The following is a 56,521-nucleotide window of genomic DNA, read 5'->3' as shown; positions in this document are numbered from 1 at the left end:
GCAATCGCTGACACCGGAGCGCCTGCAGCAGTACCGGCAACAGCATAGGGCGATCTATCAGGCGATGCTGAACAGAGATCTTAATGAATCGAGGATACACATGATCGCGCACCTCGAGCAGATACAAGACAATTTGTTCAATACGCAATAGCCATACCGAGGCGGCGATCGACTGAATAAAATTTGATTGAATCGCAACACCATAGTGTGTTGCTCATTTGAACGACCGCCCGATCCAGGTGCCGGCCGCGGGCAGTCCTGGCGCAGCCAGGGCCGGACGATGCGAGCTCCACCCTGCCTGGGCCACCACCCCCGCGTCTAAAGAACGAGTATGACGGGCACCCACTAGCAACCCACAAGGCCAGCTTCTTCACGAGGTGAAGTTTATGCCTTGTCATAAAACCGTCGCCCAATATTAATCTCCATGTCACATCCCTTCCCTAAGATGCTTGCCATTGCAGGTGGTTTACCTTGCCTGGTTTATGGAGAGCACGCGAATGAACTCAATCATCCGAGTCGAAGGCTTGAACAAGACTTTCAATGGCAAGCAGGTTTTATTCAATATGGGCTGGTCGGTTCAGCCCGGTGAAATGGTTGCCTTGATCGGCGCATCGGGCTCAGGAAAATCAACCTTGTTGCGGCATCTGGCGGGCTTGTCCTGCGGCGACCGCGATGATTCGAGCGTGATCAATATCCTGGGGCGATCCGTCCAGGCGCAGGGACGCTTGAACAGCCGCGTGCGCCGCCTGCGCGCCGACATAGGCTACATATTCCAGCAGTTCAACCTGGTGGGGCGCATCAGCGTGCTGGGCAACGTCCTGCTGGGCTGCCTTGGCCGCATGCCACGCTGGCGCGGATCCCTGGGTTTATTCAATGCAGAGGAAAAGGAGCGTGCGATGGCCGCCTTGGAGCGCGTCGGCCTGATCGAGCATGCGCATCGCCGGGCCTCGACCTTGTCGGGCGGACAGCAGCAGCGCGTGGCGATTGCCCGCGCCCTGTGCCAGCAAGCCGAAGTGATTCTCGCCGATGAGCCGATTGCTTCGCTCGATCCCGAGTCCGCGCGCAAGGTCATGGACATTTTGGCCGATATCAACGCAAGCGACAAGAAAACCGTCGTGGTGACCTTGCACCAGGTGGACTATGCCGTTCGCTACTGCGAGCGCGTGCTCGCCCTGAAAGCCGGACGCATTCATTTTGACGGCTCCACCAATGCGCTGAACGGCGAGTTTTTGAATGAGCTGTACGGTGGGGACCTGGATACCTCTTTATTGTTTTCTTCCGGGAACAAGGCACGGCAGGCGCAGTCAGCGCCTTCCATGGCTTTGATTGCGGCCTGATCTCTCAATGGCGAGACAGGCCATTTTTTTTACCGGACCTGTCTAGACAGGCCGGCGATACCACAGGAGTGTTCACATGTTTAGACCCATGCAGCGATTATTCTTCGGTGCCGCTCTTTTTAGCGCGGCGGCATTCGGGACGGCCCCCCATGCGGCTGACTTGAAGGAACTGAATTTCGGCATTATATCGACCGAGTCTTCGCAGAATCTGAAGACTATCTGGGATCCTTTCCTGGCCGACATGAGCAAAAAGATCGGCATGAAGATCAATGCCTTCTTTGCTCCGGACTATGCCGGAATTATTCAGGGCATGCGCTTCAACAAGGTCGATGTTGCCTGGTATGGCAATAAGTCGGCCATGGAGGCTGTGGATCGAGCCGGCGGTGAAATATTCGCGCAAACAGTGGCTGCCAATGGCGACCCCGGTTACTGGAGCTTGTTGATCGTCAATAAAGGCAGCCCGATCAATTCGGTCGAGGATATGTTGAAAAACGCCAAGAATCTTTCGTTCGGCAACGGCGACCCCAATTCGACATCGGGTTATCTGGTTCCCAGTTATTACGTTTTCGCAAAAAACCATGTGGACGCAGCCAAGATTTTCAAACGGACATTGAATTCCAGCCACGAGGTCAATGGACTGGGCGTCGCCAACAAGCAGGTTGACGTGGCGACCTTCAATACAGAAGCAATGGATCGCCTGAAATTGACGCATCCCGACAAGGCAGCCCAGCTGAAAGTGATCTGGAAGTCGCCGCTGATTCCATCCGACCCCATCGTATGGCGTAAAAATCTGCCCGAAGACACCAAGAGCAAGATCCGTAGTTTCTTCATGACATATGGCGCCACGCCTGAGGAAAAGAAAGTTTTGGCATCCCTGCAGTGGGGCCAATTCCGCAAGTCCGGCGATGATCAGCTTTTGCCGATTCGCCAGCTGGAATTGTTCAAGCAACGCAGCCGCATCACCGCGGATGCCCATATGGATGCGAGCGAAAAGGCCGGGAAATTGAAAGAAATCGATGCGAGCCTGGATAAATTGTCCGCGCGCATCAGTTCTCTCGAAAAATCCGCCAAGGCGGGCTAGACAGGGAAGCAGGTCGATCCGGCCTAGCCCGGGTGCAAGGCACCGGCTTTGCGCCCGGCAACAGAGTTCTTATAGGCGCTATCTCATTTATGACCACCCTGACTTCCAACGCCGCGGCGGAACTGAGCGGCCAGCGCAACTGGCGGCAATGGTTGGTTTGGCTTCTCGTGGCAATCCTGTTGGCCTGGTCGTGGCATGGAGCGGAAATGAATCCTCTCATGCTGTGGCGCGATGGGAACAATATGCGGGTGTTTGCCGCCGATTTTTTCCCTCCCGATTTCCATTACTGGCGTCTGTATCTGGCGGAAATGCTGGTGACTGTACAGATTGCGGTGTGGGGCACGACATTGGCCATAGTGTGTTCCGTTCCGCTGGGTATCTTGTGCTCGGAGAATATTTCGCCTTGGTGGATTTGCCAGCCGGTGCGACGGGTCATGGATGCCTGCCGCTCGATCAATGAAATGGTCTTTGCCATGTTGTTTGTGGTCGCCGTTGGGCTGGGTCCTTTTGCGGGAGTCATGGCGCTTTTCATCGGTACCACAGGCGTATTGGCCAAGCTGTTTGCCGAGGCGGTGGAGGCCATAGACAGGGGGCCGGTCGAAGGTGTTCGAGCCACAGGATCGAGCGCGTTGCAGGAAGTCATTTTTGGAGTCATCCCGCAGGTCTTGCCCTTGTGGATCTCGTATTCGCTCTATCGCTTCGAATCGAATGTACGCTCGGCCACCGTGGTTGGCATGGTCGGAGCGGGGGGCATAGGCGTAACCCTCTGGGAGGCGATACGCGGCTTCCAGATGAATCAGACCTGCGCGATCCTGATCATCATTATTGCCGTAGTCAGTGCGATAGATATTATTTCGCAGCGGCTGCGCAAGCGCTTTATCTAGGAACCAGGGCACGACGATGCCTCTCGCAACCATGAACTTGTCTAGACAGTCGGATCCCAGGTATATCGAGCTGGCCGATGCATTGCGTCACGAACTGGACGACTGCGTGCCAGGCGATGACTTGCCGTCCGAAACGCAACTGGCGAATCGTTTCAGTGTCAATCGACACACTTTGCGGCGCGCCTTGGACGTGCTGGTGGACGAGGGGCGTGTGGTGCGGCAGCAAGGCCGCCGTGCACGGGTGCTGGCCCGGCCGATCGTCTATCCGGTGCATGCACACAGCACTTACAGCAAGGCGCTGACAAAGATGGGACTGCAGTCCGAGGCGGTCTTGCTGCATCGCCACAGGCGCCAGGCGAGTCCGGAGGAGGCCAGGCATCTGGCACCGAATCGCGATGAAGCCATCATCGAGCTTCATACGCTGCGCCTGCTGGGAGGGCAGCCCATCAGCCTGATCCGGCATTGCTTTGCGACACGCCAGGAACACCTGCTTGAAACATACCGAGGCGGGTCCGTGCGCTCGCATCTGGAGGGGCAGAACGTCTTTCTCAAGCGAGTGTTCAGTTTGATCGGAGCGGGGCTGCCGGCCCAAAAAGACGCGGCGCAGCTGTTGATGCCACAGCGCGCTGCCGTCTTGAATGTTCAAACGCTTTCCAGCGACGCGGACGGCGCGCCATTCGAGTTGTCGTATTCGATCAGCCGCGCGGACCGCTTCCAGTACCAAATCATTCCCGAAGGAGAACCCAGTCATGATTTCTAGTCCCGATACGATTGCCCGCCAGCAATGGATGAGTGTGCTTGCCCGTGCCGGCAAGCGCCTGGATGCGTATGACGCGGAACTGAGGCAGGCCGAGTATTGCATCATACGGGCGCCCGAGCTTGGCATGGCCTTGGTGCGCGGGCGTATCGGTGCAAGCGGCAGCCCATTCAATCTGGGTGAGATGACCATTACGCGCTGTGTGGTCCGGCTTGCCGATGGCCGCACAGGCCACAGCTATATTGCGGGACGCGACAAACGGCATGCCGAGTTGGCGGCTCTGGCCGACGCGCATTTGCAAGGGCCGGAGCAGCCGCATTGGCTGGCGCGTCTGATTGATCCGCTTGCCCGGGCCCATGGCGAACAGCGTGCCGCCCGGGCGGCCGAAAGCGCGGCCACCAAGGTCGAATTTCTAACTTTGGTGCGGGGAGAAGGCTGATGGCCGGCACTTTTCTCGAACCGGCTTTCCACGATGCCGTGCAGGAATCACAGCGTACTTTTCGGGCCGCTCTCAAAGCCATGTCCGAGCCCGGCTTGATCCAGAGCCTGGGCAATGCGCCGGCGCTGGGTATTCTCCAGCCCGCCACGTATGCATTGTGCCTGACCTTGTTCGACGGCGACACCCCGGTCTGGCTGGCGCCGGCCTTCGATACGCCTCAGGTCCGGGCGAATCTGGCTTTCCATTGTGCCTGCCCGATTGTGGACGAGCGTGAACAGGCGGTTTTTTCTGTGATAGGCGATGAGGAACTGAACGATCTGGCCGCTTTCGACCAAGGCTCCGATCGGGATCCGGACCGCTCGTGCACTCTGGTGGCGCAGTTGCAGAATCTGGAGCAGGGCGCACCGACGCGATGGCAGGGGCCGGGTATTGCCGCCGAGCGGATAGTGCGCCTGCCGGTTCCCGATGGCTATTGGCAGCAGCGCAAGGCAGCACATGCTTTCCCCAGGGGGTTGGATGTGTTTTTTACGGCGGGCCGGATGTTGGTCGGACTGCCCCGCAGCACGCGAGTGCTGCATTCCATGCAAGAGGTACTGTAATGTACGTAGCCGTCAAAGGTGGCGAAAAGGCCATCGATAACGCCCATGCGCTGCTGGCCCGAAAGCGCCGTGGCGATGTTGCGATTCCGGAACTGGCAATTGCACAGATTCGCCAGCAGATGCCCCTGGCGGTAGCCAGGGTCATGGCAGAAGGCTCTTTATATGACGAAGAACTGGCAGCGCTGGCCATCAAACAGGCCGCGGGCGATTTGCTCGAAGCCATATTTCTGTTGCGCGCCTATCGCACAACCCTGCCGCGCTTTATCGCCAGCGTGCCGTTGCAGACCGAGACCATGGAACTGAGCCGGCGAATCTCGGCCACATACAAGGATCTGCCAGGCGGACAACTGCTCGGCCCCACTTTTGACTACACCCATCGCTTGCTGGATTTTTCCCTGCTCGTCGAGGGCGGATCGCCCATGCCGGCCGAGCACGAAAGGGCTGTGCCCGAACCCTGCCCCCGCGTAGTGGATATATTGGCCAGTGAAGGCTTGATCTCCACTGAAATCGATGCTCAAGAACGGGTGCCCGATATCACGCGGGAGCCGCTGGATTTTCCGGCCGACCGGGCCCAGCGTCTACAGGCGCTGGCGCGGGGCGATGAAGGCTTTCTGCTGGCGCTGGGCTATTCCACGCAGCGCGGCTACGGCCGCAATCACCCATTTGCCGGCGAAATTCGCGTAGGACTGGTGGAGGTGTGGGTAGAGCCCGAAGAATTGGGCTTTGCTGTGCCTGTAGGCGATATCGAAATCACCGAGTGCGAAATGATCAATCAGTTCGTCGGCAACCAGGACCAGGAGCCGCAGTTTACGCGAGGTTATGGCCTGGCCTTCGGCTATTCCGAGCGCAAGGCCATGGGCATGGCACTGGTGGATCGTGCGCTGCGGGCGCCGGAATACAAGGAAGACATTGAGTCGCCCGCCCAGCAGGAAGAGTTCGTGCTGATGCATTGCGATAACGTCGAAGCGGCTGGTTTTGTGTCGCATCTGAAATTGCCGCATTACGTGGATTTCCAATCGGAGCTGGAACTGATACGCAAATTGCGCCGACCTGCCGTCGATGGCACGGCCGGCCTTCAGGAGAAGCAGGCATGAGCGAACAGCTGCAGGAGATCAAACCGGTGGGCGAGGGCTACAACTTTGCCTATCTGGATGAGCAAACCAAGCGCATGATCCGCCGCGGCCTGCTCAAGGCCGTGGCGATTCCCGGTTACCAAGTACCGTTTGGCGGCCGTGAAATGCCCTTGCCTTATGGTTGGGGTACAGGCGGCATGCAAGTAACGGCGGCCATCCTGGGCCGCGACGATGTGCTGAAAGTCATAGACCAGGGGGCCGACGATACAACCAATGCCGTGTCGATCCGGCGTTTCTTCACCCGGACGGCGGGCGTTGCCAGCACCGAACGCACTGTCGAGGCTTCGGTCATCCAGACTCGTCACCGGGTACCGGAAACGGCCCTGCGCGCGGATCAAATCATGGTGTACCAGGTGCCTATTCCAGAGCCATTGCGCTTTATCGAGCCATCCGATACCGAGACGCGTGCCATGCACGGCCTTAATGACTACGGGGTGATGCATGTCAAGCTTTATGAGGACATTGCCACCTTCGGCCATATCGCCACCAGCTATGCGTATCCGGTCATGGTCGATGGGCGCTATGTGATGGATCCATCCCCCATACCAAAATTCGACAATCCGAAGCTGCACAGGAGTCCGGCGCTCATGCTGTTCGGCGCAGGTCGCGAAAAGCGCCTGTATGCCGTGCCGCCCTATACCGGGGTGGAGAGCCTGGATTTCGAGGATCATCCGTTCGAGATCCAGAAATGGGATCAATGCTGCGCCTTGTGCGGCAGCGCCGAATCGTATCTCGATGAGCTGATTGTCGACGACAGGGGCAGCAAGCAGTTTGTGTGTTCGGACACCGACTACTGTCATCAGCGGCGCACGGCGCAGGAGGAGATGCAATGAACGCTCATGTACAGGCGGCCGCGGTGGTGGGCGATGTCGACGAGGCCCTTTTATCGGTGCGCGATCTGACTTTGTTGTATGGGCCCGAAAAGGGCTGCCAGGGTATCTCTTTCGATCTGTATCCGGGCGAAGTTCTGGGTATTGTCGGAGAGTCCGGATCTGGAAAATCCACGTTGCTTGGGGCCTTGTCGGGGCGCTGCCTGCCGGATCGCGGTCAGGTCTGCTACCGCAACCGCGACTCTCAATGGATGGATCTTTATACGGCCAGCGAGGCACAGCGCCGGACTTTGCTGCGTACCGAATGGGGGTTCGTCGAGCAAAACCCGCGCGACGGCCTGCGCATGGGTGTTTCGGCCGGAGCGAATATAGGCGAGCGCCTGATGGCGCAAGGCATGCGCCATTACGGCCAGTTGCGCCGCGCGGCGCTGGACTGGCTGACGCATGTGGAAATCGACCCGGAGCGCGTCGATGATTTGCCGCGCACATTTTCAGGAGGCATGCAGCAGCGTTTGCAGATTGCGCGCAATCTGGTTTCCAGCCCGCGCCTGATCTTCATGGATGAGCCCACCGGCGGCCTGGATGTATCGGTACAGGCGCACCTGCTCGATCTGTTGCGGGGCCTGGTGCGAGAACTGCAGCTATCGGTGGTGATCGTCACTCACGACCTGGCCGTGGCGCGCTTGCTGGCCGATCGTTTGCTGGTGATGCGCCGGTCGCGTGTGGTCGAGGCCGGGCTGACCGACCAGGTGCTTGACGACCCGCAGCATGCCTACAGCCAATTGCTGGTTTCTTCTGTATTGCAGCCATAAAAGGGCAGTCATGAGTAATCTAATTGAAGTTCAGGAACTGACCAAGACATTTACCCTGCATCAACAGCATGGGGTGGTGCTCAAGGTGCTGCGCGCGCTCAGCTTTGCGGTACAGGCGGGGGAGTGCCTGGTCTTGCATGGACGTTCGGGCGCTGGAAAATCCACGTTGCTGCGTACTTTGTACGGCAATTACCTGCCGGCGGGCGGCAGCATACGGATCAGGCATCACGGGGGAATCCGCGAAATGGTCGGCGCGAATCCACGCGAAATTCTGGCCATGCGACGGGCGACGCTGGGCTATGTAAGCCAATTCTTGCGCGTCATTCCGCGCGTGCCATGCCTGAATGTGGTCATGGAACCGGCTTTGGCGCGCGGCTGGCCGCGGCCTCGGGCGGAAGAACGGGCCCGGGCCTTGCTGGCCCGCCTGAATATTCCCGAACGCCTTTGGGCATTGGCGCCCGGCACATTTTCGGGAGGAGAGCAGCAACGGGTCAATATTGCGCGCGGCCTGATGGTGGAGTGGCCGATTCTTCTGCTGGATGAGCCCACCGCCTCGCTGGACGACACCAATCGCCAGGTGGTGCTTGAACTGATTGCCGAAGCGAAAGAGGCCGGTTCGGCCGTGATTGGAATATTTCATGATCGTGCTGTGCGTGATGTCGTGGCCGATCGTTTTCTGGATATGAGTGCCGAGGAGCCTGAATATGCTTGCTGACCAAGTTTATACCAATGCGATGGTCGTGATGGCCGACGAGATGTTCCTCGGTACTGTGACCGTGCGCGACGGGCTGATACAGGATGTCGACAAAGGCATTAGTCATGCCCCGGCGGCACAGGATCTGCAGGGCGACTACCTGATGCCCGGCCTGATCGAGCTGCATACCGATAATCTGGAAAAATACATCAACCCGCGTCCGGGCGTGGATTGGCCGTCCGAGTCGGCCGTGCTGGCCCACGATGCCCAGCTTGTTTCAGCGGGCATCACCACGGTCTTCGACGCGCTGGCCATAGGGGATGTCAATCCCAAGGGAACGCGGCTGTTGCAGTTGCCGGTCATGCTCAGCGCCATTGCCACGGCTCAGGATCAGGGGCATACGCGCGCCGAGCATCGTCTTCATTTGCGCTGCGAGCTTTGCCACGAAAAAACCCTGGACGTATTCAATGACCTGGTGCGGCATCCGCTGGTGCAGCTGGTATCGGTCATGGATCATTCGCCCGGCCAGCGACAGTTTGTAAAAATGGAAAAGTACCGTGAATACTTTCAGGGCAAATACCATTTGAGCAATATCGAAATGAATTCCTTCATCGACCGCCAGCGCGACAATTCACGTCGGTACAGCGACGGCCATCGCCGCGGCATTGTGGAGGTGTGCCGCGAGCGTTCGCTGTCGATGGCCAGTCACGACGATGCGACGGCGGAACATGCTCAGGAGTCCGCGGACCTTGGCATGAGCATCGCCGAATTCCCAACCACATTCGAAGCGGCATCAACCAGCCATAGGCTGGGGCTGAAAGTACTTATGGGTGCGCCGAATATCGTGCGCGGAGGATCTCATTCGGGCAATATTTCCGCAGCGAGCCTGGCCGAGAACGGGGTCCTGGATATCTTGTCCAGCGATTACTATCCGGCCAGCCTGCTGCAGGCGGCCCGCCTGCTGGCCGACCAGGACAATGCCTACGATTTACCGGCCGCCATCGCAACGATCAGCCTGGCTCCCGCCCGCGCGGCGAGGTTGAGCGACCGGGGGGAAATCCGCATTGGCCTGCGTGCCGATCTGGTGCACGTGCGTCCGCGCGACAAGCAGTTCGTGGTGCAGCAGGTGTGGCGCGGCGGCGCACGGGTTTTTTGATGCCCGGCCGCCTGGTTTATGTCATGGGGCCTTCGGGCTCGGGCAAGGATACGGTACTTCTGGGCTTGCAGTCCAGGCTGGATGGCTGTCATCTGGCCCGTCGCATTATCACTCGGCCTGTGGAAGCCTGCGAGGGGCATGCCGCATCGGTTTCCATCGATGAGTTCAATCGGCTGGAGGCCCAAGGTGCCCTGGCCATGGCTTGGCGCGCCAATGGATTGGCCTATGGCATTTCCGGCGGCATCGACGCAGTGCTGGATGGCGGCGGCGATGTGTTGATCAATGGTTCGCGGGCCTATTTGCCGCAGGCACGCGCGCGATATGCGAATTTGCTGGCGGTGCTGCTGACGGTCGATCCGCATATATTGCGGTGCCGACTGCGGGCGCGAGGCCGGGAAAGCGAAGCGGAAATCGATGCACGCATGGCGCGCAACAGTCGGTTCGTGGGCGCGACGGCGGTGGGAACGGCGTCGGCCGGCGGCGTTTTTGTGATTGATAATTCGGGAAATGTCGAGCAGGCGGTTCAGTCGCTGGTGATATTTTTGCAGCAGGCCCGCTTATGCGCTTGACCTTATTGGGTACTGGCAATGCCGGGCAAGTTCCGGTGTACAACTGCCACTGCGCGGCCTGCCGGCGCGCGCGTCGCGACACGCGCTACAGGCGCGGGCCGTGTTGCGCCCTGGTCGAACATGAGGGGCAGCGCTGGCTGGTGGATTCCGGCCTGATGGACCTGGCCGAACGGTTTCCACCGCACAGCCTGAGCGGTATTGTGCAAACTCATTATCATCCCGACCATGCGCAGGGCTTGCTGCACTTGCGCTGGGGGCAGGGCCTGTGCGTACCTGTGCTGGGGCCGCCCGATCCCGTGGGCTTGGCCGATCTGTATCTGCATCCCGGTATTCTGGATTTTTCGAAAAGCCTGCGGCCTTTTGAAACGGTTCAGCTGGGTTCACTGTCGGTGACGGCGGTGCCGCTGGCCCATTCCAAATTGACTTATGGCTATGTATTCACGGGGGGCAAGGTCTGTTTTGCCTATCTGACCGATACGCTGGGCTTGCCGCCCGAAACGCGCGATTATTTGCGGCAGCGGCGCCTGGATTTGGTGGCGCTGGATTGTTCTTTTGCGCCGCAGCCGCATTTGCCGCGCAATCACAACGATCTGACGCGTGCCCTTGAAACGCTTGAGCAGTTGCGGTTCAAACACGCGGTATTAACGCATGTGGGGCACGGCCTCGATGCGTGGTTTATTGCCAATCCGCATGCGTTGCCCGACGGAGTGTCAATCGCCAGGGATGGCGATTTGTTTGAATATGCCATGGCATCGACTGTTTGAATGTGGTTTTGATTATCTGTGTGGATTGCCTGTTGATTGCCTTGTTCGAAGTCAATGGGGTGGCTTTTGTGGGGGCTCGTGAATGCGTGGGGTTGGTTCATTGTGGCCCGCTGTTATTCGCATTCTTTGTTCTTGAGACGCGGGGGTGGCGGCCCAGGCGGGGTGGAGCTCGCATCGTCCGGTCCTGGCTGCGCCAGGACTGCCCGCGGCCGGCGCCTGGATCGGGCGGTCGCGGAACTCGCGTCGTCCACAGCCCCCCGGGCTGTGGACACCCTTGACGCTCAGACAACCGCTCCCTTGCCTCCCGATCCAGGCGCCGGCCGCGGCGGACTCAAGCTCGCTCACCCCGCCTGAGCCGCCACCCCCGCTCGCGTTGGAGTTTTTGCACGATTACACGCCAACGCGGCAATAAGGAATCGCATGAACTCTTGTGCGGCTGCTCGTGGGTTCGTAGAGGTGGGAGCAAGGTCCGCCTCTGCGCCACTGTCCCGTGGTTTCCAAGGCGGTATCTACCGAATCCGTTATCAGGTTACCGCGTCGCGCGGCTGGCTGGCATTGAAGGCCTGCTTATCGAGAATATCCACGAGAATGTCGACGGCATCCCAGACGTCGGCAAACCCCAGGTAAAGCGGCGTGAAGCCAAATCGCATGATTGCCGGTTCGCGATAATCGCCGATGACTCCGCGGGCGATCAGCGCCTGTATGACGGCATAGCCATGGGGATGTGTGAAGCTGACGTGGCTACCGCGCCGTTCGTGCGCGCGCGGGGTGACCAGCGCAAGCGGATGGGCCGCGCAGCGCGTCTCGACCAGATTGATGAACAGGTCGGTCAATGCCAGTGACTTGCAGCGCAAGGCGGCCATATTGGTTTTGGCGAATATGTCCAGCCCGGACTCAACCATGGCCAGCGAAACGATGGCCTGGGTACCGCACAGGGCGCGGCGTATGCCGGGATCGGGCACGAAGTCGGCGCCCATGGTAAAGGGGTTGGCGTGGCCCCACCAGCCGGAAAGCGGGTGGAAAAATTCTTGCTGGTGCTTGGGCGCTACCCAGATAAACGCGGGCGCGCCTGGGCCGCCATTCAGATATTTGTAGGTGCAGCCCACGGCAAAATCGGCATCGGCTTCATTCAAGGCTACGGGCACCGCGCCCGCTGAATGCGCCAGATCCCAGAGCGTCAGGGCGCCATGCGCGTGCGCATGAGCCGTCAGGGCCGGCATGTCCAGCAAGTAGCCGCTGCGATAATTGACATGGGTCAGCATGACCACGGCAACGTCCTGATCGATGGCGGTGTACAAGTCTTCGGGGGTATCGACCAGGCGCAATTGGTAACCGCGGTCCAGCCATTGGCTCAGGCCTTGCGCTATATATACGTCGGTCGGAAAATTGCCGCGTTCGGTAAGGATGATCCGGCGTTGTGCTGTAGGGGCCTGGCCCGCCTGGATCCGCAGCGCGGCGGCCAGGGCCTTGAACAGATTGATTGAGGTTGAGTCGGTTACGACGACTTCGTCGGAACCTGCGCCTATGAGCGAGGCAATCTTGTCGCCGAGCGTGGAGGGCAGGTCGAACCAGCCTGCCTTGTTCCAGCTGCGGATCAGGTCTGTGCCCCATTCCTGTTCAATGACGTGCAAGCCTCGCGCCAGGGCCGCTTTGGGCCGCGCGCCCAGGGAATTTCCGTCGAGGTAGATGACCCCTTCGGGCAGGGCGAACTCGTTTTTCAGATTGGCCAGATCATCGGCCTGGTCCATCAGGATGCAGTCGTTACGGCTAAGCATGGGGATCTCCGGTGATGCGCTGTCGGCACAGGCGCCTGGCCTGGGTTTGATGAAATTATAGGCTTCAGGCAATGGTGTTTTATTGCATAGTGGGGCGGCAATTTCTTATTTAATGTGCTTTCGGGCTGAAATTTCGGAGGATCTTGTCGTTAGGGCATTTTTGGTTCGAGTGTTTATGGGATTCGACGTTTTGGTCGGTTTGGTATTTACGGTTTGGTATTTGAAGACGCCGTTTATCGGGGCTTGGGGTCAGGACCGGCACGGCGTGCTTGATCCGGATCTACCTCGTCCAGGCGGGCGTCGGGCCAACTCACTACGCCGCTGGCGCGGCTCCGTTCAAACAGGGCCCGACGACTTCCCCCGCCTTCCCTACGGTAGCATCCGGCGCACGCCTTACGCCGGTCCTGACCCCAAACCCCGATAGACGGCTGACGTTACGGCTTGCCTGGAATCAATGTGCTTGCATCTACCGTTAATGGGCCTGCATCAATAAAACAGTTAACGTGCGTGCACCCGTACCTTTATCATGTCGCCACATCTACCTCGATTGACGACTCGATGGATCGACGACTGGATGTACTAAAAGCACCCACCGCCTCAACGTAGCCTGTGATTGGCTTAACGCGGCTTCCCCAATGTATACCTCGAGGCATTTCCTCAACGCAAGCCGCAGGGTGGGCGGTGCTGTGCAGTCCGGCGGTAGTCCAGCGCCGGGTGCTGACGAAGGGAAGGCGGGGGCCTTCGGCGGGCGCTGTCTGAGTGGCGCCCCGCACCGCGGGGCGACGCGAGTTCGCCCGACGCCCGCCTGGACGAGGCAGACCCGGGCAGTCGGGGCGCGTAGCGCCACGACCGCTGGACGTGCCGGACTGCACAGCACCGCCCACCCTGCGGCGTCTTTATAGAAATTAGACATACAACTGCCGCAAAATTACCCAACTCGGTATCTTCGAATTGTTGGCCGAGGCTGCTTGCCCCACACTGAATTCCACGCCTTAAACCGGGAGACCAACATGCGGCAACCCTATTCTAAACAGCGCGGCCAGGGTATGACCGAATACATCATTGTGGTGGCTTTGGTGGCCGTCGCCGCGATAGCGGTTTACCAGCTTTTCGGGCAGGTGGTGCGTTCGCAAACGGCAGCCATGGCCAAAGAGCTTGCCGGTGAAGATGGTTCGGAACAATCTCGAATGGCGCAGTCCGCCGCTGAAGCGGCGGCGGCTCAAACGGCCGCCAAAACCCTTAAATCGTTCACTGGCAACGCCGGGGCCAGTCAATGAGGCCCGGGCCTGATTCAAGAAAAGCCCTTTTACGCCGGGACCTGAAGGCACAGCCGGCCCAGGCCGGCCAGGCACTGGTATTCGGAATGCTGTTGGCCGGGATGGCGATTCTGGTGCTGGTGCGATATTTCTCCACCAGCCAGGTCGCGGCCGCCAAAGCGCGTCAATTGCATGCGCTGGATGCAGCGGCCTATAGCGGGGCACTGGTTCAGGCCCGTGCCTTGAATATGCTGGCGTATCTTAACCGCGCCCAGATAGGGCATCAGGTGGCCATGGCCCATCTGGTAACCCTTGGGTCGTGGGCGGCGTTTGGCGGCGCGCAGGCGCGGCAACTGGGCTCAGGCAATCCGCCAGCCTATCTGATCGCCATGATGTTCGGGCCTGATCATGGCGCCGCGTATCTGGCCGCGCGCGCAGCGGGTGGGCTTGATGCACTGGCCCGCACCGAGGGCGATCTGGCGCATGCCTACGCGGCGCACGATCATATAGTCCAGAATGTATTCGATTCGGTGCAGCAGGAAATCGTAGCCGGGTTGCCCGATGTGCGTTGGGCCGCCATGCAGGCCATACTCGCGCAAAACTACCCCGACCGCACCGACGCGCGCGGGCTATCTGAGCATGCCGCGCAAGAGCAGGAAAAATCCATTTCCCCTGACTCCCGTGCAAATGAACGCTTTGATTTATCAATACTCGACGACAACTGGCCAGGCTTTTTGCAGATGTATTCCGGGCAACAGCGCTTGCGGTCTTTTGTCCTGGAAGTCGCCCGTTTGTACGATTTTCTGGGGCCGCGCAATCATACGGCCAACAGTCCCTGGATAGTTGATGAGAAATGCCCGGCGTTGCGCCACGAATTGCGTCGACGCGGCAATACTGAGCTTGATGCTTATGGACACTGGCAGTCCATCGACACAGAATCCTTTCATGCCTTGCGCTCCAATCGCTGGATTGGCTGTTACTACCGCGAATATCCCATGGGCTGGGGCTGGATTCCGAGCGCCTTGAATCAAAGTGTCGACGGCCCTTATACCAACAGTCCGCCCAACGACTTTGCCGCGCAGGATTTCTGGCGTTGGGTACGCGACGCGACTAATTGGGATATTCATTCCGGCGATGCGAATCCTCTGGCCAACTCTCGGGCTGTGGCGGGCCGTCAGCGCTGGCACGGCGGCGGATTGCCCATGTATTTCGATACCAGTACCCAACAAAGAGGCTTGAGCCTGAAATTCACCGTTGCCTTGAAGCATCCCGGCCCGGGGGATTTAATGGTAAGCACTCAGAGCGCAGCGGAAACTTTTTTTGAGCGCCCTGAACCGCGTGCCGATGGCCGCCTTGAAACCGGCAATTTGTTCCACCCCTACTGGCAGGCGCGATTGGCTACACCCAATTCGACTCATGGCGCGGCAAAGGAGGCGCCATGAATTGGATAGCCCGATCGCAAGGTGAATGTGGCCGCATGCAGCGGGGCCAGGCTCTGGCCGAAGGCCTGGTGGTTCTGTTCGTGCTGCTTTCTGTGTGGGTGGCTATCGGCTGGCTGAGCCGGTTTCAGGATATGGCTTTGCAGGCAACGCATGCCAGTCGTTTTGCCGCGTTTTCGGTAGCCCGCCATTCCGATCTAAGGCCTGCCGCCGATATTCGGCGCCGCTATTTTTCAGGGCCCGCGCATCAATGGAATGATCGACATGGCCGCAGCGTGCTGAGCCTGGAGCAAACGGAAGTTTCCTTGCTTGTCAGGTCCGATACCGCGCTCGATGTCCAGGCCCAGCCAGGAGGCTCACTTGCCGATGCCGTCTCTTTGCGCCAAGGCTGGCGCATTGACGACACAGGTATTGTTCGGGCCATTGTGACTGTTGGTTCCCGTGCTGCCACACAAGATATCGTTCACAAGGCGAATGCTGTCAAGATAGGTTTGAGCGCGTTCGATGGCGGGTATCCCATCCTGACCCGCCATACGGCCATTCTAGCCGGTGCCGGACACGCCTCGAACGACCTCGACGCGCAACACCGGATAGCTGCATCGAAGCTGGGGTGGAGCAATGGCGCGGAAAACTCGTACCGCCTCGGGCGTCATATACAAATGCGTACCCAGCCTCTTGACCGTGCCTGGGGTCGGGCGGCGCTGGAACTCGATTGGCTGACGCCCTGGGCAAGCCATGTTCCCGAGCTGCACTTGACTCGCCTCCCGGAGGCCGAAGCCCATGACTGATTGGATACCGTACGTCATCCGGCATTGCTCAGTTTCGCGGATGGGGAAATATTTCAAGGCGGTTCTTGTATTGACGCTGGCGGCCGCAATAATCGACACGCAGGCCAACGCGTCGATCGACAACAGGCTGAAGCTACTTGAAACGCCGGAATTCATCTGGTCGGAGCCAGAAAAAATTCAGCTATTTGGCGTGCCTGCATCTTGGCGTCGTTTCGCGGCGCCCATGCCAGTCGAAAAAGCGGCCCGAATTTTGTCTAGCCATACACATTTGTTCCAACAAGTGGTGGCGTTCAGGAAAAAAATAATTCTGTTCGGGATGCACGCTGGATGGCACTGGGTAGCCGATCTGGAACCGACGGGACAAGGCTTCCAGGGAACGATTTCGGCTTTGGATGCAAGTTTTCCGCATCTGAGCGAGGCTGCGCAAAATCGCTCGAATCTGGCCGTAGCCTGGGTGCCGATTCAGGCTCGATTGCTCTACAGCGAAAAGACGTTTATGAAAGGTCGCCCGGTAGTACAGCAAATTTATAACGTCGCGTGGCCCCTGGGCAAGTTGAATCTCTATGTGCGTGAGCGTTTGCAGACTTCCGGCTGGCGCGATACATCGGGCCAGGGGCAACTCTTTAATGGCGGTGTTTGGCTGCGCGAGAGCGAGCGCCTCATGCTGATCTCTCATGAAATATCCGGAGGCAGCGCATTGTTCATTCATCATTTTCAATAGTTTTATCTGGGAGCGAAGCATGCGCCTGCCTGTGTTCAACCGTTCCATGGCATTGCTGCTGTTGGCTGTGCTTGCTGGCCTGGGTGCCGCCCTGGCAGCTCGCCAATACTTGGCGGATCGTATTCATCAGCTTGAGGCCGATGCAAGAATTTCAACGGTCTCACGGGTGGTGGCCGCCTACAATCTGCCCTCCGGCACGCGTTTAACGTCCGATCATTTCGCCGTACGCCAGTTTCCCACTGCTGCGGTATCCAGCGATAGTCTCGCTCCCGAACGATTCCAGGAGCTGACAGGCAGCGTTCTGGTTGCGCCTTTGCATGCTGGCGATCCTATTTTGCGTGTGCATACCGCGCAGGCCCAAGTGTCGCCTTTTTCAGGCAAGCTTGGCGAGGGCAGGCGAGCGATTACCATCCCCGTAGATGCCATCAATTCAGTGTCCGGACTGCTCGAGCCGGGAGACCTGATTGACTTGTATGTGTCATTCGATCATCAGCGCCGACGCATTACTGCCCCTTTATTGCAGGGGGTTCTGGTTCTGGCGACAGGGGCTGCGACTCGGCCTGCCAGCGAGACTGCCCGGCAGAGCAACTATTCCACTGTGACGCTCGATACGTCTCCGGAAGATGCAATAAAGCTGGTAGCGGCCCGCCAAGGAGGGAGCATTACCGCCTTATTGCGCCACCCACACGATAGGCGCCCCGATCAAAAGGCAGTTCGCGGCGATTTGGCCAGCCTGTTGGGCGTTAATGAGCGCATCGCGACTGTCAAGACACGGAACGCACCTGTCATCTACGGAAACCAGGCCGCTCGCGGCCTGCCGCGACTGCACCCCGACATTCCCGTGCCAAAACCAGCGAACGGCGTCTTCGACTTGCCATATACCCCCGAACTGGCCAGCGCCTGGATGCGCGCCGGGGGGCTACCGGATCAATCCGATACGCCCTTGGTTTTGCCTCATTGACGCTGGTTTGACCGAACCCTGGGTAAACAGGAGTTTGAGGCGCTGTCTTGGATAGGAACTGAAATCATGAATTTCCGGTCTGTGTGTGTAGCCTGCGGTTTGTTGCTCACTGTGCCTGTGGCTGGCGCCGAGCCGGACACATTGCTGAATTTGCAGGTGGGCGAAGTCAAGGTTCTGGCGGTGCCGGAAGTGGCCCGTGTCGCCGTGGGGGACGGCCATGTGCTCAATGCCGTGACGACTGAAGAAAAAGAGGTCATTGTGTTTGCGCGGCACGAGGGTTCCAGCACTCTGCAGATCTGGTCCGCGAATGGCCGGAAGCATCGCTATCAAGTCGATGTCGCCCCAGAGGGCGCGCGCCAGACCCGGGCCGAGCTGCGTACTGTGCTGGAGCGTATCCCCAATGCGCGGGTGTCGGTGGTCGGCGACAAGCTCGTGGTCGAAGGAGACGATTTGTCCGACAGCGATCGTGAACGCGTCGCCGCGCTCAGCAAGCGCTATCCACAGTTGCTTGACTTTACGAGCCAGGTAGGCTGGGACCGAATGGTATTGCTGGACGTGCAGGTGGTGGAGGTGCCGCGTTCGCAATTGCAAGAGCTGGGGGTGCGCTGGAACACGGCAAGCGATGGCGGCTTGAACGCAGGCCTGGCCTGGGATGGCGGGTCGCGGCAATTCAGCGCCAGGCCGGGTGAGTCGCTCCTGGATCTTCCGTTTCCGGCAAGAATGGCTGCTGGGTATTTTGGGATCAATGCGGTGCTGTCCGCGCAGATCAGGGCTTTGGCGCAAACAGGCTCCGCGGTCGTGCTGGCGCAACCTCAGCTGTTGGCGCGCAGCGGCGCCACTGCTGAATTTCTGGCCGGCGGCGAAGTTCCCTACTCGACGGTCGAAGCCAATGGGGCAACAAATACCGTGTTCAAGCCTTATGGTGTTTCCTTGCGCATTACACCGAAAATCGAACGAAATGGCGCTGTGCGTTCGCGCATTGAAGTAGAGGTCAGTTCGGTGGATCAATCGCTATCGGTGCCTAACGGGCCATCGTTGAAAACCCGGCGGGCGGCCACTGAATTCAATGTCCGCTCGGGCCAGACCTTGGTATTGGCCGGATTTCTGTCGCGCGAAGAGTCGCGCAATACCGACAAGGTTCCCGGCCTGGGCGATATTCCCATTCTGGGCGCTTTGTTCAAGTCGCGGCGTTTCCAGCACAACGAAACCGAGCTTGCCATTTTTGTGACTCCTGTTGTGGTCGCGCCGGACGATCCGGGTTTGATGCAGCGGGTAGCGCAAGGCAGGGCCATTCTCGATCATGTTTTTCCGGATGGCGAGTTGATCAACTCGCCGGTCCATGCGGCTGCAAGATTGCCGCAGGCCCTGAGTGCGTCACATATGAGCTGGGATCCCTATAGCGGCGCAGGTTCCCAATGGGGCCATCCGGAATCTGCGCCACCGTTATCCTCCGGGCTGGCCAGCCCATTGCCTGGTGTGCCACCGGTACGGCGCACCGGCGTCAACCAACATGATTTTCGGGAGTAAACCATGCTGAACCTGGAACTTCGATTCGAAGATGGCACTACCCATGTGAAACAGCTTTCCCCTCCTGTGGAAATCGGCCGCGCTCCTCAGGCAAACTTGAGGCTGGGTACATGGAGAGTGGCCAGGCGTCACGCCCGTATCGACCAGCGTGAATCCGGCCTGTTCCTGGAGGATTTTGGTTCCTTGACAGGCACTCTTGTCAATGGGCAACGGGTGACGCAATATGGGCCTTTGCAACCGGGCGATGAAATTATCGTAGGCCCTTGTCTGATCCATCTGCGCGATATAGCCGAACCCAAAGCCTCTGGTCATGCGGCGGATCCACCCATCCAGGTGGCGGCAAATGATTCGACTGGAAGCCTACCCACATTGCAGGCCCTGGTTCCCTCGGGCGCGCCTACCATTGTTTCTCCGCGGCCCGATACTGAAAACGTTCAGATATCCGTGGCGGCGCTCCTCCATCATCGTCGTCGCCTGCACGCTGCTTTGCTCGAAGCCCTGGACTTGCGCCGGCGCGACGTGGCCAATATGAGCGATACGGCCTTGCGCGGCGAGGCAACGGCGGTACTGGCCGAAATAATCCAAAGCGATCCCGATATTCCCGCATCGGTGAACCGTGACGATCTGCTGATCGACGTGGTCAATGAGGCTGTTGGCCTTGGGCCTCTTGAACCCTTGCTGGCAGATCCTCATATCAGTGAAATCATGGTAAACCGCCACGACGAAATTTTTATCGAATCAGCCGGGCGTCTGGTGCGTCATTTTTCAGGATTCAGCAGTGAGCAGGCGGTCTTGGGGGTCATCGACCGTATTGTGTCTCCTCTGGGCCGTCGTATCGACGAAAGCTCGCCCATGGTCGATGCGCGTTTGAGGGATGGGTCGCGGGTGAACGCCATAATTCCTCCATTGGCGCTGCGAGGAGCTTCTCTTACCATACGCAAGTTTCCGAAAAATCGGCCGAGCATGGACGATTTGATTCGAGTGGGTGCGCTTGACGCGTCGATGTGCGAATTTCTGCGCCTGTGTGTTGGATCGAGAAAAAACATTATTGTTTCAGGCGGCACCGGTTCGGGCAAGACAACCCTGCTGAATGTCCTGTCCAATTGTATTTCCGCGAGTGAACGTATCGTGACCATCGAAGATGCGGCCGAGCTGCGTCTCGACCATGAGCATCTGGTGTCGCTGGAAGCGCGGCCCGCCAATCTTGAAGGGCGCGGCAAGGTCGATATTCGCGACCTGGTACGCAACGCCTTGCGCATGCGGCCGGATCGTATCGTAATTGGCGAATGCCGCGGAAGCGAGGCCTTCGACATGCTTGCCGCCATGAATACCGGCCATGAAGGCTCCCTGACGACCTTGCACGCCAATAGCCCGCGCGACGCCTTGTCGCGGCTTGAAACCATGATACTCATGGCGGGCATGGATTTGCCGCTTGCGGCCGTGCGTGAACATATCGCCGCCAGCATCGATTTGTTGGTGCAGCAGGCAAGGCTAAGCGACGGCCGCCGTTTGATTACCTCGATTGTCGAGGTCACAGGCACGGAAAGCGGCCGCATACAGACGCAGGAGCTTTTTCGCTATCAGGCAGCGCCCGTCAGAGCGTTCATAGGCTGCGGGGTCATGCCGGAATTTTTCTCAAATAATGGCGAATGCCCCCAAGGCCTGGATGCCGCCTTGTTTCACCAGCGCACCGAACTGAACCAGACCGTGGCCTGTTTCGAGATAACCGCGTCGCAGGCCTTGCCATGATTATTCTGTTTTTATTCTGTATCGCGATTGTGGCAGGCGTGGCCAGTTGGCTGGTTCAAGGGTGGTGCAGGCTCGCATATCAGCGTTATCAATCGGCATTTCAACGGGAAGCCAAGGCGCGTTTAAGTGAATTTTTCCTGTTTTTCGATCCGGCACAACTATGGTCGCTCAACCTGATTTTGTGCGGTGGCCTGGCCCTGATCGTTTACATGCTTTCGGGTTCCCTATGGCTGTCGAGCGTTATCGCAGGGCTAAGCCTGATTGCTCCTCAGACTGCCATAGCCGGCTTGCGGCGCCGCCGTCTGACGCAGTTCGACGAGCAGTTGCCGGATTTGATACAGGCGCTGGCGGGAGCACTGCGCGCCGGATCCGGAGTGCAGGCGGCGTTGAGGCATATTGTGGTTCAGGCGCCCACACCCTTGGCCCAGGAGTTCGGCTTGATGCTGCGCGAGCAACGCATGGGTGTTTCTTTCGAGCAGGCCTTGGCCGCACTGTATCGACGCGTGCCAACAGAAGGCACCGGACTGCTGGTGTCTTCGCTGAGCATTGCGGTTCAAAGCGGTGGCAATCTGGCTGAAACGCTGGAGAGAATCGCCGCTACCCTGCGGGCTCGGCTTCATCTGCTGGCTCGGGTGCGGGCCTTGACCTCGCAGGGAAAATTGCAGGCCTGGGTCATGGCGTGCCTGCCTTTTCTTCTGGCGTTGGCGCTGGAGGCAATCGACCCCGACTCCATGGCTTATCTGTGGCATACCCGCGCGGGTTGGGCCGTGATCGGCGTCATTATCGGACTGGAGTTGCTGGGTGTCATGTTCATACGTCGCATAGTCAGTATTGAAATCTGAGCGGCGGCAAATCAATTGGCGGCCCAAGGCACCATGGCATAGGGTCTGGCAGTTAAAGGAGCTCAGATGTGGTTCTGGTTCAGTTGTTTGGCGGCGGGGGTGTCTTTGTGCCTGTTTTGCTGGGTGATCACCCATCCGCTCCGCTTGCGCCTGCAGGCGGCAAGCATGTATTCGAACCATGCAGGTTTGAAGCTGATCCTGCCTTGGGTGCTGGTTCTGGCCGCGGCCTGCCGTCCGTGGATTTCATGGCAATTGCGCAATACGCTGGCCAGGCAGATCCAGCGGTCGGGTCTGGAGCCGGTGTGGAAGGCCGAGCACATTGTGGCGATGCAGATTCTGGCTTTCCTGTGTCCTGGAGCATCGGCGGGCCTGGCCCTGGCTGTCTATTTTCTGCTGGAGCCTGTGCATGGCCTGACGCTGAGCCTTTGCCTGGGCGGGCTTTGCGCGTGGTGGCCGCGCCGTAGCTTGCGGGACCAGGCACGGGCCCGGCAGCGCTGGATGCTGAGGGAGTTTCCGTTCCTGCTCGACATGACAACCCTGTGTGTGGAAGCGGGCCTCAATTTGCATGGAGCCTTGCAGCAGGCAGCCGCAAATGGTCCCTCGGGCCCTTTGCGGCAGGAGTTGCGCCACGCTTTGGCCGACATGCGCGCCGGCATGGCGCGGTACGAGGCCCTGCAGGGCCTGGCCGACCGCACCGATATGCCCGCAATCCGTCAGCTAGTGGTGGCGCTGAGTCAGGCCGATCAATTGGGCATGAGTCTAGGGCCTTTGTTGCGCGCGCAGTCCGAGCAGCGCAGAACCGAAAGGTTCCTGCGGGCGGAAAAGCTCGCTCTGGAAGCCCCTGTGAAAATGTTGTTCCCCATGGTGTTCTGCATTTTCCCTTGTACTTTCTTGATTATCGGCTTTCCGATTGTGATCAAGCTTGTGGGGGTGGAGATTTGAATTCCGAGCCTGAGTCACTGCAGATTTTCCAGGCGTTCGGTTATTGCGACCGGCTACGCGGTTTGCACGCGTATCCGGAACTGGTCGGGCACCGCGGTTTGTGGCTCAAGCCCTGCAAGGCAATACATACGTTTGGCTTGGCTTATGCCATCGATGCCGTATTTCTCGACCAGGATTTGCGTAGTCTGAAATGTGTTGAAAACATGGCTCCCAATCGCATTGCCTGGTGTCTTGGTGCCCGGTCTGTTGTGGAATTGCCCGGCGGCTATTGCGCGCGCAATTCGAGCGGCGTGCAATGGCTGCGCCACGCGCTGTTGCAAAGCGGGCTGTTTGTGCGATAAAGCGGATTGTCAGAGAGCCTCGCACGTCCGCATGCTTATGGAGGTTTATGGTGCATTTTTGGTTCGGGTGTTTATGGGATTCGGTGGGTTGGTATTTACGTTTTGGTAGTTTTGGTATTTGAAGACGCCATCTATCGGGGCTTGGGGTCAGGACCGGCACGGCGTGCTTGATCCGGATCTACCTCGTCCAGGCGGGCGTCGGGCCAACTCACTACGCCGCTGGCGCGGCTGCGTTCAAACAGGGCCCGCCGAAAGCCCCCGCCTTCCCTACGGTAGCATCCGGCGCACGCCTTACGCCGGTCCTGACCCCAAGCCCCGATAGACGGCTCACGTTAGGGCTTGCCTGGAATCAACTTGCTTGCATCTACCGTTATGGGCCTGCACCCATAGAACCGTTAACGTGCCCGCACTCATGCCTCTATCACGTGGCCCCTACACCACGATGTGCCAAACCCTGGATTTACTATGCGCCCGACGTCTCACCGTAGCCTGTGATTGGCTCAACGCGGCTTCTCCAACGTCTCTCTCTATGCATTGCCTCAACGCAAGCCGCAGGGTGGGCGGTGCTGTGTAGTCCGGCGGTAGTCCAGCGCCGGGTGCTGACGAAGGGAAGGCGGGGGCTTTCGGCGGGCGCTGTCTGAGCCCGGCCTCGCGAGGCCGGGCGAGTTCGCCCGACGCCCGCCTGGACGAGGCAGACCCGGGCAGTCGGGGCGCGTAGCGCCACGACCGCTGGACGTGCCGGACTACACAGCACCGCTCACCCTGCGGCGTCTTTATAGAACTACCGTCCAAAGTACAAAGTAATAAGCTAAAACCTGAACGAACGGCTCAAAAATAATCGACTAAAACACGTTCAGTGCCGTAAACGCCTGAACCAAACATGCCCTAGTGCGCTTTAGGAGGCCCGCTCCGGTGTAGGATAATTGGCCCCGAACACGCTGATATAGGCCGGGTAAAAACTGCAATACAAGATGGCCGCGACGATAATATTGACCGGCGTCAGCATGACTTGAACCAGGCTGTCCGCCATCCCCATGTCGACCATCAGATTGCCCAGCAGCTGTATGGACAGGAATACGGCGCCCCAGCTCAGGCCGTACAGCAGGAACGGCCATTTATTGCGCCAGCACGCCACCATTGAGAAGAACAGGGCCTGGGTCAGTTTGATCTTGTGCCAGCCCACCAGGGCCGGTGCATGCCAGAACAGGGCCGAGATCACGATATACATCAGGGCAAAGGTAATGAACGGCCCGCGTACGGCTACCATCAGCGCGGCTTCGTCCACGGCGGTGCCTGTGCCTATCGCGTCCATGATGCTGCTCATAAAGGGCAGAGTAGCCAGGAAGCCTCCCGCCAGGCAGCAGGCCAGGTACGCCAGGCCCAGCCGGATCAGGCGCTTGCGGCTATCGGTGTTGCGCAGCGGCTCCAGCCACATGGGCAGCAGCATACGCTCGCCGGTGGCGATATGGCGGCAGGCGCACAAAGAGATAAATGTCAGCAGCGGCATGGCGGCAATCAGCGTCATTTGGCCCAGCAGCGGGATCAGGTACGCGACCGTAATGAAAAACCCTGTCATCAGGCTCCAGAAGAACAGGGGCATGGGTTGGAGCCGGAAAAGCTTGGCCCCGTCCTGTATCCATTGCCAGCCGGCGATGACGGGAAGTGTGGCTGCTTGCATAGTGAGTCGGGTTTCCGGTTGTGGGTCAGGGCAGGGCAATGGATACGGCCTTGCGTCGTTCGCGCAAAATGCGTTCGAAATGGCGCGGGTCGTGAGGTTTCAGGGTTTGCGCGGGCCGGGGCAGGAAGAAGTCGTACAGACGCGAGACCCAGAAGCGCAATGCGGCCGCCTGCAGGATCGTGGGCCAGGCGTGCTGTTCGGCCTCGTGAAATGGCCGTACCGCGGCGTAGGCGCCCAGCCAGGCGCGCAGCCTTTCCGCATCGAATACGCCCGTGGTCTGTTCGACGCACCAGTCGTTTACGCTGACGGCCACGTCGAACAGCCAGCTGTCCCAACCGGCAAAGTAGAAATCGATGAAGCCGCCCATTTTGGGCATGTCGAATGTGCCATCGAACAATACGTTGTCGCGAAACAGATCGCAATGGGCGGGCCCGAAAGGCAATTGTCCATGGATGTCGCTACTGGCAAAACGGATCTGTTCGGCCAGGGTTTCCTGGATCAGCGTGCTTTGATCCGGATTCAGGAAAGGCAGTATCAGAGGCACCGTGCGTTTCCACCACGCCAGGCCGCGCAGATTGGGCTGCTCGATCTGGAAAGACTGGCCGGCCAGATGAGCGCGCGCCAGGGTTTCGCCGGCCAGCGCGCAATGCACGGGGCCGGGTGCGGGTTCGTAGCCGCCGCGCAGGCGCGTGACGATGGCGCAAGGCTTGCCGTGCAGGGTGGTCAGGCGTTCTCCGCTGCGCAGAGTCTGGGGTTGGGGCACTGGAATGCCGTGCTGGGCCAGATGGTGCATCAGTTCAATATAGAACGGCAATTGCTGGGCGGTCAGCACTTCGAAAATGGTCAGGACGTATTCGCCCTGTGTGGTGGTCAAGAAGAAATTCGTGTTTTCGATGCCGGCGGTAATGCCGCGCAGGGAGATCATCTCACCCAGGGAATACCGGGCAAGGAGGTCGCGCGCGTCGCTGTCGCTAACAGGAGTAAAAACGGCCATGGGCGGGTAAGACTCTAGGGTAGATAAAAACAAAACGCCCGGGAGGGCGGGCGTTTGATTTTAGACCAGGTTGGCTGCTTGCGTGTTCGGGCGCCATTTCCAGAGGGCAAAGCGCATTTCCGGACGCTTCGCATGGCCCGCCCTGGTTCGAAGGCGGGCCATGCGAAGGCTTATTTTTTAAGCAGCGAGCATTTCGAATCGGCGACTTTGGTGAAGGCTTCTTCGCCGGGTATGGTTGCGACTATTTTCATATAGTCCCAGGGTTTCTTGGATTCGGCTGGAGTCTTGACCTGCATTAAATACATATTATGAATATAGCGCCCATCCTGGCGGATGTAGCCGCTGTTGTAGAAGTCGCTGATTTTCATTTTTTTCAATTCAGCCATGACCTTGTCGGTATCCACGCTCTTGGCCGCGGCCACGGCTTTCAGATAAGTCGAGACGGCTGAGTAGTCCGCGGCCTGATGGGTGCTGGGCATTTTTTTCAGCTTCTCGTAGAAGCGTTTGGCAAATTTACGCGAAGCGTCGTTCATGTCCCAATACCAGCTGTCCGTCATGAGCAGGTGCTGCGCGGTGGCCAGGCCCAGGCCGTGGATATCGTTGATGGTCATCAGCAGGCCGACCAGCTTCATGGACTTGCTGATACCGAAATCGTTGGCAGCCTTGATCGAATTGATGGTGTCCGACCCGGCGTTGGCCAGCCCAAGCACCTGTGCCCCGGATGCCTTGGCCTGCAGAATGTACGAAGACATATCGGGCGAGTTGGGAGGATGCTTCACCGAACCGACCACCGTGCCGCCATTGGCCTTGATGACGGCGCTGGTATCGGCTTCCAGCGAGTGTCCGAAGGCATAGTCGGCCACCAGGAAGTACCACGATTTTCCTCCCTGCTTGATGACGGCCGAGCCTGTGCCTTTGGCAAGCGCCACCGTATCGTATTCGTAATGAACCGTGTAGGGAGTGCAGTCTTCGTTGGTCAGGCGGGCCGTGGCCGCGCCGATGTTGATATAAGGGATCTTTTTCTCGGCAATGATGGTGTTCATGGCCAATGCGGTGGCGGAATTGACTCCGCCGACCAGCAGCTTGAGGTGATCGCGGTCTATCCACGAGCGCGCTGTCGAGGCGGCAATGTCGGGTTTGTTCTGATGGTCTGCCGACAAGACTTCTATTTTGCGTCCGAGTACCGATCCGCCGGCGTCGGCCACCGCCATTTTGATGGCTTCAAGACCGCCGGGGCCATCGGTGTCCGCATAGGGGCCCGACATATCGGTGATGAAGCCGATGCGTATGGGTTCGCTGCTGGCCTGAGCGCAGGCCGTGCCGGTAACGAGGCCCAGCGCAAGCGCCAGGGAGCTCAGACTCAAAAGGTGTTTTTTCATTGATGGTCTCCTGATTATGGGTATGCAAGCCCGCTAGGCCTTGCTGCCCTGTTTTAGCAACTCGGCGGCGAAATCCGTGCGCACATCTTTGGCCGCCACCATTTCACGCACGACTCGGTCTATGTCCGTGCCCTTTGCGCCCGCGGCGATGGCAATATTACGGGCATGCAGGGCCATGTGGCCACGCTGTATTCCTTCGGTGGCCAGCGCCCGCAGGGCACCCATGTTTTGCGCCAGGCCGACGGCTACGGCCACTTCGGCCAGTTCTTGCGCTGTCTTGATCTGCATTATCTTCAGCGACAGGCGAGCCAGCGGATGGGTTTTGGTGGCTCCGCCCACCAGTCCGACGGGCATGGGCATTTCCAGTGTTCCGACCAGATCGCCGTTCTGCGCGATCTCCCAGGTGCTGAGCGAGGTGTAGCGGCCCTGGCGGCAGGCATAGGCGTGCGCACCGGCCTCGACGGCGCGCCAGTCGTTGCCGGTGGCGACGATAACCGGATCGATGCCGTTCATGATGCCTTTGTTGTGGGTCGCCGCGCGATAGGGGTCGACGGCCGCAAACGTGTAGGCGTCGACAATGCCGTTTACGACTGTCTCGCCGCTGTAGTGCTGGCTGGCGAGCAGCGCCGGCGCGATCTGTACGCGCGCCCGGGCCAGACGCAGGTCGGCCAGGTTCGACAGGATGCGCAGCCGGACTTTGCCGGCGGTGATTTGTTCGAGGCGTTCGGCCACCGCCTCGGCCATAGTATTGACCGTATTGGCGCCCATGGCATCCCGGACATCGACGAGCAGATGCACGACCACCATGGGGCCGCGTGCGGTGTCGGGGAATACATGCACTTCTATGTCCCGGCAGCCGCCGCCCAGGCCGATCAGCACGCGGTCGCGGCTATTGGCGATATCGATGATGTCCTGGCGGTGATGAAAAATCGCATGCCGCGCGCCGTAGGGATCGGATACGCCCATGATCTGGACTTGCGCACGCATGATCGGGCCGGTGCTGGATGTCTGGAAACCGCCCGATTCCCGGATCAGTTTTGCCATATAGGAAGCGGCCGCCACGACCGATGGTTCTTCCACCACCATGGGTACCAGCACATCTCGGCCGTTGATTTGAAAGTAACCGGCCACGGCGTAGGGCAGCTCGAATTTGCCGATCACATTTTCGATCATGCCGTTGGCGGTATCCAGCGGCAGGGCATCGGCCTGGGAAAGCAGGGCGGCATCCTGAGGAGTCAAGCCGGCTTTGGCAACGATCTGCTCGAGGCGCTGAGCAGGGTCGAGAGATCGGAAATTTGGCAAACGCGAGTCTATAGACATGAATTTTTCTGCGTGAATAAAAAAGGAGAGCCTGGCGGCTTGTCGCTTGGGCTGTCCAAGTATAGATAGGGTGCGTCTGGATTCGATATGTAATAAGCAACCATAAAAAATCTGATCTAATGTTGTTTAATTCTTGATGGAGGCGAATATATGGCATTGCGATGCATGGAGGTTATTGAGCTGCTCTACCGCGACGCCGGCCGGCAGCAGTTTGTTGCCTTGCTCGATGACATAAAGGCTTTGCCCGACGATGACGCCAAAGCCCTCCTGGCCAGAAGCATCGAAATGGGCATCACCATCAAGGAACGCTTCGAATTGCTTCAGCAGCGTGAACGCGGCTTGCTGGCGGTCATTGAAACAGCCCAGGATCTGACCGCGATCACCGATCTCGACCAGGTGTTGCGAGCCATTGTGCAGCGCGCCCGGAAATTGCTGGGTTGCGATATCGGCTATTTGTCGATCTACGACGCAACACAGGGCGATTTTTATGTACGGGCAACCGATGGCGCTTTCTCGGAAAAATTCAAGCAGATACGCGTAGGGCTGGCAGTGGGTATCTGCGGTTTTGTGGCACGCAACAAGGCGCCGTATTCTTCGTCCGACTACGGCACTGACGGGCGTTTTACCCATACTCAATCGATCGATACGGGTGTGCTCGACGAGGGCATCAAATCGATTTTGGGTGTGCCTTTGCTTGCCGGCGAGCAGGTCATCGGCGTGCTGTTCGTGGGCGATCGGTATGTGCGCGCGTACGCCGCCGGGGAAATGTCCATTTTGTCCACGCTGGCGGCGCATGCCTCGGTGGCAATAGGCAATGCGCGCCTGTTTGAACAGGCGCAGGCCGCCTTGCAGCAGGCGAGCCAGACCAATCTGCTTCTGGCCCGGCAAACGGCCGACACCCGCAACGCCGCGGAGGCTCATGAGCAATTGACCTCCCTGGTGGCCAGGGGCGGCGATTTGAAGAATCTGTGCGAGATGGTCGCCGGCATGCTCGGCGGCCATGTAGCCGTGTATGACGAAGGAGAGCAGGAAGTTTGTTCGTCGATCAGTCCCGCGTACCAGCGGCCGGACGACGCCAGGCAACCGTCCGGTCCCCGCTACTGGTTTGAAGATCAGGTTCACGCAGCCTTGGGCCAGAGCCGCACGCTGGGGCGATCTGTGATTGCTTTTGAGCGCCCAGGGCAGGTCTGCCGGGTTTCGGCAGTGACCGGCGGCCGGGGAATGCTGGGAGCCCTGGTCATATGCACGGCGGCGCCGCTTGGCGAGGTAGCCATCAGGGTTTTTGAGCGAAGCTCGATGGTGACCGGAGTGGTGCTGTTGTCGCAAGAGCGCCGGGAGTCTGCGGCATTGGCAGAGCTCCCTCTGTTTTTGCGCAGCTTGGTCAGCCCCAATCAGCGCGATGTGGCGCATTTACCGGATCAGGCCGCGCGTTACGGCCTTGATTTGTCGCAGTCCATTTGCGTGACCGCTGTCGAGTCCGACCGCGACCGCAACAGTTATATCGTGAAGCGGCTCAGTGCCGAGTTTAAAGCTGCCGGCCTTGTGTTTGCCGAAATGGATGGCCTGCTGGTTTTCTTCGGCGGTGTCGAATCCGCGGACCGCTTGCCACAGTCTTTGCCGCCATTTTTCGCCAGGCATTTGCGGCTGCCCATGACGGGGGTGATGTCGACTCCGGTACACTCTGCCTCTGAATTGCCGCGGGCTTACCAGGCTGTCCGGCGCTGCCTTGGTTTTTTACGGCTGCTGGATCGCAAGGGTTCCATTTTCCTTGAACGGGAATTGTCGCTTTATTCGGTTTTGTTTGAAAAACAGGGCAGGGAAGATATTGATTCGTTTCTTGTCTCGGCGCTGGGAGCACTGTATAGCGGCGACGATGCGCGGCATGCGGAACTGGCGCGTACGCTGCTGGAATATCTCGATTGCGGTCATAATGCCCGCTCGGCGGCGAAAGCCCTGGATATTCACATTAACACCTTGCGCCAGAGGCTGGATGCCATCGATGCCATGCTGGGGCATTGGCGCAATACGGCACGTGCCCTGGAAGTCCATATGGCGCTGCGTCTTTGGCGTCTGAGCAGGGGGCAGAAATTTTTCGCCTGAATCCCAGGAACACTCTGTAATAATATTTTGATGCATTTTTCTGAACATGGAAGCTGAACCAAACCGAAATCCTGCTCCCGCCGACTGGCGACTCTGTGTCGCTCCCATGATAGACGTGACGGATCGGCATTGTCGTTTCTTCCATCGCCTGCTGGCGCCGCGCGCACGCCTGTATACCGAGATGATTACCACAGGCGCCTTGCTGCACGGCAATGTTGCGCGCCACCTGGATTTCGATGCGTCCGAACAGCCGGTCGCATTGCAACTGGGCGGCAGCGAGCCCGAGGCTTTGGCCGATTGCGCCCGCCTGGGACAGCAATGGGGCTACGACGAAATCAATCTGAACTGCGGTTGCCCCTCGGAGCGGGTGCAGCGCGGGGCCTTCGGCGCCTGCCTGATGGCCGAGCCCGATCTGGTGGCCGATTGCATCAAAGCCATGCAGGATGCGGTGTCAATCCCCGTTACGGTCAAGCACAGGCTGGGCCTCGATTACGAGGATTCCTACGAGTTTGTGCGCGATTTCGTGGGCAGGCTTCATGCCGTCGGGTGCCGAGTGTTTATCGTGCATGCGCGCAACGCCGTCTTGAAGGGCCTGTCGCCCAAGGACAATCGAGAAAAGCCGCCTTTGCGCTACGAGTATGCGGGCCGGCTGAAGCGTGATTTTCCGGATTGCCGGATAGTGCTGAATGGCGGAATTGTCGAGTCGCCCCACGCGGTGGCTTTGCTGGAGCAATTCGATGGCGTGATGCTGGGGCGGGCCGCCTGGCATAACCCTGCCATCCTGTCGGATATCACGCGCTTGATCGATCCGCATGCCGCCCTGCCCGAGCCGGCGCAGGTGGTGCACGCCATGAGGGATTACGCAGCGCGGGAAATAGGAAAAGGTGTGCCTCTGAGGATGATAGTGCGCCCGATGCTGGGCTGGGTCGGCGGCCGCACCGGTGCTCGCCATTGGCGCCGTACCTTGTCGGACCCAAAAGTGCTCGGCGGCAATGATCCCGAAACTATCGAGCGCGCCTGGTCTGACTTGACGATGCGGGTGGAATAGCTTCAAGACAAGTGCCACGATAGTGTGGCACTTGTCTTGAGCACGGCGTTGCCGGCAAACGTCAGGTGGAAGAAGTTTCGCTGTCGGAAGGCCAGTCGCGGATATATGCCTTGAGCATATTGTTTTCGAATTGTTGCGCCGCAACAATTGCCTGCGCCATGTCGTAAAAGGAAATGACCCCCAGCAGCATCGGGCCGTCCATGACCGGGATGTAGCGCGCATGCTTTTCAAGCATGAGGCGCTGCACTTCATCGGCATCGGTATTGGGCGTGACGCTGACCGGTGCGTCGTCCATGATGCTGCGTATGGTGTTGGTGCCGGTTGTGCCGTCGTTGTCGTGCAGGTGGCGGATGATTTCACGGAAAGTGAGCATGCCCGTGAGCTGGCCGTGATCCATGATGACCAGGGAGCCTATGTCTTGCTCGCTCATGGTTTCCAGGGCTTGCATAATGGGCATGTCAGGCGAGGCGGTGTAAAGGGTGTGACCTTTTACACGCAAGATTTCACTGACTTTTAACATTGCTGATCTCCAGGGTGGGCGCTAGCCGTATGCTTATTTTGCACCATAACATTGGTTTCGGGTAGCGCTTCGTAGGGTTCGAGGATTTCTTCGAGCGCTATGTTACGCGACTGTGTCAGCGAGCTCGACAGTGCGTCGATCAGCAGGCGATCCTGAGTCAGGCGGGATTGGCCGCGGTCGATCAGCAGGGCATCGATAATTGGCCCCAGCGTTGCGTCGCGCATATCGCAGGCCAGCACCCACTGCTCAACGCCGCGTTCGTGGGACTGCACGATGTAGCCGAGCACTTTGAGCGTGTCGAGCACCGGCAGCAGTTCGTCCTGATCCAGGTGCAGGTGCGCGCTCAGGTAGCGTACGCTGCGCCCCGGCGGCAGGCTGCCCTGGGCGCCGTACAGCAGGCGTATGACATTGACGGCATCGATGAATGTTGCGCCGGGTTGGCGGTTTTCAGCCCAGCGGCGCAGGCGCAGCAGCGGCAGGGTAGCCGCCACCGTGGCACCGAACAAAATGGCCAGCCATGACAGGTAAATCCAGAGCAGGAAGACGGGAAGTGTGGCGAAGGCACCGTAAATCACGGTGTAGGAGGGAAAGCGGGTCAGGTAAAAGGCGAAGCCCGCTTTCATGATTTCCAGCACGACAGCCGCGCCGAAACCGCCCGCGAAGGCGTCTTTCCAACTGACGTCGCGATTCGGCACCATCATGAACAGAGCCGCAAAGCCCAGCCCGGTGGCGATCATGGGGACGAATGACAGCGCGAAGCTCAGGGCTGCAGACACTTCGGCGACTCGCCCCAGGGATTCGCGCGCCAGAAACGAAGTGGCCCATAAGCTGGCCCCGGCCAGTATCGGCCCCAATGAAATGATGGCCCAATACACCAAAATACGCTGCCGAAATGGACGCTGGTGCATGACGTTCCATATATCGTTGAGCGCCTTGTCGATGGTCATGATCAGCATGATCGACGTTACGATAAGAAATACACTGCCGATTGCCGTCAGGCGCGAAGCCTGTGCCGCAAACTGGTTGAGGTAGTTCATGACATTGTTCGAAACAGCCGGCGGCATGAGGCTATTGCTGAAAAAGTCTTCCAGTGCCAATTTGAAGTCCGCAAACAGCGGAAACGCGGTGAACAGGGCCAGGATCACCGCCAGCAGGGGGACAATCGCAAGCACGGTGGTGAAAGTCAGGCTTGCGGCCACCTGGGTCAGTTTTTTCTCGCCTGCCCGGTACGCCGCAAAGCGCAATACTTTGCTGGCGCTGGCGCGCCAGCCCATCTCATGCAGTACGGGCTTGGCAGGGTCGTTCGTGGTGAGGACAGTGGAGGAGACCGAGCTTTCTTTGGCGATCGGTGCCGTGGCGGCGCGCATGGCAGTCGCCGCCGATTCGGTATCGGATGTTGAGCGGGCGGATGGCGTTTGATTGATAGTCATGAGCCGGCCTGTAAAGTTCTCGCTGTTTTGGGGCAGGTATGCGGGGCGGCGAGATTCAAGTGCCACATTCGAGTGATAATAACAGCATGAATACGCAACTAAACTCCAAATTGCGCCTTGGCGCGGCCGCGGCCCTTGTGGGCCTGATTGTTCTATGCCTGGTATGGGAGCTCAAGGCGGCGCCTTTGCGTCCGGGCGGTTCGCTACTGGTTTTGAAAGTCTTTCCGCTCCTGTTGCCTTTGCGGGGAGTACTCAAGGGCAAGGTCTACACTATGCAGTGGGCCGCCATGCTGATTCTGCTTTATTTCATGGAGGGCGTGGTGCGCGCCTATTCCGATCCGGCGCCTCTGTCGACGTACATGGCCTGGATTGAAATTGTCCTGTCGGCGGTTTTTTATTTGTGCGCCATTTTTTATGTCCGGCCGGCCAAGCGCGCCGCCAAGGCCAAACAGGCAGCCCAGGCCGGGCAAGCAGTCCAAGGCAAGCAGGTCCCATGAAATTCGATTCAATCAATCAGTTGAAAATCGTCAATTCGTTTGCCGATCTGCCAACCGCGTTTTACACCCGGCTGGCCACCCAGCCCCTGACACGGCCGCGCCTGCTGCACGCCAATGCCGATGTGGCCGGGCTCTTGGGCTTGTCGCCCGCGGCGCTGGCCGAGCAGGCATTTCTCGATGTGTGTGCCGGGACACTGCCTCTGGCCGGCGGCAAGACGCTGTCGGCGGTTTATAGCGGCCACCAGTTCGGCGTGTGGGCGGGCCAACTGGGCGATGGCCGGGCCCACTTGCTGGGCGAAGTCGTCGGCCCGGCGGGTTCCTGGGAATTGCAACTCAAGGGTTCGGGCCGCACTCCGTATTCACGCATGGGAGACGGCCGTGCGGTATTGCGTTCGTCGGTGCGCGAGTACTTGGCGGGCGAAGCCATGGCCGGGCTGGGTATTCCCACCACGCGAGCCCTGGCGCTGGTGGTGTCCGACGATCCGGTGTATCGCGAAACCGTCGAAACCGCGGCTATTGTTACCCGAGTGTCTCCCAGTTTCGTTCGCTTTGGCTCTTTCGAGCATTGGCACTCTGCCCCGGAAAACTTGCGTGCCCTGCTGGATTATGTCGTGGCGCGATTCTATCCCGAATGCCGCGAGGGCCAGGTGGGCGAACCGAATTCGCCCAATGACGTCGCCCTGCGTTTTTTACGGGCAGTGGTGGTGAAAACTGCCGAACTGGTGGCGGCCTGGCAGACTGTCGGCTTTTGCCATGGGGTCATGAATACCGACAATATGTCGATACTGGGCCTGACCCTCGATTATGGCCCGTACGGATTCATGGACGCGTTCCAGATCAAGCACATCTGCAACCATACGGACACACAAGGGCGCTACGCCTGGAACGCCCAGCCCGCCGTGGCTCACTGGAATTTATACCGGCTGGCCAATAGCCTGGTGGCGCTCGACATTGAACCCGAAGCCCTGAAGGCCGAGCTGGAGCATTTCGAGGCGGCGTTTCTGAATACCTATCGCCGGCGCCTGGCCGACAAATTCGGCCTGCGCCAATGGCAAGAAGGTGACGAAACGCTGGTCGACGATTGGTGGCGGCTGCTGCATACCAATCGGGCCGACTTTACCTTGAGCTTCCGGACTCTGGCCCGGGCCCCGCAAAATAGCGACGCGTTTCTGGCTTTGTTTGGGGATAGGGCGGCGGCCCGGGCGTGGCTGGATGCGTATACGCAACGCCTGGCGCTCGACGAGCGTGCCGGCGCCGAGCGCGCTGACCAAATGGATAGGGTCAATCCTCTGTATGTGCTGCGCAATCACCTGGCTGAAAAAGCCATTCAGGCGGCCAAGCAGGGCGATGCCGGCGAAATCGACACCCTGCTCACGCTCTTGAGCGATCCCTATACGGCTCGGGACGGTTGCGAAGCCTATGCGGCGCTGCCGCCCGAATGGGCCTGCCAGCTGGAGGTCAGCTGTTCGTCGTAGGCAAAGTGATGCCATAATCCCGCTTACCGCGTTTTTGTTTCACTACTTAAAAAACATTATGTCCGGCAACACCCTAGGCAAATTATTCTGTGTCACCAATTTTGGCGAATCCCACGGCCCGGCCATTGGCGCCGTGATCGATGGCTGTCCGCCCGGACTGGCCCTGAGCGAGGCCGACATCCAGTTCGAGCTGGATCGGCGCCGCCCCGGCACTTCGCGCCACGTAACCCAGCGCCAGGAGGCTGACCGGGTGGAAATCCTGTCGGGGGTATATCAGGGCGTTACCATGGGTACGCCCATAGGCCTCTTGATACGCAATACCGACGCGCGCAGCAAGGACTACACCAATATTGCCGATACCTTTCGTCCCGGGCATGCCGACTACACCTATAGCCAGAAATTCGGCCGGCGCGATCCGCGTGGAGGAGGGCGCTCTTCGGCACGCCTCACGGCCCCGACCGTGGCTGCCGGCGCAATAGCCAAGAAATGGCTGGCGCAAACGCATGGCATAACGATACGCGGCCATATGAGCCAGCTGGGCCCTATTTCGATTCCCTTCAAGTCGTGGGACGAGGTGGGCAACAATCCTTTTTATGCGGCCGACGCGAGTATTGTTCCCGAGCTTGAAGCCTATATGGATCAGCTGCGGCGCGACGGCGATTCGATCGGCGCCCGTATCGAAGTGGTGGCCGAAAATTTGCCCGCCGGCTGGGGCGAACCCTTGTACGACCGGCTCGATGCCGATATCGCCCACGTCATGATGGGGCTTAATGCCGTCAAGGGCGTGTCGATCGGTGCCGGCTTCGAAAGCATTGTGCAGCACGGTTCGGAGCACGGCGACGAAATCACTCCCCAGGGGTTCCTGAGCAATAACGCGGGCGGCGTCCTGGGCGGGATTTCCTCCGGGCAGCCCATAACCGTGTCGCTGGCCATCAAACCTACCTCGAGCATCCGCACCGAGCGACGCTCGATCAACAGCGCCGGCGAGCCTGTGCAGGTGCAAACCCTGGGCCGCCATGATCCCTGTGTAGGCATACGCGCCACACCGATTGCCGAGGCGATGCTGGCAATCGTTTTGATGGATCACGCATTGCGGCACCGTGCGCAATGCGGCTGACTCCTTATTTCAGGCTTTCGGCTTGTAGGCGGTAAGGTCGATTTCGACCTTGGCGTCTATCATGAGCCGGGCCTCGGTGGTGGATCGGGCCGGGCGGTTGGCCCCGAAACATTCCATATACACCCTGTTGAAGCTGCCAAAGTCCCGGGCGTCGGCCAGCCATACATTGGCTTTGCAGACATCGTCCAGGGTGCAGCCGGCCAGGGCCAGCGCCTTTTCCAGATGCTTGAATACCTGGCGGGTTTGAGCCTCGATGCCGCCAGTCACGACCTGGCCTTGATCGTCGGTCGGGACCTGGCCTGATACGAAAACGAAATCGCCGGCGCGAACCACGGGCGAAAGCGGGCGCGCCTGCCGATCCGATGCCGTGGGTGCCTGGCCCAATAATTCGATAGAAGCCATTTGTTTCTCCTTTTTGTAAAAAAATTACAGGAAAACCCTGATATAAAGGTTATTGACGGATTTTTCCGAGATGATTAGCATTCTATTTGTAATTTTATTACTAAATGGTGCCACTATGCAATCTTCCAACATTAGCAAAAACAGCCTGTTTCTCGAGCAGCATAGTCCTGCCCGGCGCAAGGTTTTATTGATGGGCGCCTTGGGTATTTCCGCAGCCGCCTTGGCTGGAAACAAGGTTTTTGCCGCCGGCGGCGGGCAGTCCGCCAGCCTGGCGATGATAGGTGATCCGCAAACGCTGGATCCCATGCTGACTACGGCGGATCTGGTGGGCACCATCATGCAGCACGTTTACGAGCCTCTTTACACTTTCGACGCCAAATGGAATGTGGTTCCCATGCTGGCGGCGACAATGCCTGTGATTTCAGACGACGGCAAGGTGTTTGAAATAGCCTTGCGCGAAGGGGTCAATTTTCACAATGGCCAGAAAATGAGCGCCGAGGATGTGGTTGCGTCGCTTGAGCGGTGGAGCAAAATATCGCCGCGCGGCAAGGCCGTTGCCAAGGAAATAGCCGAGATAAAAATAATCTCGCCCGCCAAGATAGCCATACATCTGAACAATCGCTACGCGCCCTTGCTGGCCCAGTTGGCGTTTTCCTCCAGCATGGCGGCGATTCTTCCCAAAAGCACGATTGCCATGCCTTTGACTCAATTCATAGGCACAGGCCCTTACAAATTAAAGGAACGTCGCCCCGACCAATACACCATCATGGAGCGCTTCGACTCTTATTCGGCGCGCACCGAAGCTCCCAGCGGGTATGGCGGCAAGCGCACCGCAATCATCAAAGAGCTGCGGTTTGTGCCGGTGCCCGATTCGAACACGCGGGTCGAAGGCGCTTTGTCGGGTCAATTCACCTATGCCGATTTGCTGCCGGTGGAGTCTGTAAAGCGGCTGGAGCGCGGCGGCGAAGCGATTGTCCCCATCATTACCAAGAACTTCGGCTTCCCCTACCTGGTGTTCAATACCAAAGAGGGCACGCTGCAGTCGCAAGCCATGCGTCAGGCCGTGCAGACATCCATGTCCGCCGACGAACTCATGGCGGCTGCATTCGGCGATCCGCGTTTCTTTATCGTGGAGCCGAATTTCTTTCCGAAAGGAACGCCTTATTATTCGGATGCGGGTGCCGAACACTACAACAATAACAATCCCAAGAAAGCGGCCGAACTGGCCAAACAGGCTGGGTACGCCAATAAGCCGATTCGCATCCTGGCCAGCCGGCAATACGAATTCCATTACAACATCGCAATGGTGCTGGTCGAGCAGTTCAAGCGGGCTGGCCTGGCTACCGACCTGCAGGTGGTCGATTGGGCCACTTTGCTGCAGCGTCGCAATGATCCCAAGCTGTGGGATATCTACATTACCCATTCGGGCCTGTTCCCCGAGCCCATGCTGTCGCCGCCTCAACTGGGGTCCGGCGCGCCCGGCTGGTGGGATTCACCCGAGAAAGCCGCCAGCATCAAGGCCTTCAACGACGAAGTCGATCTTGCAAAAAGGGCGCCGTTGTGGGGTGGCGTGCAGAAAGTCGTTTACGATCAGGTGCCATTCGTCGAGCTGGGCAAGTTCAATAGCCTGTCGGCGAGATCGAGCAAGCTGCAGAATTTCCTGCCCGGCGCCTGGCCTTTCTTCTGGAATGTGACGCTCGCTTAAGAGGCCGCGCTCAAATGCTCGATCGTATCAAGTTCCTGTTCGCGCGCTCGCTGGGTGCCTGCGTGGTGCTGCTGATCGTGGCGGTCCTGGTATTCGCTCTGGTGCATATGGCGTCGGGCGATCCCATCGCCGTGCTCCTGGGCGACCAGGCCACCGCCAGCGACATCGCGCAAGTGCGTACGATGTACGGGCTTGATCAGCCTTTGTTGACTCAGTTTTTTCTGTGGATTCAGCAGGTGCTGCATGGGAATCTGGGTACCTCCATATTCCTGCAGAAGCCGGTTGCCGAGGTTTTGCTCGAACGGGCCGAGCCTACCGTGTTGCTGGCCACTTTTTCTGTCGCGATTGCCACGCTTATCGGTGTTCCATGCGGAGCGCTGGCCGCCGTGTGGCGCGGATCCAGAACCGACCAGGTGGTCAGCGCGGTGGCCATGCTGGCGGCCAGCGTACCCAGTTTTTGGATGGGCTTGATCCTGATCCGGATCTTTGCGGTGCAGATGGGCTGGTTTCCCGCCTCGGGCTACGGCCCTCCCGAAGCAAACCTGGCGGGGCATGTGTATCACCTGGTGCTGCCTTCCATTGTGCTGGGCGTGCTGAATTCCGCCTTGATCATCCGTTTTACCCGGGCGTCGATGCTCGATACGCTGGGCGAAGATTATGTGCGCACCGCCAGGGCCAAAGGCTTGTCGGAGACGACCATCATGGTCAAGCATGTCATGAAAAATGCATTGATCCCTATTGTGACTGTCATCGGCCTGACGGCGGCCCTCATGATAGGCGGCACGGTCGTCACCGAGACCGTTTTCAATTTGCCGGGGGTGGGAGGGCTGGTGGTGCGTGCGGTGCTGCGTCGCGACTATCCGGTGATTCAAGGTACGCTGCTGGTAGTGGCGTTCATCTATGTGTTGATCAATTTTTTCATCGATTTTTTATACACCGTTATCGATCCCCGTATTCGTCTGCACAAATAGATCACCATCATGAATACAGCCACCATGCCGCCCAGCCGATTCCAGTACCTGGCCCGCCGCTATTTCGCCCGCCGTGTCGTGCTGTTTGCCACCGTGATCCTGGTCCTGGTTGTTGTCGTGGCGCTGAGCATTTCGTGGCTTTCCAATGTCGATCCCGGCGCCATTTCCATTATGCAGCGGCTTAAAGCGCCATCTTTGTCGCACTGGGCCGGCACTGATCAATTGGGGCGCGACGTCTTTTTGAGAATGGCCTACGGCGGCCGCTATTCTCTTACCATCGGCCTCGTAACGGCTTTCGGCGCCGTAGTCATAGGTACCGTGCTGGGCATAGTGGCAGGCTATTTCCGCCTGGCCGATGCGCCGATCATGCGGGTCGTGGATGCCATGATGGCGTTTCCCGATATTCTCCTGGGTATCGCCCTGGTCGCTATTCTTGGGCCATCCCTGTGGAACGTTATTCTTGCCCTGGTGATTGTCTATACCCCCAGGGTGGCAAGGGTGGCGCGCGCCTCGACCCTGGTTCTGCGAGACTTGCTGTATGTGGATGCCGCCAGGGCCATCGGTACGCCTACCTGGAAAATCTTGTATCTGCATATCCTGCCGGGCCTGATCTCGCCCATCCTGGTACAGCTGACCTTCATCTTTGCCTATGCCATTCTGGCCGAAGCCGGCCTGTCGTTTCTGGGTGTCGGCGTGCCGCCGTCCATCCCTACCTGGGGAACGATGATTTCCGGCAGCCTCAACTATTCCGACCAGGCTTTCTGGACGATCATCTATCCTGGCCTCGCCATCGTCGTGACATCCCTGTCATTGCAAATCGTGGGTGATGGCATACGGGATTCGCTCGATCCCAAGCTGAGGAAAGCAGCATGACGATTTCCTCAGGCACCTCCGGAAACAGTGTCGCGCGCATCGAGGTGGACTCCCTGTCGACCTCGTTCATGACAGATCGCGGCCGCATACAGAGCGTGTCCGACGTTTCGTTTTCCATTCCGGCCGGTTCCACGCTGGCGCTGGTCGGCGAGTCAGGGTCGGGCAAATCGGTGACCAGCCTGAGTTTGATGGGCCTGCACGCCAGGACATCGCATCCGCAGGTCAGCGGCAAGGCCATGTTCTTGCGGCGCAATGGCGAGCGGGCGAGCTTGTTCGACCTGTCGGAGCGCGAGTTCCGGTCGCTGCGCGGCAACGAAATGGCCATGATTTTTCAAGAGCCCATGACGAGCCTGAATCCGCTGCTTACGGTGGGTGAACAGATTGCCGAAGCGACGCGGCTGCATTTGGGCTACGACCGCAAGCAAGGGCGGGCTCATGCGCAGCGCATGCTCGAACTTGTGGAAATTCCCGCGGCGGCGCGCCGGGTCGGGGAGTATCCGCACGAGTTGTCGGGCGGTATGCGCCAGCGCGTCATGATAGCCCTGGCCATGGCATGTTCGCCGACCCTTTTGATTGCCGACGAACCGACAACGGCTCTGGACGTCACCATACAGGCGCAGATTCTGGCCCTCATAGGCCGCCTGCAAAAGGAAACCGGCATGAGCGTATTGTTCATTACTCATAACCTGGGCGTGGTAGCCCAGTATGCGGATAATGTAGCGGTGATGTATGCCGGGAAAATAGTTGAAAATGGCGATGTCAGGCGAGTGTTCGCAAAGCCGGCGCATCCTTATACGCAGGCCTTGCTGAGCTGCCTGCCTGCCATGGCCAAGAAGGCGAATATGCGCGACGCGGGGGGAAGACTACGCCTGGCGGCCATCGAAGGGCAGGTATCGAGCCCTTTCGATATGCCGCCGGGATGCGCATTCAGCCCGCGATGCCCTTTGGCCGATGCGCAATGCAAGGCGTCGGTGCCTGGCTTGTGCAGCCTGGAACATAGCGGCGGGCGTGTGCGCTGCTTCAAGGCGCAGGGGGTCGTGGCATGAGCACGCGCGAATCCATGGTGGATATTCGGGGCTTGAGCAAGAATTTTGGGTCGGCCAGGGCGCCCGTCCAGGCGGTCAGCAAGGTGAGCTTTGCCATTTTCAAGGGTGAAACCGTGGGACTGGTCGGGGAGTCGGGATCCGGCAAGACCACCATAGGAAGAATGCTGAGCCGCCTTACCGATCCGAGCGCCGGCGAGATGTGGTATCACGGTGTACAGCCCGCAGTGGATTTGGCTAAACTCAGCCAGCACCAATACCGTCCTTTGCGGTCGGAAATTCAGGTGGTGTTTCAAGATCCCTATGCCAGCTTGAACCCGCGCATGCGCATACGCCAGATTCTGGGTGAAGCGCTTGACGCGCACGGCCTGGCCGGCGGCCCGGCGCGCATGCCCCGGATTCATGAATTGCTCAGGCAGGTTGGGCTGAATGAAGATCACGCCGAGCGTTTCCCCCATGAGTTTTCGGGAGGCCAGCGGCAACGCATCGGTATTGCACGGGCGCTGGCTGTCGAGCCCAAGTTCATCATTGCCGACGAGCCCTTGTCTGCCCTGGATGTGTCGATCCAGGCACAGGTCATCAATTTGCTGGGCGATATCAAGGACAGGCTGGGACTGACCATGCTGCTGATATCGCACGATCTGGATGTGATCGAGTATTTGTGCGACCGGGTGATTGTGCTTTACTTGGGTCGTATCGTGGAAATCGCTCCCACCGAAAAGCTTTACTCGCAGGCATTGCACCCGTATACCAAGGCGCTGTTGGCGGCATCGCCCATCCCCGATCCCGAAGTGTCCCGGCCTGTTCAATTGCTGGAAGGCGATCTGCCCAGTCCGGCCGACCCGCCTTCGGGCTGCGTGTTCAGAACGCGCTGTCCGCTGGCCGAGGCGCGCTGCGCACAAGCCGACATGAGTCTGCGCGAACATAGTGCGGGCCATTGGCAAGCCTGTTGGCGCAACTTTTGACTGACTCCCGAAAAAAGCCTGGAAATTGAAATGAGCATGAATCCAAAAAACCTGTTGAGCCGCAGTTTCAAAGGGTTTCCCTATACCGCCGAGGCCTGCCCGGTGGACGATATCGGTCGATATGGCTGGAATCTGTTCAACGATGATTTGCCGTATCCCATGGCGGTCATCAAGGAGGCCGAGCTCGAGCACAATTTGCGATGGATGCAGGCGTTTGCCGGGGAGCGGAAAATTTTTATCGCCCCGCACGGCAAAACCACCATGTCGCCCCAGCTGTTTCGCAGACAGCTTGAGTTGGGGGCATGGGGCTTGACCTTCGCGACGGTTTTTCAAATCAACGCCGGGCTCGAGGCAGGAGCGAAGCGCATCATCATTGCCAATCAGGTGGTCGCCGACGCCGATCTCGACTCCCTGGCTTATTTGCTCGAAAACGATCCGGAGTTGCGTATCTGGTTTCTGGTTGATTCGCCGGCCCAGGTTGAGCGGATTGAATCGTGGGCCAGCCGGCGCGCCAGAACGACTCGTTTCGACTGTCTGCTCGAGGTCGGCATCGAAGGGCAAAGAACAGGCTGCCGGACTCTGGCCGAAGCCATAACCCTGGCCGGACGAGTCCGGGGCTCCAATAATCTGGCGCTGGGCGGCATAGAGTGCTACGAAGGAGGCCTGGCACATTGCCAGACCGAGCACGATCGCAAAGAAGTGGAAATCCTGATGGCGCGTGTCGCGGAAATTACCAAAGAGTGCGACCGGCTCGGCTATTTCGAAGACGGGCAGGTCGTTATGAGTGCCGGAGGGTCGGCGGTTTTCGATCTGGTCGTGCCCGGACTCAGGATGTCTTTGTCGAAACCCGTGGTAGGGGTTTTGCGCTCTGGCTGCTACATCACGCACGATCACGATTTTTATTCGAAAATGCTGCGTAACGTCGAGCAGCGCGAAGGGCTGAAGGCCAGCCTGCTGCCTGCCCTGGAGGTCTGGACCATAGTCCAGTCCGTGCCTGAACCGGGCCTGGCGATATTGAGCTGCGGCAAACGGGATATTTCCTACGATTTATCCCTGCCTGTGGTTACGCATTATTCTCCCAGGAGCAAGCTGGAAAAGACGCCGGCGCCCCAGGGCTGGAGCATTTCCGCGCTTAACGACCAGCATGCCTACCTGCGCTTCGCACCCGGCTCGCACGCCCCGGAAGTCGGGGACCGGGTCATTTTGGGGATCTCCCACCCTTGCACTACTTTTGATAAATGGACCTGGCTGCCGATTATCGACGAGGCGGGCACAGTGGTCTCCGCGGTCACCACGCGTTTTTAGGAGTCCCGATGGCGATTACTTCCTCGTCCCTTGGCCTGTTGCGCCAGCTCCAGGAGTCTGCGACTCATGTTTCAAAGGCTCAGCAGCGGGTTTTGCAGGTCATGCTTGGCGATCCCAATGCGATCGTCAACAGCACGATAGAGCAGATCGCCATAAGCGCTGGCGTTTCCATGCCGTCGGTGATTCGTACCTGCCGCAATTTCGGTTATGACGGCTTTCGGGATTTCATGCTTGCGCTGGCTCAGGATCTGGCCGTATCGAATCATCATCTGCATCGCAGTGTGTCGATCGATGACGCTGCTCCCGATGTCGCCAGCAAGATCGTGCAGAGCGCGATTTCATCGTTGGCCGAACTGGAGCGTAATCTGGATGTAGACATACTGGATCAAGTCGCCAGAAAAATCGTTCATGCTTCGCGAGTCGACTCCTATTCGGTCGGATCGACTTCGACATTCATGTCGCAGGAACTGCAGGCTCGCCTGTTTCGCCTGGGGATCAACGCCAATGCGTTTTTCGATCCCCACCAGCAACTGATCTCGGCCAGCTCGCTGGATGAAAATGGGGTGGCATTCATTATTTCGCATCTGGGCAGCATGCCCTTTGCGCTGGAGGCCGCGCAGTTGGCCAGGAGCCGTGGGGCGACGGTGGTGGCCCTGACCCAGGCCGGCACGCCATTGGCCGACAGGGCCAGTCTGACGATTGCTGTATCGGTGCCGCAGGACGCGATCATGCGTGTCAGCACGGAAGCCTATCTGGCCCATTTGCTGGTCATAGAAATACTGATGGTGCGCGTAGCCCAGAATCTGGGCCCTGAGACCATTAAAAAACTGAAGCAGTTCAAGCGTGTGCTTGAACTGCATGGTGTGGATAGCGCTCTGCACACCGATATTTATTGATGTTGTAAAGGTCCTGGCGAATAGGGCGCCAAAGGCGTGCGCGCAGGGCCGGGTTTGAGGTTGGAAAATGAGTCAGGCTATAGCGGTATTGAAAAACGGCAGCGTATGCGACGGCTCCGCCGCGGGCGCGGTGCAAGCCGATGTCTGGATAAAAGGCGAGCGGATACTGGCGGTGCTGCCGCCGGGCATTGAGCCCCCGGAATTGCAGGGGTCTGCCGATTTGCGGGCTTGTGTCGCCCATGACTGTGCGGGCCGGATCATTGCGCCAGGCTTTATCGACGTGCATACGCATGACGATGCCATTGTTCTGGATCACCCCGATATGTTGCCCAAGCTGTCGCAGGGTATCACGACCGTCATTACCGGCAACTGCGGCATTTCACTGGTGCCCATGGTGACAGGCGATCCTCCGGCGCCTTTGTCCCTACTGGGCCACGAACAATTCCGTTTCAGCTCCTTGCGAGCCTATCGCGATGCTGTGGACCACGCGCGCCCTGGCGTGAATGTGGCCGCCCTTATCGGCCATACGACTTTGCGCATGCTGGCCATGCCTGATCTGGATGCGCCGGCTTCTGCCGACCAAATAGCCGCCATGGAGCGGATGCTCGACGATGCCATGACCGACGGCGCGTTGGGCCTGTCCTCGGGGGTGTTTTATCGCCAGGCGTATGCCGCCGATGTAGGGGAGTTGACGGCGCTGGTCAAGGTCGTTGCCAGGCATGGAGGCTTGTACGCGACGCATATCCGGGATGAGATGAAAGGCATTATTGCCGCCATTGAAGAGGCGGCCCTGACGGCCCGTCTTGCCGGTGCGCCTCTGGTGCTTTCGCATCATAAATGCGCTGGCCCGGCGAATTGGGGTCGTACCGAGGAAACCCTGCCCCTGATCGAAAAGCTCGCGCTGGAGCAGCCCATCGGCATGGACGTCTATCCCTATGCCGCGGGCTCCACCGTTCTTAGAGAAGATCTGGTCGATGGCGTTATCGACATCCTGATTACCGGAAGCAGTCCGCACCCCGAGATGATCGGGCGCCATCTCAAGGATGTGGCGGCTTTGTGGGGCGTATCGCAAGTTCAGGCATGCAAGCGGCTGCAGCCGGGCGGTGCCTGCTATTTCCAGATGCGGCAGGACGATGTCGATCGGGTTGTGTGTCATCCTTTGTCCATGATCGGTTCGGATGGCCTGCCGCACGACCAGCGGCCGCATCCCCGTCTGTGGGGCGCTTTTCCGCGGGTCCTGGATCAGTATTGGCGCATCAAGGGCGTCTTGCCGTTGGAACAGGCAGTGCATAAAATGACGGGCATGTCGGCGGCGCGCTTCAACTTGCAGGGGCGCGGGCACTTGAAGTCAGGCTTTTTTGCCGATATTGTGGTGATCGATCCGGACAAAGTACGCGATCGGGCCACTTATGCGGAACCGGCTCAGTTCAGCGACGGCATAGAGCAGGTCTGGGTCAACGGGTGCTTGAGTTTCAACGGCCGTCAACAGAGTGCCGTGGCCAGGGCGGGTCGATTTGTGAAGCGCAATAAATAGCCCGTTACCAGTATTAAAAACCAGGCCGCGCTTATCGCCTCGAACAGGTCGATGCGGCGGCATTCCAGGGCTAACAATTTTCATGCCGGATGCTTCATACTTAATTGCCCTGGATTGGGGCACTTCTTCACTGCGCGCTGCGTTGATGAATGCGCAGGGATCTGTGTTGCGTGAAATCAGTACGGACGACGGCATCATGTCGATTGCCGACGGCGGATTCCATGATGTATTTGATCGGCTTATCGGCCCCTGGCTGCGGGACTATCCTGCAAGCCTGGTATTGGCGGCGGGCATGATAGGCAGCCGCCAGGGTTGGTGCGAAGCACCTTATGTACCATGTCCGGCCGGCTTTGACGAGCTGGGTGCCGGCCTGGTCTGGTCGGGCGGGGCGGGCGTACCGGTGGGCTTTGTGCCCGGGCTGGCTACACACCATGCAAATGGCGCGCCTGACGTAATACGCGGAGAAGAGGTTCAGATTTTCGGGGCGCTCGATGCCTCGGGCCTGAAGGATGGCATATTCGTTTTGCCGGGCACGCACAGCAAATGGGCTGTGGTGGAAAACCGTCGAATCCTGCAGTTTCATACTTTCATGACAGGCGAGCTGTTCGCCCTGTTGCGCCAGCATTCAATACTGTCGCGCCTGATGCCATCGCAGGATGCGATACCCTGGGAGCAAGGGCGCGACAGCTTTGTCGCAGGCTGTTCCCAAGCCGTGGACGATGCCTTGCTGCACCGCTTGTTTTCCGTTCGGGCGCAGGGGCTGTTCGGGATGCTGGCGGGCGATCAGCAATCCGATTATTTATCGGGGCTCGTGATCGGTGAAGAAATTCGCGAGGCGCTGTCTTTGGTGCCTGGTGCCGCAGGCGGGCACATCCACCTGGTGTGCAAGCCTTCCCTGTTCAAGCGCTATCAGGCCGCTTTATCGGTCTTTGGGGTGGATAGTTCGGAGTGCACGCAGCAGGCGAGCTTTCAGGGGATGCTCGCGATTGCGCGCGGGTGCGGTTTGATCTCCTGAAGTATAAATAGCGTATTGCAGAGGAAAACCAATGAGTATCGAGCCGTTTCTGGACAGATTTCCGTTGATCGCCATTTTTCGAGGTGTTCGGCCCGAAGAAATTATCGCTATTGCGCAAGAGGTCGTGAGCGCCGGCTTCCAGATTCTCGAGGTGCCGCTCAATTCGCCGTGCCCGCTGGAAAGCATCGAGCTTCTGGCCAGGCACTTTCCAGATCAACTTGTGGGTGCCGGTACGGTAATGTCGCCGGACGATGTGCTGGCCATAGCGAATGCCGGCGGGCAACTGATCCTGATGCCGCATAGCGACCCGAGCGTGGTGCGCCGGGCGAAACAATCGGGCCTGTTGTGCGTTCCCGGCGTGGCGACTCCAACCGAGGCTTTTGCGGCGCTGGCCAATGGCGCGGATGCCTTGAAGCTGTATCCCGCGGAACAGATTGGCCCCATGGTCGTCAAGGCCTGGAGGGCGGTTGTGCCGCATCGTCATCGCCTGTTGCCCGTGGGCGGCATCACGCCCGGCAATATGGAAGAGTATTTGCGCGCCGGCGCCAATGGCTTTGGCTTGGGGTCGGCGCTGTACAAGGCGGGCATGTCGGCCAAAGACGTCGCGGCCAATGCGCAGGCTTTTCGGGATGCGTTGGCCAGGCTCCAGGAAGAAGGGCTGGTCAAGGCTGGCCCTTTGTTGAATCTGTAGATACGGTCCTGGAAGCCGATAGGCCGTGGCGTAGGGACGGTTCTTGTGGGTTGCCCGTGAGTCCGTGGGGATGGCCCTTGCGGCCGGCCGTCATCCGTGTTCTTTAGGTGCGGCGGTGGCGGCCCATGGGTTCGGTGTGGGCGGCCTTTGCAGGCGACCTGCGCAATTACCTTTAATGCGGACGAAAAAACGCGGCAGGCTGTTTTGGGATACTTCTACATAGGCGTATAATCTTGCTTTGCACGGAGCTATTTTATGCGTCTCATCAAAAAAGCGCTTACCTTCGACGATGTGTTGTTGGTGCCCGCCTATTCCGAGGTTCTTCCCCGGGACACCCAACTTGCCACGCAGCTTACCCGCAACATCACAATAAATATTCCGCTGGTTTCGGCGGCCATGGACACGGTGACCGAATCGCGTCTGGCCATTGCCATGGCCCAGGAAGGCGGCATAGGCATCATTCATAAAAACCTCAGCGCCGATGAGCAGGCCCGCGAAGTGGCGCGTGTAAAGCGCCACGAATTCGGCATTGTGATCGATCCCGTCACGGTTACGCCGACCATGAAAGTGCGCGACGCCATTGCGCTGCAGCGCCAGCACGGCATCTCCGGCCTGCCTGTGGTCGAAGCCGGCAAGCTGGTCGGTATCGTGACCAACCGCGACCTGCGTTTTGAAGACCGCCTCGACGTTCCCCTGCGCGACATCATGACGCCGCAGGAGCGGCTCATCACGATGAAAGAAGGCGCAACGCTCGACGAAGCGCAGACGCTCATGCATCAGCATCGTCTTGAGCGCGTGCTTATCGTCAACGATAAATTCCAGTTGCGCGGCCTGGCCACGGTCAAGGACATCGTCAAAAACACCGAACATCCCAGTGCCTGCAAAGACAGTCTTGGCCAGTTGCGCGTGGGCGCCGCGGTGGGCGTGGGCGACGGCACCGAAGAGCGTGTCGAAAAACTGGCTGCCGCGGGTGTGGACGTGATCGTGGTCGATACCGCGCACGGCCACTCGGCAGGGGTGATCGAGCGTGTGGGCTGGGTCAAGAAGAATTATCCGAAAGTTCAGGTCATAGGCGGCAATATCGCTACCGCCGCCGCCGCCAGGGCCCTGGTCGATGTCGGCGCCGATGGCGTGAAGGTCGGTATCGGGCCAGGCTCCATCTGCACGACCCGCATCGTCGCCGGCGTGGGCGTGCCGCAAATCACGGCCATTGCCGATGTGGCGAAAGCTCTGCAAGATACGGGCGTACCCTTGATCGCCGATGGCGGCATCCGCTATTCGGGCGATGTGGCCAAGGCCCTGGCGGCCGGCGCGTCGGCTTGCATGATGGGCGGCATGTTCGCGGGCACCGAAGAAGCACCAGGCGAGGTGGTCTTGTTCCAGGGGCGCTCGTACAAGTCGTATCGCGGCATGGGCAGTGTCGGTGCCATGACGGACGGTTCGGCCGACCGCTACTTCCAGGATCCCGCCAATAATGCCGACAAGCTCGTTCCCGAAGGTATCGAGGGCAGGGTGCCTTACAAAGGCAGCGTGATTGCGATCATCTATCAGTTGGTGGGCGGTATCAGGGCTTCAATGGGCTACTGCGGCTGCGCGTCGATCGAGCAGATGCGCAGCAAGGCCGAATTCGTTGAAATCACGTCGGCCGGTGTGCGCGAATCGCACGTGCACGATGTGCAAATCACCAAGGAAGCCCCGAACTATCGAGCCGACTAGTGGGGGCGGCCCTTTGTGGCCGCCCGTGCTTGCCGAGCCAGGTTCGAGCGGGCAGATGGAGGCCTGCCCCTACGAGTCCGGCCAGAGTTTGGTCGGGCACAAAGCCTGCCCCTACGGATAGGATGTGTTGCCAATGATGCTGGGTCGAATCTATAGATCAAGCAGGTTTCTTATCAAAAGTTCAGGAGCGGACACCATGGCGTCGTGGCCTGTGGCCAACTCGGCCCAGCTCCAGCCGGTTTGCGCTTTGGCCCATTGCCTGGATGCCTCCAGTGGCGCGTATGAAGGTGCGGTGCAATGCCAATAGGCGCATGGCATGCCGTTGCCAATGGGATGCCGCAGCTGCAGCGCGCTTTCATAGGTACCAAGCGGGTGGGGCGTAAGGCGTTCAGCGATAAAGTCGATATGGGCGGGTTCGATCAGGCCGAATGCCTTGGGTTTTGGCGCTGGCAGGGCAAGCCCATTGCAGGAATCTCGAGCGGCCGCGCGCAGCTTGGCTACGGTTTCGGATGCAAGCGTATCGAAGGTGCTCAGGCCGCTTTCCAGAATGAAGGCGTCGAGATAGATCAGCTGTTTCAGGCGTTGCGGCGCGCGATCCGCCACCCCCGTGATAACCAGGCCTGCAAAGCTGTGCCCGACCAGAATGACGTTGGTCAGGTCTTCCCAGAGCAACACGTTTTCAATGTCCTGCACAAAGGTGCCCAGCGTAATGCCGGAGCCGAGCAGGTGACTGCGTTCGCCCAGGCCCGTCAGGGTCGGTGTGTATACGCGATGCCCGAACGCCCGCAGCGCGTGGGCCACCTTGGCCCAGCACCAGCCTCCATGCCAGGCGCCGTGGACCAGTACAAAGGTTTTCAATGTGAGAGAGGCTGGCATGGGGTTTCTCGGCTGATGGTTGAAGGCGTGTTCCCGGATCCCGCACATGGAACCGTGGCGCCTATTGTGTTTTCGGGTGGCTGGACGTGTTGCCAGTATCGCAATAAATATCGTAAATGTCGTTTTGTAACGTATTTTGGCAGGTCCAATACGTTACATTAACGCCTTGATTCCGTTTTTTTCATTTTTATCAGTTCTTTCCAAGCCATGCATCAGCGTATCCTTATTCTCGATTACGGTTCACAGGTAACCCAGCTTATTGCGCGCCGTGTGCGCGAAGCCGGAGTCTATTGTGAAATTCATCCCGGCGATGTCGACGACGCGTTCATCGAGGCCCAGCAGGGTTTGAAGGGCATCATAGTATCCGGCAGCCACGCTTCCGCCTACGATGAAGCATCCCTGAAAGTGCCGGCAAAGGCATTCGACGCCGGCGTGCCTGTGCTGGGTATTTGCTACGGCATGCAATCCATGGCGCAGCAACTGGGCGGCAAGGTGGAGTGGTCCGATCACCGCGAATTTGGCTATGCCGAGGTGCGCGCACACGGCCATACCCGTTTGCTGGAGGGCATTGAAGACTTCACCACCACCGAAGGCCATGGCATGCTCAAAGTGTGGATGAGCCACGGCGACAAAGTCACCGGGCTGCCGCCCGGCTTCAAGCTCATGGCGTCCACCGATTCCTGCCCCATCGCCGGCATGGCCGATGAAAAACGCGGCTTCTACGCCGTGCAGTTCCACCCCGAGGTCACGCATACCGTACAGGGCGAAGCCATGCTGGCGCGTTTTGTGCGTGATATCTGCGGCTGTGGGGGCGACTGGAACATGCCCGATTACGTATCCGAAGCGATCGAACGTATCCGAACCCAAGTGGGCAGCGATGAAGTCATTCTGGGTTTGTCGGGCGGAGTGGACTCCTCGGTAGCCGCGGCCTTGATACACAAGGCCATAGGCGACCAGCTCACCTGCGTGTTCGTCGATCATGGCTTGCTGCGCCTGAACGAGGCCGAGCAGGTCATGGCCACCTTTGCCGATCATCTGGGCATGAAAGTCATACACGTCGACGCCAGTCCGCAGTTCATGGGCAAGCTGGCCGGCGTGACCGACCCGGAAGCCAAACGCAAGATCATAGGCCGGGAATTCGTCGAGGTCTTTCAGGCCGAAGCCGGCAAGCTCAGCAATGCGCGATGGCTCGCTCAGGGCACGATTTATCCGGACGTGATCGAATCGGCCGGCGCAAAGACCGGCAAGGCCGTGGCGATCAAATCTCACCACAATGTGGGCGGTCTGCCCGATACCCTGAACTTGAAGCTGCTCGAGCCCTTGCGCGAATTGTTCAAGGACGAAGTGCGCAAACTGGGCGTGGCCCTGGGCCTGCCGCCCGCCATGGTGTACCGCCATCCGTTTCCGGGACCGGGCCTGGGCGTGCGCATACTGGGCGAAGTCAAGCACGAGTATGCCGATCTGCTGCGCCGCGCCGATGCCATTTTCATCGAAGAGCTGCGCAAAACCACGGACGAAACCAGCGGCAAAAACTGGTACGACCTGACTTCCCAGGCCTTTGCCGTATTCCTGCCGGTCAAGTCGGTGGGCGTCATGGGCGATGGCCGCACTTACGATTATGTGGTTGCCTTGCGCGCCGTGCAGACCTCGGATTTCATGACCGCCGACTGGGCGGAATTGCCGTATTCCTTGTTGAAGAAGGTATCGAGCCGCATCATCAACGAGGTGCGCGGCATTAACCGGGTGACCTATGATGTGTCAAGCAAGCCGCCGGCTACGATTGAGTGGGAGTGAGATTTTTTATAAACTATTGATTTAATTATAGAAGTTAAATCTCTATATCTCGCTGGCCGCTGCGTCTGGCTACCTGGATTTTCGCTTTGATGGAGCCTGGTGGCAGGTGCAGCCGAAGCTCGCCACCTGGCTCGACGCTTTCTCGCAGGTTAATCCTTCGTACGCGGCGACTGCGCCTTGAGTACCGAGAGCTGGTCTGTGTCGTGCTGCGCGCGCAGATCGGCGATTTTCGCCGGGTCCGCTGCGTAGCCGCTTGCGACCATGTCTGCCAGTTTCTCGAAGTAGTGTTCGTGCCCGGGCGGCGAGACCGTCATCAGCACGCGCGCCGGCCGGGCACTGGCGTTGGCGATATTGTGCGGCACGCCTGGCGGCAGGAAGAGGTAGGTACCCGGTGTTGCGCGCACGCGCTCACCGTTGACCTGCCAGTCGCACTCGCCCTCCAGCACATAGAAGGTCTCTTCCTGCACCCGGTGCACGTGTAAGCCGGTGGAGAAGCCGGCAGGAATGGTCCATTCGAACATCGAGGTGTGGCGGGTGTCCTCGCCAGTAACCAGGAAGCTCATGGGCTGGCCTCCAAGCTGCACTATTTTGCCTTCGCCGGGTCTGTGGATGATTGCTTTCGCGGTCATTTTGGATCTCCTTGAGATGAGGCCGTATGACGCTTCCATTCTGCTTATCCGATTGCTGAAAGTCGTGAATTCGATCCGAAATTGCGGCAAAATATCTCCGAAAAGAGGTGGTCAGCATGGTCATGCCAGATATCTACAAGTTTGGCCGGTTTGCGCTCGATGCCGGCGTGGGCATGCTGTTCCATGACAGCGAGCCGGCGCTGCTTGGCCAGCGCGGCGTTGCCTTGCTGCGCTTGCTGCTTGAGCATGCCGGGTCGCCTGTCGGCAAGGAAGCGCTGATCGAGGCGGCGTGGCCGGGGCTTGTGGTCGAGGACAGCAATCTCACCGTGCAGATCGCAGCGCTGCGCCGCGTACTGGAGCAGGACGAGGGTAATGCCTGGATCGAGACGTTGCCACGCCGCGGCTATCGCTATGTCGGCCCGACGGTGGCGCGCAGCAACATGCGCGCAAGCGAGACAGTGCCATCGACTGCCCTGTCGGTGCCCGAGAAGCCGTCGATCGCCGTGCTGCCGTTCTCGAATTTGAGCGGCGGCAAGGCGCAACAATACTTCGTCGACGGCATGGTCGATGACATCGTCACCGGCTTGTCGCGCATCAACTGGCTGTTTGTGATCGCGCGCAACTCGAGCTTTGCCTACAAGGGCCGGGCTGTGGATGTGAAGCAGGTCGGGCGCGAACTCGGCGTGCGCTATGTGCTCGAGGGCAGTGCGCGCAAGCTGAATGATCGCGTGCGCGTCACCGCCCGGCTGGTCGATGCAGGGAGCGGAACGCATGTGTGGGCCGAGCGCTATGAGCGCAATTCCGAGGACATTTTTGCCCTCCAGGATGAAATCGCCATATCGGTCGTCGGCGCCATAGCGCCGAGCCTGCGGCGCGCCGAAATCAGCCGGGTTCGGCGCAAACGGCCCGACAGCCTCGATGCCTACGACCTGGTCCTCCAGGCTCAGCCTGATGTCGATTCAGGCATGCCGGAGCAGGTCAGGCGAGCGCTCCTGCTGCTCGACCGCGCCATAGTGCTCGATCCCGCCTATGCGCTGGCGCATGGCAATGCGGCCATGTGCCACCATTGCCTTTTTCTTCGCGCCGGCTTGCAGGAGAGCAGCCGCGCCGCTTCGATCCGCCACGCGCGCTTGGCCATACTCCATGGCCAGGACGACGCACTGGCGCTGACCTGGGCCGGATTTTCCGTCGGCATGGATGGGCACGACCGCGCGGCCGCTTTCACCGCTCTGGAGGCGGCGCTCGCGATCAGTCCGTCATCGGCGTTGACCTATATCCTCGGCAGCGTCATGCTTGGCTGGGGAGGAGAAGCCGAGCGAGCCATAGAATGGAGCGAGCGGGGTGTGCGGCTCAGCCCATTCGACGCTTGGGCTTGGGCCGCATATGACGCGCAGGCCATGAGTCATTTTTACCGCGGCCGCTATGAAGAAGCTGCGCGGGCGGCCTACCGGTCCGTTCAGGCCAATCCTGCGCACAGCATCACGTATGTGCAGTTGAGCTCCGCGCTGGCCAAGCTCGGACGGCTCGATGAGGCCAGGGCGGCTGCGGCCAGAGTCCTGGAACTGCACCCTACGTTTCGCTATAGCCGGCAATTTCTGGGCGTGAACTGTGCCCCGGAGCTTGCATTGTCCCTGGGCGACGCGCTGCGGGCAGCGGGATTGCCAGAGTAGCCGTTCAACTTGCCCAGGGCCGCCATTTGCTGCTTACTTGGAGGTGCCTGGGCTGGTTTTTGGGGGGGCTGGTCCAGTCATGTAATTGCACGCGGACCCCATTGATCTTGATCTGCCGCTCTTGTCGTTCATAGCAGAGACGCCCGAGAAGACGTTGTCTGAGCAAGGGTTGGCCTGGCGTCGGGCAGCGATGAGCACCGATACTCTGGTCTGCTCCACGCCCGAGCGAGCCATGCTGGAGTTATGCGGTGTCGCGGCGGTGAAGGCCGAGCGCGGAGGCATCGACATAGTCTTCGCCAACGCCGGGGCGGGAAGCCCGCTTCCGCTCGGCCAGATCACCACCGAGCACATTGACAAAACCTTCGACACCAATGTGAAGGGCACCGGCATCCGGGTAAACGTGCTGTCGCCTGGGCCGACTGCGACCGAACTCGCGAAGGAAGCGCTAGGCGAGGAGGGCCAGAAGGCCTACGGTGCGATGACTCCACTCCAGCGCATGGCCGATCCGGCGGAGATCGGAGCGGTGGCGGCCTTTCTTGCGTCGTCAGACAGCAGTTTCACGACCGCCAGCGAGGTCGCCGTTGACGGTGGCTTGGCGCAACTCTGAGGAGAAAAATCAAATGACACGATCGCTAAAGGGCAAAACTGCTCTCGTTACCGGGGCATCACGGGGCATTGGCCGCGCTATCGCCGAACGTCTCGCCGATGGTGGGCGCATCATCAATATCTCCTCCGCCGCCGCCACGAAGCCTGTGACAGCCGCTCCCGTCCACCCGATGGCCAAAGCGGCCATCAACAACCTGACCCATGCGCTCGCGTCCGAGCTGTGGCCACGCGGAATTACCGCGAACGCCGTAGCGCCTGGCTACACGCGTACGGATGCGAATGCCGCCTTTCGAGAGAATCCCGAACTCGTCAAGGCGGTCGAGGCCGAAATCGCGCTGGGGCGGTCTCCCGTCCTCTGCTTTCGTCGCGAGGGTGTTCACCGGAGCCAGGTTGGTGAAAAGCTTCAACCATCTGGCCGCTGCCGTCCTTGACCAGGACCCGGTCGTACACGGTGGCAGGAGAGTCGTGTTCCTGGCGAGCGACGATGACGGCGCCGCGGTGGAGGTTGGTGCGCTTGCGGAAAAACTCGGTTTCGCACCGATCCAGCTTGGCGGGCTTTCGGAAGGTGGGTTGCTTGTGCACACGCGCGGAAAAAGCTGGGGCACCTGATCTTCAAGGATTTGGTCAAGTTCGACAGATAAATCGTGGTCACAAGTTTCGATGTGATCCTTCCTTGTGGACAACGGGGAGCCGACAGATATCCGCTGAATCTCGCGCCAAGCGCACCACAACTGGGCGGGATGGGCTATGCCGTCCCTCCGGAAGGAGCATGGTATTTTTCATGGTGCACAGCAAGGTTGCCCTAATAAGATGCTGTAAATTAAGAAAGCGAGGCTTGATTTGCTGACAGACCGTGAAATCGGCGCGCCAACGCCT

At 59.3% G+C, this 56,521-nt stretch carries 54 protein-coding genes and 2 pseudogenes (2 of these 56 running past the window's edge); 46 read left to right on the top strand and 10 right to left on the bottom strand.

Annotation, left to right across the window (positions count from 1 at the left end; all coding sequences use genetic code 11):
• The 14 genes from LSG25_RS03720 to phnP form a co-directional block, all read left to right on the top strand.
• Positions 1-151 carry the final stretch of a FadR/GntR family transcriptional regulator gene (locus LSG25_RS03720; protein WP_232743371.1) on the top strand. Its footprint begins 512 nt before the window's first position, so only the last 151 of its 663 coding nucleotides appear in the window; the start codon falls outside the window, past its left edge; it ends in the stop codon at positions 149-151.
• A gap of 346 nt (positions 152-497) precedes the next feature.
• Positions 498-1,337: a phosphonate ABC transporter ATP-binding protein gene (gene phnC, locus LSG25_RS03715; RefSeq protein ID WP_232743370.1), complete on the top strand. Its 840-nt coding sequence runs from the start codon at positions 498-500 to the stop codon at positions 1,335-1,337.
• A 76-nt stretch (positions 1,338-1,413) separates the two neighbouring features.
• Positions 1,414-2,418: a phosphonate ABC transporter substrate-binding protein gene (phnD, locus tag LSG25_RS03710; RefSeq protein ID WP_232743369.1), complete on the top strand. Its 1,005-nt coding sequence runs from the start codon at positions 1,414-1,416 to the stop codon at positions 2,416-2,418.
• 89 nt (positions 2,419-2,507) lie between these two features.
• A complete protein-coding gene (gene phnE / locus LSG25_RS03705; protein WP_232743368.1) occupies positions 2,508-3,302 on the top strand; it encodes a phosphonate ABC transporter, permease protein PhnE in 795 nt (264 codons plus the stop codon).
• A gap of 31 nt (positions 3,303-3,333) precedes the next feature.
• Positions 3,334-4,062: a GntR family transcriptional regulator gene (locus tag LSG25_RS03700; protein ID WP_232743367.1), complete on the top strand. Its 729-nt coding sequence runs from the start codon at positions 3,334-3,336 to the stop codon at positions 4,060-4,062.
• On the top strand, positions 4,052-4,498 hold the full coding sequence (phnG, locus tag LSG25_RS03695) for a phosphonate C-P lyase system protein PhnG (protein WP_232743366.1): 447 nt from the start codon (positions 4,052-4,054) through the stop codon (positions 4,496-4,498). The genes LSG25_RS03700 and phnG overlap by 11 nt, the downstream gene beginning before the upstream one ends.
• Entirely contained in the window at positions 4,498-5,097 is a 600-nt protein-coding gene (phnH, locus tag LSG25_RS03690; RefSeq protein WP_232743365.1) for a phosphonate C-P lyase system protein PhnH, read from the top strand. Before phnG ends, phnH begins: the two co-directional genes overlap by 1 nt.
• Positions 5,097-6,191: a carbon-phosphorus lyase complex subunit PhnI gene (locus LSG25_RS03685; RefSeq protein WP_232743364.1), complete on the top strand. Its 1,095-nt coding sequence runs from the start codon at positions 5,097-5,099 to the stop codon at positions 6,189-6,191. The genes phnH and LSG25_RS03685 overlap by 1 nt, the downstream gene beginning before the upstream one ends.
• Entirely contained in the window at positions 6,188-7,063 is an 876-nt protein-coding gene (locus tag LSG25_RS03680; protein WP_232743363.1) for an alpha-D-ribose 1-methylphosphonate 5-phosphate C-P-lyase PhnJ, read from the top strand. Before LSG25_RS03685 ends, LSG25_RS03680 begins: the two co-directional genes overlap by 4 nt.
• Positions 7,060-7,872 (top strand): phosphonate C-P lyase system protein PhnK, encoded by an 813-nt coding sequence (phnK, locus tag LSG25_RS03675; protein ID WP_232743362.1) that lies wholly within the window; start codon positions 7,060-7,062, stop codon positions 7,870-7,872. The genes LSG25_RS03680 and phnK overlap by 4 nt, the downstream gene beginning before the upstream one ends.
• Before the next feature lie 10 nt (positions 7,873-7,882).
• Positions 7,883-8,587 (top strand): phosphonate C-P lyase system protein PhnL, encoded by a 705-nt coding sequence (phnL, locus tag LSG25_RS03670; protein ID WP_232743361.1) that lies wholly within the window; start codon positions 7,883-7,885, stop codon positions 8,585-8,587.
• Positions 8,577-9,722: an alpha-D-ribose 1-methylphosphonate 5-triphosphate diphosphatase gene (locus LSG25_RS03665; RefSeq protein ID WP_232743360.1), complete on the top strand. Its 1,146-nt coding sequence runs from the start codon at positions 8,577-8,579 to the stop codon at positions 9,720-9,722. Before phnL ends, LSG25_RS03665 begins: the two co-directional genes overlap by 11 nt.
• Entirely contained in the window at positions 9,722-10,291 is a 570-nt protein-coding gene (gene phnN, locus LSG25_RS03660; RefSeq protein WP_232743359.1) for a phosphonate metabolism protein/1,5-bisphosphokinase (PRPP-forming) PhnN, read from the top strand. Before LSG25_RS03665 ends, phnN begins: the two co-directional genes overlap by 1 nt.
• Positions 10,282-11,055, top strand: coding sequence for a phosphonate metabolism protein PhnP (phnP, locus tag LSG25_RS03655; protein ID WP_232743358.1), 774 nt, complete (start codon positions 10,282-10,284; stop codon positions 11,053-11,055). The genes phnN and phnP overlap by 10 nt, the downstream gene beginning before the upstream one ends.
• Before the next feature lie 524 nt (positions 11,056-11,579).
• Here the strand turns inward: phnP and kynU are convergent.
• Positions 11,580-12,830, bottom strand: a complete 1,251-nt coding sequence (gene kynU, locus LSG25_RS03650; protein WP_232743357.1) for a kynureninase — start codon at positions 12,828-12,830, stop codon at positions 11,580-11,582.
• Positions 12,831-13,840: 1,010 nt separating this feature from the next.
• Here kynU and LSG25_RS03645 point away from each other — a divergent pair.
• The 10 genes from LSG25_RS03645 to LSG25_RS03600 all read left to right on the top strand — a co-directional run bounded on the left by LSG25_RS03645 (position 13,841) and on the right by LSG25_RS03600 (position 23,396).
• Positions 13,841-14,107 (top strand): hypothetical protein, encoded by a 267-nt coding sequence (locus LSG25_RS03645; RefSeq protein WP_232743356.1) that lies wholly within the window; start codon positions 13,841-13,843, stop codon positions 14,105-14,107.
• Positions 14,104-15,528, top strand: coding sequence for a hypothetical protein (locus LSG25_RS03640; protein ID WP_232743355.1), 1,425 nt, complete (start codon positions 14,104-14,106; stop codon positions 15,526-15,528). The genes LSG25_RS03645 and LSG25_RS03640 overlap by 4 nt, the downstream gene beginning before the upstream one ends.
• Positions 15,525-16,313 (top strand): hypothetical protein, encoded by a 789-nt coding sequence (locus LSG25_RS03635; protein ID WP_232743354.1) that lies wholly within the window; start codon positions 15,525-15,527, stop codon positions 16,311-16,313. Before LSG25_RS03640 ends, LSG25_RS03635 begins: the two co-directional genes overlap by 4 nt.
• Positions 16,306-17,034: a hypothetical protein gene (locus LSG25_RS03630; protein WP_232743353.1), complete on the top strand. Its 729-nt coding sequence runs from the start codon at positions 16,306-16,308 to the stop codon at positions 17,032-17,034. Before LSG25_RS03635 ends, LSG25_RS03630 begins: the two co-directional genes overlap by 8 nt.
• Positions 16,988-17,995 (top strand): Flp pilus assembly protein CpaB, encoded by a 1,008-nt coding sequence (gene cpaB / locus LSG25_RS03625; RefSeq protein ID WP_232743352.1) that lies wholly within the window; start codon positions 16,988-16,990, stop codon positions 17,993-17,995. Before LSG25_RS03630 ends, cpaB begins: the two co-directional genes overlap by 47 nt.
• A gap of 66 nt (positions 17,996-18,061) precedes the next feature.
• Entirely contained in the window at positions 18,062-19,522 is a 1,461-nt protein-coding gene (locus LSG25_RS03620) for a type II and III secretion system protein family protein (RefSeq protein ID WP_232743351.1), read from the top strand.
• Positions 19,523-19,525: 3 nt separating this feature from the next.
• On the top strand, positions 19,526-21,271 hold the full coding sequence (locus LSG25_RS03615) for an ATPase, T2SS/T4P/T4SS family (protein WP_232743350.1): 1,746 nt from the start codon (positions 19,526-19,528) through the stop codon (positions 21,269-21,271).
• Positions 21,268-22,113 (top strand): type II secretion system F family protein, encoded by an 846-nt coding sequence (locus LSG25_RS03610; protein WP_232743349.1) that lies wholly within the window; start codon positions 21,268-21,270, stop codon positions 22,111-22,113. Before LSG25_RS03615 ends, LSG25_RS03610 begins: the two co-directional genes overlap by 4 nt.
• 66 nt (positions 22,114-22,179) lie before the next feature.
• Positions 22,180-23,055 carry a type II secretion system F family protein gene (locus LSG25_RS03605; protein WP_232743348.1) on the top strand — a complete coding sequence of 292 codons (876 nt, stop codon included), beginning with the start codon at positions 22,180-22,182 and terminating at the stop codon, positions 23,053-23,055.
• Complete coding sequence (locus tag LSG25_RS03600) at positions 23,052-23,396, top strand: DUF192 domain-containing protein (RefSeq protein ID WP_232743347.1); 345 nt, start codon at positions 23,052-23,054, stop codon at positions 23,394-23,396. Before LSG25_RS03605 ends, LSG25_RS03600 begins: the two co-directional genes overlap by 4 nt.
• A gap of 895 nt (positions 23,397-24,291) precedes the next feature.
• On the opposite strand, the gene LSG25_RS03595 is transcribed toward LSG25_RS03600, so the two are convergent.
• From LSG25_RS03595 to LSG25_RS03580, 4 genes are all read right to left on the bottom strand, one after another.
• The gene (locus LSG25_RS03595) at positions 24,292-25,074 is read right to left on the bottom strand and encodes a BPSS1780 family membrane protein (protein ID WP_232743346.1); all 783 of its coding nucleotides are present in this window, start codon (positions 25,072-25,074) and stop codon (positions 24,292-24,294) included.
• A gap of 25 nt (positions 25,075-25,099) precedes the next feature.
• Positions 25,100-26,068 (bottom strand): homoserine kinase, encoded by a 969-nt coding sequence (locus LSG25_RS03590; protein ID WP_232743345.1) that lies wholly within the window; start codon positions 26,066-26,068, stop codon positions 25,100-25,102.
• Between the two features lie 170 nt (positions 26,069-26,238).
• A complete protein-coding gene (locus LSG25_RS03585; RefSeq protein WP_232743344.1) occupies positions 26,239-27,447 on the bottom strand; it encodes an ABC transporter substrate-binding protein in 1,209 nt (402 codons plus the stop codon).
• Between the two features lie 33 nt (positions 27,448-27,480).
• On the bottom strand, positions 27,481-28,767 hold the full coding sequence (locus tag LSG25_RS03580; RefSeq protein ID WP_232743343.1) for a hydroxymethylglutaryl-CoA reductase, degradative: 1,287 nt from the start codon (positions 28,765-28,767) through the stop codon (positions 27,481-27,483).
• 150 nt (positions 28,768-28,917) lie between these two features.
• Here LSG25_RS03580 and LSG25_RS03575 point away from each other — a divergent pair, with 150 nt between their 5' ends.
• Positions 28,918-30,867, top strand: coding sequence for a GAF domain-containing protein (locus LSG25_RS03575; RefSeq protein ID WP_232743342.1), 1,950 nt, complete (start codon positions 28,918-28,920; stop codon positions 30,865-30,867).
• Between the two features lie 46 nt (positions 30,868-30,913).
• Positions 30,914-31,915 (top strand): tRNA dihydrouridine(20/20a) synthase DusA, encoded by a 1,002-nt coding sequence (dusA, locus tag LSG25_RS03570; protein WP_255696626.1) that lies wholly within the window; start codon positions 30,914-30,916, stop codon positions 31,913-31,915.
• Between the two features lie 61 nt (positions 31,916-31,976).
• Here the strand turns inward: dusA and LSG25_RS03565 are convergent, their stop codons facing one another.
• Together LSG25_RS03565 and LSG25_RS03560 are read right to left on the bottom strand one after the other, a co-directional pair.
• Positions 31,977-32,435: a CBS domain-containing protein gene (locus LSG25_RS03565; protein ID WP_232743341.1), complete on the bottom strand. Its 459-nt coding sequence runs from the start codon at positions 32,433-32,435 to the stop codon at positions 31,977-31,979.
• Positions 32,429-33,709 (bottom strand): YihY family inner membrane protein, encoded by a 1,281-nt coding sequence (locus LSG25_RS03560; RefSeq protein ID WP_232744551.1) that lies wholly within the window; start codon positions 33,707-33,709, stop codon positions 32,429-32,431. The genes LSG25_RS03565 and LSG25_RS03560 overlap by 7 nt, the downstream gene beginning before the upstream one ends.
• A 242-nt stretch (positions 33,710-33,951) precedes the next feature.
• Between LSG25_RS03560 and LSG25_RS03555 the strand changes: the two genes are divergently transcribed.
• The 3 genes from LSG25_RS03555 to aroC are packed head-to-tail and all read left to right on the top strand — an operon-like array spanning position 33,952 to position 36,954.
• Complete coding sequence (locus tag LSG25_RS03555) at positions 33,952-34,362, top strand: DUF2069 domain-containing protein (RefSeq protein ID WP_232743340.1); 411 nt, start codon at positions 33,952-33,954, stop codon at positions 34,360-34,362.
• Positions 34,359-35,837, top strand: coding sequence for a YdiU family protein (locus LSG25_RS03550; protein WP_232743339.1), 1,479 nt, complete (start codon positions 34,359-34,361; stop codon positions 35,835-35,837). The genes LSG25_RS03555 and LSG25_RS03550 overlap by 4 nt, the downstream gene beginning before the upstream one ends.
• Before the next feature lie 58 nt (positions 35,838-35,895).
• On the top strand, positions 35,896-36,954 hold the full coding sequence (gene aroC, locus LSG25_RS03545; protein WP_232743338.1) for a chorismate synthase: 1,059 nt from the start codon (positions 35,896-35,898) through the stop codon (positions 36,952-36,954).
• A 9-nt stretch (positions 36,955-36,963) separates the two neighbouring features.
• Here aroC and LSG25_RS03540 read toward each other — a convergent pair whose 3' ends face one another.
• A complete protein-coding gene (locus LSG25_RS03540; RefSeq protein ID WP_232743337.1) occupies positions 36,964-37,356 on the bottom strand; it encodes a RidA family protein in 393 nt (130 codons plus the stop codon).
• A gap of 115 nt (positions 37,357-37,471) precedes the next feature.
• Here LSG25_RS03540 and LSG25_RS03535 point away from each other — a divergent pair, with 115 nt between their 5' ends.
• The 11 genes from LSG25_RS03535 to guaB all read left to right on the top strand — a co-directional run bounded on the left by LSG25_RS03535 (position 37,472) and on the right by guaB (position 50,070).
• Positions 37,472-39,061 (top strand): ABC transporter substrate-binding protein, encoded by a 1,590-nt coding sequence (locus LSG25_RS03535; RefSeq protein WP_232743336.1) that lies wholly within the window; start codon positions 37,472-37,474, stop codon positions 39,059-39,061.
• A gap of 14 nt (positions 39,062-39,075) precedes the next feature.
• Positions 39,076-40,032 carry an ABC transporter permease gene (locus tag LSG25_RS03530; protein ID WP_232743335.1) on the top strand — a complete coding sequence of 319 codons (957 nt, stop codon included), beginning with the start codon at positions 39,076-39,078 and terminating at the stop codon, positions 40,030-40,032.
• A 9-nt stretch (positions 40,033-40,041) separates the two neighbouring features.
• The gene (locus tag LSG25_RS03525; protein WP_232743334.1) at positions 40,042-40,905 is read left to right on the top strand and encodes an ABC transporter permease; all 864 of its coding nucleotides are present in this window, start codon (positions 40,042-40,044) and stop codon (positions 40,903-40,905) included.
• On the top strand, positions 40,902-41,951 hold the full coding sequence (locus tag LSG25_RS03520) for an ABC transporter ATP-binding protein (protein ID WP_232743333.1): 1,050 nt from the start codon (positions 40,902-40,904) through the stop codon (positions 41,949-41,951). The genes LSG25_RS03525 and LSG25_RS03520 overlap by 4 nt, the downstream gene beginning before the upstream one ends.
• Positions 41,948-42,913 (top strand): ABC transporter ATP-binding protein, encoded by a 966-nt coding sequence (locus tag LSG25_RS03515; RefSeq protein ID WP_232743332.1) that lies wholly within the window; start codon positions 41,948-41,950, stop codon positions 42,911-42,913. The genes LSG25_RS03520 and LSG25_RS03515 overlap by 4 nt, the downstream gene beginning before the upstream one ends.
• Before the next feature lie 30 nt (positions 42,914-42,943).
• Entirely contained in the window at positions 42,944-44,218 is a 1,275-nt protein-coding gene (locus tag LSG25_RS03510; RefSeq protein WP_232743331.1) for an amino acid deaminase, read from the top strand.
• Between the two features lie 8 nt (positions 44,219-44,226).
• On the top strand, positions 44,227-45,114 hold the full coding sequence (locus LSG25_RS03505) for a MurR/RpiR family transcriptional regulator (RefSeq protein ID WP_232743330.1): 888 nt from the start codon (positions 44,227-44,229) through the stop codon (positions 45,112-45,114).
• Between the two features lie 67 nt (positions 45,115-45,181).
• A complete protein-coding gene (locus LSG25_RS03500; RefSeq protein ID WP_232743329.1) occupies positions 45,182-46,648 on the top strand; it encodes an amidohydrolase family protein in 1,467 nt (488 codons plus the stop codon).
• 82 nt (positions 46,649-46,730) lie between these two features.
• Entirely contained in the window at positions 46,731-47,663 is a 933-nt protein-coding gene (locus LSG25_RS03495) for a 2-dehydro-3-deoxygalactonokinase (protein WP_232743328.1), read from the top strand.
• A gap of 31 nt (positions 47,664-47,694) precedes the next feature.
• Complete coding sequence (locus LSG25_RS03490) at positions 47,695-48,354, top strand: 2-dehydro-3-deoxy-6-phosphogalactonate aldolase (protein ID WP_232743327.1); 660 nt, start codon at positions 47,695-47,697, stop codon at positions 48,352-48,354.
• Positions 48,355-48,609: 255 nt separating this feature from the next.
• Positions 48,610-50,070: an IMP dehydrogenase gene (guaB, locus tag LSG25_RS03485; protein ID WP_232743326.1), complete on the top strand. Its 1,461-nt coding sequence runs from the start codon at positions 48,610-48,612 to the stop codon at positions 50,068-50,070.
• 150 nt (positions 50,071-50,220) lie between these two features.
• Here the strand turns inward: guaB and LSG25_RS03480 are convergent, their stop codons facing one another.
• Entirely contained in the window at positions 50,221-50,946 is a 726-nt protein-coding gene (locus tag LSG25_RS03480; RefSeq protein WP_232743325.1) for an alpha/beta fold hydrolase, read from the bottom strand.
• 207 nt (positions 50,947-51,153) lie between these two features.
• On the opposite strand from LSG25_RS03480, the gene guaA reads away from it, so the two are divergent.
• A complete protein-coding gene (guaA, locus tag LSG25_RS03475; protein WP_232743324.1) occupies positions 51,154-52,740 on the top strand; it encodes a glutamine-hydrolyzing GMP synthase in 1,587 nt (528 codons plus the stop codon).
• A 149-nt stretch (positions 52,741-52,889) separates the two neighbouring features.
• Here the strand turns inward: guaA and LSG25_RS03470 are convergent, their stop codons facing one another.
• Positions 52,890-53,369 carry a cupin domain-containing protein gene (locus LSG25_RS03470; RefSeq protein WP_232743323.1) on the bottom strand — a complete coding sequence of 160 codons (480 nt, stop codon included), beginning with the start codon at positions 53,367-53,369 and terminating at the stop codon, positions 52,890-52,892.
• A gap of 116 nt (positions 53,370-53,485) precedes the next feature.
• Between LSG25_RS03470 and LSG25_RS03465 the strand changes: the two genes are divergently transcribed.
• The 5 genes and pseudogenes from LSG25_RS03465 to LSG25_RS20480 form a co-directional block, all read left to right on the top strand.
• Entirely contained in the window at positions 53,486-55,039 is a 1,554-nt protein-coding gene (locus LSG25_RS03465; RefSeq protein WP_232743322.1) for a winged helix-turn-helix domain-containing tetratricopeptide repeat protein, read from the top strand.
• A gap of 253 nt (positions 55,040-55,292) precedes the next feature.
• Positions 55,293-55,646, top strand: a pseudogene (locus LSG25_RS03460) (SDR family NAD(P)-dependent oxidoreductase); the annotation flags it as partial.
• Between the two features lie 13 nt (positions 55,647-55,659).
• Positions 55,660-56,076 (top strand): SDR family NAD(P)-dependent oxidoreductase, encoded by a 417-nt coding sequence (locus LSG25_RS03455; protein ID WP_232743321.1) that lies wholly within the window; start codon positions 55,660-55,662, stop codon positions 56,074-56,076.
• Positions 55,985-56,286: pseudogene (locus tag LSG25_RS03450) on the top strand (NADP oxidoreductase coenzyme); the annotation flags it as partial. The gene LSG25_RS03455 and the pseudogene LSG25_RS03450, both read left to right, overlap by 92 nt.
• Before the next feature lie 199 nt (positions 56,287-56,485).
• On the top strand, positions 56,486-56,521 hold the 5' portion of the coding sequence (locus LSG25_RS20480; RefSeq protein ID WP_370635943.1) for an Arm DNA-binding domain-containing protein. The gene runs 198 nt beyond the window's last position; 36 of the gene's 234 nt are visible here — the first part of the coding sequence; the start codon lies at positions 56,486-56,488; its stop codon lies beyond the right edge, outside the window.

The sequence above is a fragment of the Paralcaligenes sp. KSB-10 genome (genome assembly GCF_021266465.1).
Lineage (GTDB): Bacteria > Pseudomonadota > Gammaproteobacteria > Burkholderiales > Burkholderiaceae_B.
This window is presented reverse-complemented; position numbering and strand designations above follow the sequence as displayed.

Excerpts from the sequence above, each read along its gene's own strand:
- phnC (WP_232743370.1), top strand. The coding sequence starts at position 498 with ATGAACTCAATCATCCGAGTCGAAGGCTTGAACAAGACTTTCAATGGC.
- phnD (WP_232743369.1), top strand. The coding sequence starts at position 1,414 with ATGTTTAGACCCATGCAGCGATTATTCTTCGGTGCCGCTCTTTTTAGC.
- phnE (WP_232743368.1), top strand. The coding sequence starts at position 2,508 with ATGACCACCCTGACTTCCAACGCCGCGGCGGAACTGAGCGGCCAGCGC.
- LSG25_RS03700 (WP_232743367.1), top strand. The coding sequence starts at position 3,334 with ATGAACTTGTCTAGACAGTCGGATCCCAGGTATATCGAGCTGGCCGAT.
- phnG (WP_232743366.1), top strand. The coding sequence starts at position 4,052 with ATGATTTCTAGTCCCGATACGATTGCCCGCCAGCAATGGATGAGTGTG.
- phnH (WP_232743365.1), top strand. The coding sequence starts at position 4,498 with ATGGCCGGCACTTTTCTCGAACCGGCTTTCCACGATGCCGTGCAGGAA.
- LSG25_RS03685 (WP_232743364.1), top strand. The coding sequence starts at position 5,097 with ATGTACGTAGCCGTCAAAGGTGGCGAAAAGGCCATCGATAACGCCCAT.
- LSG25_RS03680 (WP_232743363.1), top strand. The coding sequence starts at position 6,188 with ATGAGCGAACAGCTGCAGGAGATCAAACCGGTGGGCGAGGGCTACAAC.
- phnK (WP_232743362.1), top strand. The coding sequence starts at position 7,060 with ATGAACGCTCATGTACAGGCGGCCGCGGTGGTGGGCGATGTCGACGAG.
- phnL (WP_232743361.1), top strand. The coding sequence starts at position 7,883 with ATGAGTAATCTAATTGAAGTTCAGGAACTGACCAAGACATTTACCCTG.
- LSG25_RS03665 (WP_232743360.1), top strand. The coding sequence starts at position 8,577 with ATGCTTGCTGACCAAGTTTATACCAATGCGATGGTCGTGATGGCCGAC.
- phnN (WP_232743359.1), top strand. The coding sequence starts at position 9,722 with ATGCCCGGCCGCCTGGTTTATGTCATGGGGCCTTCGGGCTCGGGCAAG.
- phnP (WP_232743358.1), top strand. The coding sequence starts at position 10,282 with ATGCGCTTGACCTTATTGGGTACTGGCAATGCCGGGCAAGTTCCGGTG.
- kynU (WP_232743357.1), bottom strand. The coding sequence starts at position 12,830 with ATGCTTAGCCGTAACGACTGCATCCTGATGGACCAGGCCGATGATCTG.
- LSG25_RS03645 (WP_232743356.1), top strand. The coding sequence starts at position 13,841 with ATGCGGCAACCCTATTCTAAACAGCGCGGCCAGGGTATGACCGAATAC.
- LSG25_RS03640 (WP_232743355.1), top strand. The coding sequence starts at position 14,104 with ATGAGGCCCGGGCCTGATTCAAGAAAAGCCCTTTTACGCCGGGACCTG.
- LSG25_RS03635 (WP_232743354.1), top strand. The coding sequence starts at position 15,525 with ATGAATTGGATAGCCCGATCGCAAGGTGAATGTGGCCGCATGCAGCGG.
- LSG25_RS03630 (WP_232743353.1), top strand. The coding sequence starts at position 16,306 with ATGACTGATTGGATACCGTACGTCATCCGGCATTGCTCAGTTTCGCGG.
- cpaB (WP_232743352.1), top strand. The coding sequence starts at position 16,988 with ATGAAATATCCGGAGGCAGCGCATTGTTCATTCATCATTTTCAATAGT.
- LSG25_RS03620 (WP_232743351.1), top strand. The coding sequence starts at position 18,062 with ATGAATTTCCGGTCTGTGTGTGTAGCCTGCGGTTTGTTGCTCACTGTG.
- LSG25_RS03615 (WP_232743350.1), top strand. The coding sequence starts at position 19,526 with ATGCTGAACCTGGAACTTCGATTCGAAGATGGCACTACCCATGTGAAA.
- LSG25_RS03610 (WP_232743349.1), top strand. The coding sequence starts at position 21,268 with ATGATTATTCTGTTTTTATTCTGTATCGCGATTGTGGCAGGCGTGGCC.
- LSG25_RS03605 (WP_232743348.1), top strand. The coding sequence starts at position 22,180 with ATGTGGTTCTGGTTCAGTTGTTTGGCGGCGGGGGTGTCTTTGTGCCTG.
- LSG25_RS03595 (WP_232743346.1), bottom strand. The coding sequence starts at position 25,074 with ATGCAAGCAGCCACACTTCCCGTCATCGCCGGCTGGCAATGGATACAG.
- LSG25_RS03590 (WP_232743345.1), bottom strand. The coding sequence starts at position 26,068 with ATGGCCGTTTTTACTCCTGTTAGCGACAGCGACGCGCGCGACCTCCTT.
- LSG25_RS03585 (WP_232743344.1), bottom strand. The coding sequence starts at position 27,447 with ATGAAAAAACACCTTTTGAGTCTGAGCTCCCTGGCGCTTGCGCTGGGC.
- LSG25_RS03580 (WP_232743343.1), bottom strand. The coding sequence starts at position 28,767 with ATGTCTATAGACTCGCGTTTGCCAAATTTCCGATCTCTCGACCCTGCT.
- LSG25_RS03575 (WP_232743342.1), top strand. The coding sequence starts at position 28,918 with ATGGCATTGCGATGCATGGAGGTTATTGAGCTGCTCTACCGCGACGCC.
- dusA (WP_255696626.1), top strand. The coding sequence starts at position 30,914 with ATGGAAGCTGAACCAAACCGAAATCCTGCTCCCGCCGACTGGCGACTC.
- LSG25_RS03565 (WP_232743341.1), bottom strand. The coding sequence starts at position 32,435 with ATGTTAAAAGTCAGTGAAATCTTGCGTGTAAAAGGTCACACCCTTTAC.
- LSG25_RS03560 (WP_232744551.1), bottom strand. The coding sequence starts at position 33,709 with ATGGGCTGGCGCGCCAGCGCCAGCAAAGTATTGCGCTTTGCGGCGTAC.
- LSG25_RS03555 (WP_232743340.1), top strand. The coding sequence starts at position 33,952 with ATGAATACGCAACTAAACTCCAAATTGCGCCTTGGCGCGGCCGCGGCC.
- LSG25_RS03550 (WP_232743339.1), top strand. The coding sequence starts at position 34,359 with ATGAAATTCGATTCAATCAATCAGTTGAAAATCGTCAATTCGTTTGCC.
- aroC (WP_232743338.1), top strand. The coding sequence starts at position 35,896 with ATGTCCGGCAACACCCTAGGCAAATTATTCTGTGTCACCAATTTTGGC.
- LSG25_RS03540 (WP_232743337.1), bottom strand. The coding sequence starts at position 37,356 with ATGGCTTCTATCGAATTATTGGGCCAGGCACCCACGGCATCGGATCGG.
- LSG25_RS03535 (WP_232743336.1), top strand. The coding sequence starts at position 37,472 with ATGCAATCTTCCAACATTAGCAAAAACAGCCTGTTTCTCGAGCAGCAT.
- LSG25_RS03530 (WP_232743335.1), top strand. The coding sequence starts at position 39,076 with ATGCTCGATCGTATCAAGTTCCTGTTCGCGCGCTCGCTGGGTGCCTGC.
- LSG25_RS03525 (WP_232743334.1), top strand. The coding sequence starts at position 40,042 with ATGAATACAGCCACCATGCCGCCCAGCCGATTCCAGTACCTGGCCCGC.
- LSG25_RS03520 (WP_232743333.1), top strand. The coding sequence starts at position 40,902 with ATGACGATTTCCTCAGGCACCTCCGGAAACAGTGTCGCGCGCATCGAG.
- LSG25_RS03515 (WP_232743332.1), top strand. The coding sequence starts at position 41,948 with ATGAGCACGCGCGAATCCATGGTGGATATTCGGGGCTTGAGCAAGAAT.
- LSG25_RS03510 (WP_232743331.1), top strand. The coding sequence starts at position 42,944 with ATGAGCATGAATCCAAAAAACCTGTTGAGCCGCAGTTTCAAAGGGTTT.
- LSG25_RS03505 (WP_232743330.1), top strand. The coding sequence starts at position 44,227 with ATGGCGATTACTTCCTCGTCCCTTGGCCTGTTGCGCCAGCTCCAGGAG.
- LSG25_RS03500 (WP_232743329.1), top strand. The coding sequence starts at position 45,182 with ATGAGTCAGGCTATAGCGGTATTGAAAAACGGCAGCGTATGCGACGGC.
- LSG25_RS03495 (WP_232743328.1), top strand. The coding sequence starts at position 46,731 with ATGCCGGATGCTTCATACTTAATTGCCCTGGATTGGGGCACTTCTTCA.
- LSG25_RS03490 (WP_232743327.1), top strand. The coding sequence starts at position 47,695 with ATGAGTATCGAGCCGTTTCTGGACAGATTTCCGTTGATCGCCATTTTT.
- guaB (WP_232743326.1), top strand. The coding sequence starts at position 48,610 with ATGCGTCTCATCAAAAAAGCGCTTACCTTCGACGATGTGTTGTTGGTG.
- LSG25_RS03480 (WP_232743325.1), bottom strand. The coding sequence starts at position 50,946 with ATGCCAGCCTCTCTCACATTGAAAACCTTTGTACTGGTCCACGGCGCC.
- guaA (WP_232743324.1), top strand. The coding sequence starts at position 51,154 with ATGCATCAGCGTATCCTTATTCTCGATTACGGTTCACAGGTAACCCAG.
- LSG25_RS03470 (WP_232743323.1), bottom strand. The coding sequence starts at position 53,369 with ATGACCGCGAAAGCAATCATCCACAGACCCGGCGAAGGCAAAATAGTG.
- LSG25_RS03465 (WP_232743322.1), top strand. The coding sequence starts at position 53,486 with ATGGTCATGCCAGATATCTACAAGTTTGGCCGGTTTGCGCTCGATGCC.
- LSG25_RS03455 (WP_232743321.1), top strand. The coding sequence starts at position 55,660 with ATGACACGATCGCTAAAGGGCAAAACTGCTCTCGTTACCGGGGCATCA.